Raw genomic sequence first — 45,073 nt, forward strand, 5'->3', positions numbered from 1 at the left:
GGCTGGGGCTGGGGGCGGTGGTGCTGGCGATCACCGGCGGCGAGGCGCTGTATGCGGACATGGGCCACTTCGGCCGGCGCCCCATCAAGTACGCCTGGTTCCTGGTGGTCTTCCCGGCGCTCTACCTCAACTACCTCGGCCAGGGCGCGCTGATCCTGGATCACCCGGACAACGTCCGCAACCCCTTCTACCTGCTGGTGCCCGAGCCGCTGCTTTACCCGATGGTGGCGATGGCAACGATGGCAACCATCATCGCCAGCCAGGCGGTCATCTCGGGCGCCTTCTCGCTCACCCGCCAGGCCATACAGCTGGGCTACGCGCCGCGCATGCAGACGGTGCATACCTCGGAGCGGGAGATCGGCCAGATCTACGTGCCGGGCATCAACTGGATGCTGCTGGGCGCGGTGATCGCGCTGGTGGTGGGCTTCCATTCCTCCAGTGCGCTGGCTTCCGCCTACGGCATCGCGGTGACGCTGACGATGATGATAGATACCGTGCTCGCCGGCGTGGTGGTGCTCTACCTGTGGAAGTGGGGTCGGGCGCGGACTTTCCTGTTCCTGCTGGTGTTCCTGACGGTGGACCTCGCCTTCTTCTCTGCCACCACGGTGAAGATCCTGGCTGGCGGCTGGTTCCCGCTGCTGGTGGGCGCGGCCATCTTCACGCTGCTGACGACCTGGAAGCGCGGCCGCGAACTGCTCAACGAGCGCATCCGCGCCGATACCATGCCGCTCGACGGTTTCATCCAGTCCCTCTTCCACAGTCCGCCGCCCAGGGTGGAAGGCACCGCGGTGTTCATGACCACCTGGCTGGAGGGTGTGCCGCGCGCCTTGCTGCACAACCTCATCCACAACAAGGTGCTGCACGAGCGGGTAGTGCTGCTGACGGTGGAGACGGCCGATGTGCCCTATGTGCCGGAAAACCAGCGCATCACGCTGGAGGAACTGGACTACGGCTTCTACCGCTTGAAGGTGAAGTACGGCTTCAAGGACGATCCCGACATCCCCGCCGCGCTGGCCTCCTGCGCGGAGCAAGGGCAGCGCTTCGACATGATGGCCACCTCCTTTTTCCTCGGCAGGGAGACGCTGGTGTCCCGTATTGGCTCCGGCATGCCGAGCTGGCGGGAGAAGCTCTTCATCCTGATGTTCCGCAACGCCGGCAGCGCGGCGGACTACTTCCGCATTCCGCCCAACCGGGTGGTGGAGCTGGGCACCCAGGTGGAGTTGTAGCGCAGCCGCCGCAGCCGGCCGGCTGCGGGCGGGCTCAGGCCTGGTGCCCCTGCCAGGCGGCCTCGATGCGGCTGCGTGCGGACAGCATGGCCGCCACGCATTCCGCGTCCAGCTTGGTGCCGGCGAGGGACTTGATCTCGTCGAAAGCCTGGCTGGGCGTCCACGAGGGCTTGTAGGGGCGGGCGCCGGTGAGGGCGTCGAAGATGTCGGCGGTGCTCACCACCCGGGTGCTGAGCGGAATTTCGTCCGCCATGCGGCCGTCCGGGTAGCCACTGCCGTCCAGGTATTCGTGGTGCCAGGAAACGACGTCGTGCAGGGTACGTATGCCCGGCGTGTCCTGCAGGGCGAAGCCCTCGATCAGGCGGTCCACCAGCTCGCGCCCCTTCACCACGTGCTCCTTCATCTTCTCCCATTCGAAGCGCTCCAGCCGGCCGGGCTTGAGCAGGATCTCGTCCGGAATGCCGACCTTGCCGATGTCGTGCAGCGGCCCGAACAGCGCCAGTTCGTCGGCGAAGCCCTCCGGCAGGCCGTGGGCCTGGGTGAGCTCGTCCGCGATGATGCGCACGTAGTCGCGCAGCCGCAGCTGGTGCATGCCGGTTTCCTCGTCGCGCATCAGCGTGAGGTCGTGGGCGAAGCGGGTGGTGTCTATCAGCGTGCGGATGGACTCGATGCCGCGCGCCACCAGGCCGGCGGCCAGCGGGCCCCAGGCGGTCAATTCCCGGATCAGGCGGGCAGGGGCGGCCAAGCTGCGGCTGGATTCGAACACCAGGAAGCCGAAGAAGCCCCGCTGGTGACGTATCGGCAGGATCAGCAGCGGACACAGGTTGCCGTCGCCCGCCCATGCCAGGGCCGGATCCGGGCGGACGAAGGTGGTCTGTGCCCGGCCGGTGGCGCCGCAGCGTGACAGCGAAGGGTTGAGCGGAAGTTCGGAGAAGGGCGCCGGGCAGGGCAGCACCCGGCCGTCGCAGTCCGCCCAGTAGGTGAGGGAGGCGCCGTCATCCGACAGCAGGAAGGCACCGATGCGGCCGATGTCGTGATGCACGCCGGCGACGTGATTGCGCACTTCCTGCAGCACGTCCGGCAGCGAGCCGGCGAGGTAGGCATCCGCAGTGGCGACGTCGAAAGGGTGGGCGAAGCCGGGCGGGAGCAGCGACATGGCGGCCTCCAGGCTGGTTGGGGTCAGGGTGTGACCGGCAGCCGCCGGTCGAATTCCCGTGCTGCTTGCTTCCCGCGCGCGTCGCGGCACACTGGCCGCGCTGTCTTCGGTGGTGTCAGCCGCAGACTGCGGCCAGCATCTCCTGTTTGCTGTCGCGGGCGGCGTCCAGCAGGGCGTCGAACTTTTCTTTTTCGATGCCGGCGATGCAACTGTTCAGCAGTTCAGGCCTGCCTTTGACGCCCAGCAGGGTTTCGAACGGGTTGGGCGTCTCAGCCGCCAGACTGGCGACGAAGACCAGATCGCGCAGGTTGGCGGGTGGCCAGGAGCCGCCGTAGGGGTCTTCGTACTGGAAGGTGTCCAGGATGTCTTCCGGCAGTTCGAAAGCTTCGAGCACCGCGCGGCCCACCGGCTCGTTCCACAGGGCGACGAACTCGGCGAAGCGGTTCATGTTCTCTTCCAGGGCCGGATAGGCGGAGGCGCGGGAGAGCAGGAAAAACTGGCCGAGGTCCACCATCATGCCGGCCAGCAGCGCGGTGTCCGGGTTCATGGTGCGCAGGTGGCGGGCAAAGGCATAGGACCAGGAGGCTACGTCCACCGAGTGCATCCACAGGCCGGAGGCGATGAGGCGCATGTTCTTGGAGCGGTGATCCTGCGCCAGCTGCTCGGCGGCCACGGCGAAAGCGAGGCAGCGCAGGGAGGCGAGGCCGATGCGCTTCACCGCATCGTTCACGCTGGTGATCTGGGCGCTGTAGGGATTGAGCAGCACCGCGTTGGCCATCCGCACCGTCTTTGCGCTGAGTACCGGCTCGGCACGCACCAGCGCGGCGATGTCGTCCAGCGAGGCGCCCGGGTTGTCGGCGAGGCGCTTGATCCGCAGGGAAACGTCCAGCGAGGTGGGAAAGTTGAGCCGGCCTTCCTGCAGCTCTTCCTCGATCTGGTCCGAGAATGCCTTGGCCTGGGAGTCGAAATCTTGCATCGCCATGCTCTTCGAGTGGTGGGCGGGAGCGAGTGTAGCTCGCTTGGGAAGTATAGGTGTAGCCCGGCCCGGCGTCAGAGCCGGGAAAAGCGGTGCCGGGCCATAGGCGGGGCTCAGGGCTGGCGCATGACGGCGCGGCCGTCCTCCAGCCGTTCGACCTGGGCCAGCGTAGCCACCGGCACGGCCAGCGCATCGATCAGCGCGCGGCCCGGCATGAAGCACTTCTCGACGATGAAGCCGGCGGCCATCACCTGGGCGCCGGCTTCGCGCGCCATCTCCACCAGCGCTACCGCGGTGCGGCCATTGGCGAGGAAGTCATCCACGATGGCGACCCGCGCGCCGGTGGCGATGTAGCGCTGCGACAGCACCAGCTTGATGTCTCCGCCCTTGGTTGGGGAGGGGATGATGCGCGACAGGAAGGGTGACTCCACCTCCGGCGAATACTTCTTCGCATACACCAGCGGCACGTTCAGGGCCTGGGCCACCACCAGCGCCGGCGCGATGCCGCTGGCCTCGGCGGTGAGGATGATGTTCGGCTGGCTGGCCGAGATGCGCCTCGCCATCTCCCGGCCCAGCTCGAGGATGAAGGCCGGCTCGATGCGGTGGTTGAGGAAGTGGTCGATGCGCAGGATGCGGTCGCCGATGACGGTGGCTTCGTTCTCGATGCGGCGCACCAGCGGGCCGTAGGCGGCGGCAAGTTCGGTGGAGTTCATTCTCGGATCCTGGAAACGCAACCGCCCCGAAAGCCGGGGCGGGAGAGGGGCGCATTTTAGCGCAGCGGCGGGGCCTTGGGCGGACGCTGGCGGCGCCGCCGCCAGGCCCGGATCAGCCAGGCCCGCCAAGCGCCGCGCACGCCGAAATAGCCGATTACCGCCAGCATGGCGCCAAGCAGCACGAGGCCCAGGGCCAGCGGTTTTCCCAGTGCGCTCATCCAGTCGATCAGGGCGCTGGCCCAGTCGATCATGCCCATGCCGTTGGGCTCCGGCGGCGCGGTGACGCCACCGCTGTCCGCGCCCAGTACCCAGGCGCCCAGCAGATAGGCGAGGAGATAGAGCGGCACGATGGTCAGCGGGTTGGTGTAAAGCGTGGTCAGCAGCGCCAGCGGCAGGTTCACGCGGAACAGCACGCAGCACACCGCGGCCCCGGGCATCTGCAGCGGGCCGGGGATGAGACCGCAGAACAGCCCGACCGCCACCGCGCCGGCGGCGGAGTGGCGGTTCAGATGCCACAGCCGGGGGTGCAGCAAGGTATTGGCGAAGGGCCGCAACCAGCGATTGTCGCGGATGCTGCCGTGATCGGGGAGGAAGCGCTTGAGTGATTTACGCATGGCGAGGTCCGGCCAGGATTTTAGTCGAGCTTCCGCCGGGCGTGCTTTCACCGCAGGCCCGGCTTGCCTGGCCGCAGCAGCGGCGTTCATGATGATGTTCTATGCGAATGGCGATTCTCCTTTTTGCGGCCGGGGTCTGCGGTCTGCAGTCTCTGTCGGCGCTGCCTCCGGCCGCGGTGCTGGCGGGCTGCGCTGGGCTTTCGACCGCAGCGGCCGTGGCCGCGTTTCACCAGCGTCGGCGTTCGCCTGTCACCGCGAGCTTGCTGCTGGGCGTGGCGGCGATCTGCAGCGGCTTCCTGTGGGCCGCGTGGCGGGCGGAAATCCGCCTCGCGGATGAGCTGCCGGCGGCCTGGGAGGGGCGGGACGTGGTGCTGCGCGGGCGGGTAGCCGATCTGCCGCAGCAGCTGGAAGAGGGCGTGCGTTTCGGCTTCCGGGTGGAGGCGGTGGTGCCGGCGCAGGCGGGCGCGACGCCGCAGGTGCCGGAGGACATCCAGCTCTCCTGGTACCACCCGCGGCCACGTTCCACCGCGGCCGCAGCCGAGGTGGTGGCCACCGGCGCCGGCCAGGAGGGCGAAGACCGGGAGGCGGAGGCCATGCCCTCACGCGCCGGCGAGCTGTGGCAACTGAGAGTGCGGCTCAAACGTCCCCACGGCTTCGTCAATCCCAATGGGTTCGACTACGAAGCCTGGCTGCTGCAGCGGGGCACTCGCGCCACCGGCTATGTGCGCAGTTCCGCCGACAACCGCTTGCTGGCCCCGGATGGCGGCGGCTTCCTGGCCTGGGTGCATGGTCTGCGCGGCACGGTGCGCGACCGCTTCCTCGCCGCCTTGCCGGATGCGCCCTACGCCGGCGTACTGGTGGCGCTGGTGGTGGGCGACCAGCGCGCGATTCCGAATGGTGAATGACAATAAAGTTCTGTTCTGACGGACCTTTGATTTCAAAGGATTTTTCGAAAATGCGAAAAAATCCATGCCATTAAAGTTCTGGTCCAGATTTGCACCTATGTTTCAGCGCATGACATTAAAGTTTTGGTCTGATCCGACTACCCCGCAGCGCCAGATGTACGTTTGACGTACATCGTCACAAATTGTAAGCTTGCAAATAATGCTGATTGCAAGAAACCAAAGTTCAGCTTGCACGGGACCTATGTGAATACTGCGGTTTGTCATCCTGGTGTGGTGCTAGCCCGGCAGCTTGAAGCCACAGGCGTTTCGCCGACCGAGTTGGCTCGTCAGCTTGATGTTCCGGCAAATCGATTCACTCAGATCATCAACGGAAAACGGCGGATTACCGGTGACTCAGCCTTGAGACTTGCTCATTGGTTCGGAACGGAACCAGCGTTCTGGCTGAATCTGCAAACCAAGTACGACTTGGAACTTGCCGAAACCGAAGTGGGAGCTGCGATTAGCTCGCTACCGAGGGGTCCGGCCCTCCGGGACCAAAGGAAATAAAAATAACTGTGGGCAGTAAGGGGACGGATGACATGGTAGGGATTGTTGCATGACTGCGGATTGGAGCGAAATCGCCGTGCCAGCGGCATCGACGTCCGTCACCGCAGCGGTCGTTGCACAAGGACCAGTTATTCCACCACAGCAACAGCTACTCCTGTACTCGCCTGATCAATGGGAAGACTTCGTTCAGGAGTGGGCTCATTACTGCCTGAAGAAACAATACAGCCAAGTTCAGCGCTTTACCGGTTCTGGCGATCGCGGTATCGATATCGCCGGTTTCACAGACGACAAGAAGCTGCAAGGAGTTTGGGACAACTATCAGTGCAAGCACTACGATAACGCGCTACGCCCGACTAATGTCTGGGTCGAAATTGGGAAGATGATTTGGTACTCGTACCAGAAAGAGTACACACCTCCTCGACGCTACTACTTTGTCGCACCCAAGGGCGCCGGCACATCCTTGACAGCTCTCTTGGCCGATGCGGCGAAGCTGCGCGAAGAGTTGATTGCCAACTGGGAGAAGTATGTTCAGAAAGCGATCACTAAATCGCAAGAGATCCCGCTGGACGCGCCACTTCTTGCGTACGTGAACGCCTTTGACTTCTCGATTTTCGATGCAAAAACATCGATGCAGTTGGTGGCGGATCATCGAACTTCACCCGCTCATGCGGCGCGCTTTGGCGGAGGCTTAAAACCACGTCCAGAAGCGGCCAAACCGCCTGCGGCGATTGCCACTGAAGAAAGCAGATACGTCACCCATCTGCTTGGCGCCTATGCAGACCATCTCAAAAAACCTGTTGGCAGCCCAGATGATTTGGCTACGACCACGAGATTGAAAGATCACTTTCATCGCCAGCGAGAAGCGTTTTACCACGCTGAAGCACTGCGGTTGTTTGCTCGTGATTCGGTGCCTGAGGGTGTCTTCGAATCACTTCAGGAAGATATATATGATGGCGTGGTTGATGTGCACGACGCCGGGCATCCTGATGGATATGTCCGAGTCTGCGCTGTGACCAAGGCAGCACGTGATCTTCAAATCACCGCAAATGCCCTAATTTCCTGTGTCAAGCCAAAGGACCGCGACGGCATCTGCCATCAGCTCGCAAATGAGGATCGCCTGAATTGGACCCAATCATGAAGCAATCTGGGCACCCCGCGACCTTCAATAGCCCCCTCGAGGCCGGCATGAGAGCAGTGGCACTACTGGGTGCATCGTTTCCGCAAACCTACGACTTACAACGGCTGGTGGCGTTCGACTTCCTCCTCGTTCACACCGGGGATGTTGGTGGGCCCGATAGCCTTCATCCGCCTACGCCGTATCGCTCGGCAGAGTTGCTGGTGCGGCGAAAGCTGGTGGAGGACGCGCTGCTATTGATGATGACGCGTGACCTTGTCCAAAGGGAGGTCACCCCAGATGGCATCAAGTACGGCGCCGGAGAAAACGCTGCAACGTTCTTGGCTTCATTATCTACGAACTATTTTTTGGCAATGAAAGAGCGCGCATCCTGGCTTGTCGAGACCTTCGGTCATCATTCAGATCAAGAGTTTCGCGCGGTGCTTCGCCAATTCTTCGATGACTGGGTTGAAGAGTTTCAAAGCATTGAACGCAGCATGGGAGGCGCGTGATGACCACGCCAATCAAAGGTTTCCGATTACGCTTTCTCGGCTATTTCGGCCCACAGAAAGAACCTGCCACGGTTACGTTTGGCCCAAGCTTGAATGTTCTCTATGGCGCATCGGATACCGGTAAATCCTTCATTGTAGAAACCGTCGACTTCATGTTGGGTGGAAAGCCGCCTTTGCGTGAAATCACCGAGCGCCTTGGATATGACCGCATTCTTCTAGGGATTGAAACCCTAGCGGGAGAGCTGTTCACCATTCATCGCAGCACGGACGGTGGCAGTTTCATGCTGTATGAGGGTTTGCACGAGCAGCCGCCCGAGGGAGACGTAGAAGCTAAAACCCTCTCTGAAATCCATAGCGACCGCAACGAGGCGAACCTTTCATCGTTCCTGCTTGAGCTGTCTGGTCTCTCTGGAAAACGGGTTCGGAAGAACGCGCGTGGTGAAACCAACAGCCTCAGCTTTCGAAATATTGCACGCCTGCTGATCGTCACTGAGACTGAGATTACCCAGCAGCGGTCGCCTTTGTTGGACGGGAATTACACAGCGGATACAGCGAACACCTCGACGTTCAAGCTCCTGCTGACGGGTGTTGACGATTCCGCGTTGGTGAGTACTGCCGCTCGCGAACCGGAAGAGTTATCGCGGGAGGCGCAGCTTCAACTCCTGGATCAGCTGTTAGATGACTACAAGGACCGACTCAAGGAAATAGCCAAGCATCCGAATGAGCTTGAAGCGCAGCTGAAGAAGATTGAGGACTCACTCAATCAGCATGCAGCGCAGTTGAATGCCACCGAAGCCTCGTTTCAGGAGAAGGCGGCGCGTCGTCGCGAATTGCGCAAAAAGCTAGAGGAAGGTCGAGACCGTCGAAGCGACATCGCCGGTTTGCTGGAAAGGTTCAGCCTTCTCGATCAGCATTACGCCTCTGATATCGAGAGGTTGCGAGCCATTGAAGAAGGCGGAACATTGTTCGGCGTCCTTGGTAAGGCCGCTTGCCCCTTGTGTGGGTCAGACCCAGCGCATCATCAAAATGGCGATGTTTGCGAAGGAAATACCGATGCTGTTGTTGAAGCGGCTAGGAAGGAGATCGGCAAGATTGAAATACTCCGCAGTGAGCTTGCTGTTACGGTTCGCGAGCTGACCCGCGAGGGCGCAAGCTTCGATCGCAGGATGCCAACGGTAGTGGAAGAGCTAGAGGAGTTGTCTGGTTCGGTTGATAGCCTGATAGTGCCGAAGCTTGCCAAGCTGAGAGCTTCATACTCGGAGCTTAACGACAAGCGGGCACAGGTGCGCGAAGCATTGGGACTCTATGCGACGGTTCAGGACATGGAGCGCAGACGTGCTGATCTTGAAAAGGCTCAGGATGCTACCGCTAAGCCGCAGACCGTCACGAGCGCTGTCCCGACTGCGGCTGCCGATGCATTTGCTCAAAGTGTGGAAACCATTCTCACCGATTGGCACTTCCCAGAGGCTGGTCGAGTCCATTTTGACCCCAATACCCGCGACCTAGTCATTGCTGGTAAGCCAAGGGGAGCTCGCGGAAAAGGCCTACGGGCGATTACACATGCCGCCTTTACCCTTGGCCTGCTCGCCCATTGTCGAGCAAGCAGCACACCACATCCGGGGTTTGTCATTCTTGATTCACCGCTGCTCGCCTATCGTGAGCCTGACGGGACAGAGGATGATTTGCGCGGCACTGACCTGAAGGAGCAGTTCTACAGCTATTTGCAAGGTCTACCGGAGGACCGGCAGGTTATTGTCGTAGAGAACACAGATCCTCCTGAGGCCATCAAGGCCCTTGAGCTAGTCGAGATGTTCAGCAAGAATCCGCACAGTGGACGGTATGGATTGTTTCCTTACGTTCCGAGTTCGGAGGCGGATGACGAAGGATGACGCAAAGCCCAAGGAACCGGGCAGTACTGACTTCAGCCAACCCAGGCGGTTGCGACTAGCAGCGGCCTGGAAGCACATCAGCGGCTTCAGGCTTCCGTGGACACAGGACATCACCACACGATTAACCCTTTGAGCCTGTCATGAGCTTGCAGGGATACCCAGGTCAGTACTTTCAACTTAGTCGACAGGCTCAAATCGATACGGAACATCATGCCGAGCCGCTAAACGAGCTAGCATCCCCGCTATCGGTGAGGACGGACAAATTACAAGCTCGACCTTTCGGCCTCGGATTGTCCGCATGGCTCATTCCCAGGCTTTTATCTCTAGGCTCAAGCGCCTATTCAATTGCCGTTTGCGTTTCCTAGTATTCATAAAGCCTTCTGTAAATTTTGAGATGCGATGGAGCCGTTGCTTGCCCTGAGAAATCCGACTCTGGGATGATGAGGCAACTGTGCCTCAAAGCAACGAACTGGCTTCTGACTTGAAGCAATGATTGCCATGCACACAAGGGCACTCCGACAGGGGCCTGCCAGGCCCTAGTTTTCAGACATAGCAGGCAGTAATCGACTACTTTTCCGACAAAACAAGCGGTAAGCGACTACTTTTCAGACATTTTTACCCAGCATCGCTGGGTAATCGAGTGGTTTTCAGACATCGAGGGCAGGTTTCCGCGGTCTAGGCATCCTTGGTCGCTTTGTCCAAAACTTCCAAGCCCTGGCTGGGACGGGGTCTGAGGTGGAAGGAGTGGTCGCCTGGGTAGCCGAAGAAAAACCCGAAGCAATGCTTCGGGCTTGCGTGCCGCGGCAACCTGCTCCGGTATTTCTGCGAGCATTGTCTGGAAGTCATGTCTTTTCGCTAGCCATAACCGCCTTGTTTCCTATTCGGGTGATCGACTCGACCAGCGGACCATTGGATCGCGACGCACTCAAGGCCTTTAGTACCTGATCAAGGAGACCTTCTGTCTTCCAGCGTCGAAATGTCCAACTCAAGTCTGTAGTTTTGAGCCCCCGGGCGGGGACCTTTGCCCAAGAGATGCCCGAGGACAGTTTCAGAAGGATAGCGTCCAGTAGATCCCGTCGAGAGTGAATGGCACTGTGGCCTCTGCGTTTTACAGTCAGAATCGGCTCAATCAGTTGCCACTCATCGTCGGTCACCGATGAGGCTCCATCCGAATGCAAAGGGATCTTGATTCCTCCTGCTGAAGCCTTGGCTTTTCGCTGAGGATCCGCCATTGAGTGGAAAATCATCGTTTCACTCGCTCCCGTGACGCTGTCCTCTGCGGGTATTGTCATCGCTATCAGCGTCGCAGCAGTGACAAAAACTTGATTGCCAACCCTAGCCCCATGCAGTGCAATCCGAAACTCACCAAAAGGAAGAGGAAGCCGCAGCGCACCATATGAGGCCGCTAGATAGACGTCGTGCATCGCCTTCCTAGCTGACTTTGAGAGATGCAGCCATTCCAAGGGTTTGTTGGGCGCTGCATTCTCTCTACCACGGGGAGTGTGTCGAATGTAGGCTAGATCGTCGACAACTACGGTAGGTGGCGTTTGGCCGTAGTCCACGAAAGCGAAGAGATCCGGCCCTGCCATCCTGAAAGCAGCTGGAAACAATAGCGGGTTGGGTTTGAAGAATGCCTGCATCAGAGCCAGGGCCGGCACATGCACGGTAAGGTCGTCGTTCCCAATGAATTTGAAGACTTCGTGGCGATTCAGACATCCTTCGGGTAGCTCAATACCCATCCCAGCAAGATATTCGCCAGGATCTGAAAGGGACCACGACGATAGGCTGCCCTCATACAGGACGCGATAAGGTTTCGTAGTGCGAGGCACCTTTAGCCGCTCGCTCGCGATTTCCTCGATGCGCCTATGCTCAATACCTTCGTTCGACGTTAAAACTTCAATGCTGCTGGTGTTCAGCGACACACCGAGTGCCCATTCCATACACGACTCCAATAATAGGAATCTGTATAGGAAAAACACCAGGCCTATGTTGGGCCTTCAGCTATCTTTTTTTGGGATAAATTCGAAGTCGTTTGCCAGCCTGCCGCTCGGACTGCGGGGTGGCTTTGAATCTCTCAAGCCATAGCAAAATCATTGGGATCTCATGGCGGAAGTGATGCAGGAGCGACACAATCCCTGCCTTCTGTGCCAGCTCCCTGACGGTGATCCTTCGACCCTCCCGTTTGCACCGAGCGACCTCTTTATCCATGACCGCTATTGCCTTGCGTTGGATGAGGTCCCAATCCCTGGGTTTTGCTTTCTTGCGGTGCTCGTACTCCGAAGGGGATCGAGAGGGGCTCGGAGCGTTCAGCAGGAAAATGTTCAGCAAAACGTGCTTCAACGCTGTAGTGTTGGCCCCTGAAGAACGCACCAACAATGCCGGCCAGGAGTTGCGGCGAGCGAGATCGATGTTGGCACCCAGGGCGGACAGGTAGGCGTCGCCGTAGAACGCACGGAGGTCCGCCGAAAGAACTTCCCCGAATATCTGACCACTGGTGAAAGAATACCCATGGCTCGCGGCAAGGTCTCGGTAGCGCCCAGCCCAATCACCGTACGAAAATCCAAACCTCAATGCCTGATCCGAGAACCTTGCAATGTCCATCAAAACAACTCGTGAAACCTCGTAAGCGCAGGCCCGAACCGACTGCACCTCATTGGGCGGCACCATGAACCGCTTCGCACGAATATCAACATCGCTCAAGCGCAGTGGTTGCTCGTGCACGGCGCACAGCAAAACGCCAGGGAGTTGATGCGATCGCCGCCAGTACGTCTCACCGTATTGCAGCAAGTCCTGTGCTTTGCAGGCCACGCAAAGCTTGAGTAGTCTGGTCGACTTCGTTGCGTTTTGAGCGACCGCCGCCACACAGAGATCCGATCTGCCGCTCAAGAGCGAAGTCAGGATACGTTCTTTGTCCCGTGGTGCCATGAATGCAACCGCGTAGGGCAGCAAGGTGTGGCTATGGATGAATTCCTCCAGGTCCATCCCGAAAGCTCTCGCAATCCCTTCGTGGCCCGTTATCACCGTAGCAATCGTGGTGATGTTTCGGCCGGTCAGGTGCTGCATCAAGCGCTTTTGCGACAAGCCAAGTTGCCTCATCGCCCGACTCAACAAGCTGCCTAAAAGCTCATCAGGGTACGGGCGAAGGAGGTGCATGGTCAGATCTCGATGACTTCCTCGAGCAGCGGAGCCATTCCAAATTCCTGTAGCTGCCCCAAGACGGGAACTCCTCTCGACCGGGCATGTGCGATGGCTCGCCGGTAGTCCTCCTGCCGATCATCGAACCTGTCGGGCGCAAGCTCCTCCTGGGCCTTTGTCCGTCGCTTCCGCTTGGCTGGCGGGGTGCTCGTCAAGGCGGAAACCGCCTGCTTCACGCCCTGTGCAAGGTTGATGCTTGAATCCGCTTGGGCTACCGCCTCAGCCACCTCGCTGGATTCTTCAGCACTGAATCCCAGGGCGGTCAGGCCGGCGGCAAGCCGAGGCGTGAATGTGTTGTCTGTTGCCCGAACACTGAAAAGCGGAGACTTCAGGTGGTTCAACTTGCGGTGGGCGTTATCGATGTGCTGCTGAAGATTCAACGGTGCGATATCGTCGTACTGGCAAAGCATTTCCAGATCATCGCGGCTCAAGGCTTCTACCATCGGATGCATCAACTTGAACTCGTCCTCAAAGATATCGAGGATGAGCTCCGGCGTCAGTTGTTCTGTGCCATTGAGCATTGCCCGTGCCTGCGCAGATGCGAACAGCTTGATGGCCAGGTCGATCACGCCTTGGCTACAGTCGTACATGCGTTTGCTGAGAATGGGATCCAGCGGGACGGGGTTGCGTGTCCACTGAAACTGCCAAAGGATGTCCAGGAAAGCATCCCACTCGCTTTCTTGCCCCGCCGTCCCTGGGTGCAATCGATCCCACGGCGAGATGCCATGCCCGCTCGAGCGGCGAGACTGCCGAAAGTCGATACCCAAGACCTTGGATGCCTTGTTCGTGCCAATGAACAGAATCGGAACCTTTAAGTCGTTGCAGGCTGACACGAGCTCTGTCATGACCTTCTGACCACCTTTGGTCGCATTGGTCAGGTTCTGTACCTCATCGCAGATAAGCAGGCCAACCAGGTGCAGATTCATCAGGCGGGCAACGCTTCGCATGATCGTGTCTGCGCCTGCCTTACCCTTTAACGCATACTGGCTGTAATAGTCGGCCCCAGGGATTAGCTCATCGATCTTTTGCAGAATGCCGTGCGCAAGGCCCTTGATCGATGAACCGTCGCTCGGCATCTCGACGTGCAGGTAAGGGATCTGATAGAGGTTGTACTCTTCGTGGTAGATCACTTTAGGTAGGTGAGCGCACCATCGATTTACGGTCGTCGTCTTTCCCATACCTGAAATGCCGACCAGGGACGTCGAGATCTGAGGTGTTCGGGATGATGCGGTCTGGCTGAATCCTAGGCCGGCAAGCTGCTTTTCGTAGATCGACTGGAATATCTTTGCGTGTCCTGGCGTCCTTGGAGCGCGGCCGACGTAGCCGGCCCGCATCATTGAATCCATGGCCCGGCTCAACTCGACATGGTTTTGCATCGGGATCATGAAGTTCTGCAAGCTCTTGAGCATCATGAACCGGTCAGAGGTCGACCACTGACGCTGGCTTGGATCAAATTCGGGCATCAGCGTAAGGGCGTCAATAAGCGCATCGTCGTTCATGTTTGGCGGCAGCGCTTCAATCAGCGGGTTGCCGCGGAACTGAGGAATCAACTGCTGGGTGTACTTCGCCGAGACGATGTGAGAGGTTTCGTGCATATGTAGTTCTAAGCTGTGTTCTGTCATGAGCGCATCCGGGCGCGTGCTGCTTCAATGCGCTCTGCAAGGGAGCCGGAAGCTGCCGTTGGAGTTGGCGTTGTCGGGCTGGCGTTCTGCGGCTCTGGGTGCGGAGCGGGCGCCTCGCTGCGCTTTCCCCCTTCAATCTTGGCCAAGGACTTGCGTTCGAGCTTGCGTTCCTCCTCGCGCACCTCCTTGATGTCGGCACGGCGGGCTGAACGCGACACTTTGGGCGCTGATTTCAGGCGTTCGCGAGCCGCATTCATCACCGGACGGGTTGTGGTGGAAAGATCAATGCTATTTTGCAGACGAGAGTGCTCGGCATCGATGCGAAGCACTGCACGCAGGCATTCGTAGTACGCAATTTCATCAAAGCTCATTCCCTTGTACTTGGCGCTTCGCTCCGTCAGCGTCGCCACGTAGGGCTCACGCTTGCCATCCAAGGGATGAACATAGATTGAGTCGGCCAGACGGGTGTCGTAGGAGACGTTCACCGAAAATCTGCGTTTGCGGGCGGTCTCGAACCATTTTTGTGCGATGGCCTCGGGGAAGCTGTAGCAGCAGCCTTCAAACTCGATGCCCTTGTCGGTGACGATCGCCTTTTTCTTGCGCAGCAGTGCGAACCTGACCGTGGACTCCTCGTAGCGTGTCAGCAGGCCCGCACGGGACTGGATGCCGTGGTTCCATAGCGCAATCGGGCATGGACGAACGTTGTCCAGGAGCTCCCTGGTGTCCATGTCGTAGCCAAGCATCTCCCTATGGTTGTACGCAATGATGGTGTTGAGTAGCAGATGGCCAAATTCCCTCAGCGTGAGGCAGGCGTCTTTTTCGTAGTGTTTTCCCCGGCGCCGAGTGGCGTTTGATGGCGGGTCATACGCGGGGGCGATGGGCTGGATGCTGTTGTGAAGCAGTCGGAAGCCGCATTCAACCAGTGGCTTCCAGTCCGGCCGCTTGCTGGGCAGGTTGGTGACGGTGACATGCAGCCCTTCAGCGACATTGCTGCTAGCGTGCGAGATCATGTCTCCGCGGTCAGCGAGAAACTCAGACGGGAATACTTGGTGTGCCGGCCAGTCTTCGGGCGCGTAAGGTACGCCGTACCGTCCACAGAGAGCGCGTTTGTCCTCGGCGATGCTCAGGATGGCCTGCATCGCTCCGTTCCAACTGGCATTCTCCAGTCCAAAGTAAAAACCGACGATGAGGCGAGATTTGCGATCAATGATGAGGTAGAGCGTCGGCTTGCCGATAATCTTGGTGACGTCTTCGCTCGACACCAGGTAGATGTCCGCGATGGTGGCGTCGATCTCATAATAGTGTCCGACACCTTGGCAATCCGCCATGATGGTTCCGAGCCGCTTTCGATGCTCCCGCTCGAAGTCTGAGTTCCCCTGGCGGCCGCGCAGCCGTGTCTCAATGTCGTAGGCCTTGAGCAGAAAGTGACGAAACTGGCGCAGACTCGGCCGAGCACCCCAGGGATTGACGTGGAGCTCGCCGTTGCCGTCGGCGTATCGGTAGTACTGTTCGACCAATGATCGGTAAGCGGCTGGGACGGAGATCTGGGCGTTTGGCAGGTATTCCTTTTCAATCACCTTACGGAAGGATGACGTGTCCGCCGTGGTGATCTGGTAGGTGTCATAGCCATTTCTGGCTTTGCGTCCTCGCCCAGCTGTGATCGCGCAGGCCTCGCTCGCATCATCAGCAGCAGGCCCAGTGCGGCCAGACTTGTCGTAATCCGGAAGCAGCGCGTACTTGGTTTGCCCCCTTTGCCAGTAGCGGCGCAGGTCCTTGTAAAGAGTGGTCGGCGCGCAACCTGTTTTCCTCGCATGTTCTGCGATGGCGTGCTTTCGGGTTTTCGGATCGAAGAGCGCGGTTCCGTGCGCAGAAAGAAGCGGATCGAGGCGTTTCCATGCCGCCTCGCATCTGCGAATGCGCGCCTGGCTGTGGCCATGGATAGGCGTTGCCGGCGGGGAGACACGCTCAAGATCACGAATCTCGGAATACGGAAGGCACTCAGGCCAGGCATGCGGGTGCAGCGCTATGACCCAAGCTTTGTCCGTTGTGGTGTCAGCTTGGAGCAGGCGCATTTGCATCCCGTCCAGCATGAAAAGGTCATTACTAAACAGCATTCTTGCCACCTACCGCGCGCAGTCGACCAGCCCTGGATGTCATCAGGAAGGATCCCACGGGATCGTTTGCCAAGTTTGGGGAGTTGAGGTTTGCGAGCAGTGCGCGTTCTTGAATGAGCATGCGCGCGGCGCGAAGTCCGGTGCCTGGCTCGACACCGTATCGTGTATCAAAGGAGGCACAGTAAGCTGCCAGCGGGGTGGCATCCGAGGCGTCATACGAAGCCAGCTCGCCCGCCATGCGGCTTTTTAGCTGGTCATAGAATCCAGCGTGTGGCTCGGTCTCGCCAGTTTTGAGTTGCGCGTCCCTGATCCAGTAGATGTTGGCGATCTTCTGTTTGGGTATGCGCGAGTGATAGATGAGGTGGTGAGGTATCCCTAGTGCTTGAAAGTAACTGCGCTGAATTTCCAGCTTCTCCAGCGATGTCTCATCCTCCGCCTCTTCGTCTCGCTTGGCATTCAGCGCAATGTAGTCTTCCCCGTCAGCGGTGCGAACCGTCAATAGGAAATCAACGGTCATCACTGTCGGGACCTGGGTGCCAGGGTAGTGCGGGTGGCGGATCTTGAGATCGTGGGCGATCGTTTGCGTGATCTCACGATCAAGCGGATACTGCTCGCGGATATCAATTACGGAACGCGACCACTCGGCCGCGATGAAGATGTCGTGTTCGACATCGGAGAAGAGATGGTGAGCGCGACCGGTCTTGGCGCTCCAGACGCGACGAGAGCGACCAGTGCTACTGAGATCGAACACTTCAAGCCACGGGTTGTAAGCTGAGCCCGAGCCGTCCCCATAGCCCGCTTTTTGGCGCTCTGCGATTTTCTTCTCGGTCCACTTAATCCGAGTCATACTGGCCTCCTCATTCCGTCGCTCAATGCGAGCCAGCGTGTATAAGAAAATCTGTGAGCCGGCTAAGCGGTATTAACTGCTAGAAGTAAAGTAATAATCACGTATATTGAAAAATAATCCTAAGTAACACTTAATCATCATTTATGATGAAAATACATCACTTATGGATTGTTGGCAACTATAGGGAAGCTTTCTCACTATAGGCGTGAGCTGTAGAATGACTCGGGTTCCTTCTAGTCACCTACATCAATGCTTACTTGGGAAGTTGAGGCTCGCCGTATACTCAGAGCGGAGCTTGCTCGCGCCGGCGTCGGATACAAGACTCTTACTGTCCGGCTGGCTGCGCTCGGCATTGAAGAAAGTGAAGCCAACCTCTCCAACAAGATCGCACGCGGCAAATTCTCTTTTGTGTTCTTTTTGCAATGCATGAAGGCGATCGGGATCAAGTCTGTGGATATCGATACGAAAATCGATTCCGCTGTTCTCGAGAAGAAGTAGCCAGGCGGTATGTCGTCGCGCTATTGACGGCGGCTCATCGCTAGTCGCCGGAGCTATACCTTGGACAGTCTCGTTCATGAGGTTTCCTTACAACGGCTGAGTCTGGCCATCACCCTGACTTCTATATCAACGTTCTCAGGCGGTTGATAAATACGACCAGCTAGACCCGGGCCCTCAATCCGTCTTCCAGCTTACCCGATGAACCTGGATCTTCGTCCCGTCGTTTGAGAAGTGATATTCCGCGATCCGGCACGAGGGCGGCGTATCGTCGGCCTTCAATTTGTCGAGCGCGTCGCACAGTCCTTTTCGGAAGTTGCTGAATCGGGACTCATAGCCGGACAGTTCATGGAGCTTTTTCACGCTGAGCCACAGCGGACCTTGGTGGGTCGCATAGAAACTCGCCAGCCATCCCTGGAGCCCGCTGTAATCCATCGCCTTTCGTTCCAGCGCCGTCCAAGCTCCCGGCCCAAAAAGCTCGGCAACAGATTCACTGACCCGCAGCCAGAGTCGATCGCTGCCCAAGGGAGCGCCTGCGATTGCCGACTCCCCATCACCTTGTTCACTGTCTTCGAATGAAACCGAGAGGAATTTTGGCACCTCGAGATTGAGACGATCTCGCCGGATTCGAAGCTGGGCAAAGCTCAGTCGTAGCAGGCTTGCACGGATTGAGCGATGCAGTCTCACGCTGTACGAGCGGCCCATCCGCTTAGCGAACTCGTAGAAGGTAGTCCCGACATGCTTGTTCTCCGTTTCCGGAGAAAGTGGGCGCTCGCGGTAGTAGTCGAGGCAGGTCGCATAGACGATACGGTCGAACTGGCAAAGCTCATACCCATTCAGCGTCACGGTGACGTTGTTGAATGACGCGATTGTCTTGTTGACGACCAGCAGGGATGTATCGCCGGATAGCACCTGGTCGTTCAGCGTCGGCACTTTGCGACTGCTGGAGAACAGGGCACAGCGCAATAAAGCATTTGGCAGCACTTGCGCGACATCGGAGAGCGTTGGCAGGTAGGTTTCTGCGCCGCGTCGGGTCGCCTGCCGGCTTCGCGCTGAAGTGAGTTCGTCCCGGGTAGCGTTCGATGGCAGTATCTTGACGGGCTCTTCTTGCTTCTTGATCCTCAGCTCACTGGTATGAGCAAGGGACGATAGCGTGTTCGAGGCTTCAAGCAATTCTTCGCGCGCATCAGGGGCCGCCTTCAGGGCGGCACGTGCTGTGGCTTCAGCAAGGGCTCGAAGCTTATCGGCGCGGGCGAGGTTCGTCAGTTCAACCATTCTTTCCCTCAGCCTGGTTCATACGCACAAAGCTCTCCATTAGGGAGCGCAGAACCTCCGATGCGTTAAAGCCAAGCTGATGGCACGTGCTATGAAAGCTGCTATGCAGATCCCGAGGAACCCGGGCAACGAATTGGACTGTGGTGGGGGAATGGCGAGATGCGCTCTTCTTGGTTGGCTCGGTGCTGCTCATATGGAACTCGGTAGGACAACGGGATTTGATGTGTATATACACATCAGGGCGTCCATGACCGAGTCAGTGAACTCAGGATAGTTCCGAACATCGATTTCAGAGGGAGGCGCAGAGGGAACAGCTGCCCAAACGACTTGTACGCCACAGCATCAAAACTTGTACGCCACAGCACTGCTACTTGTACTCCACAGCGTCAAAACTTGTACTCCACAGCATGCGGAGGCACTAGACCGCCAAAAACGCCATTAAATTGCTAGGCGATTTGATGTGTATATACACAGCCATAGACATGGTAGACCTCCGTAGCCTGTATAGCCCCTCAGTCGAAGGAGCCCCTCAAGCTTGAGATGATGCGCCAGCGAGAAGGCATCCAGCAACCCGAGGCATTGCAACCCGATCTGGGGTTGAGGCGCTCATTGGGCGCGGATGCTCGGTTTCTGCACCCAGGGCCGAGGTGGGTGCGGGCGTGGCATCGACGGGTCCCTTACAGGACGCAGGAGCTAACGTCAGGGTGTTGCTGCGGCCGCTGGCCGCCTGGGTGCCGGCTGTCCATGGCCCACTAGCGACACTGCGGTGGGTCACTGTCTAACGCAAGCTTGCCAAAACCTTGCTTTTCGACAAAAACAGCCTCAAAATATAATCATTTTGATTATAATGGCGGGCTAATAATGATAAGAACAGCGTACTTCTCTGGCCGTTTTCCCCGTTCTCGTGGCTAAGGGACCACTAACTGTGCGCTCCCAAAGTGTCGATGACCTGAGCCATGCTCAGCGTGAACGGCTGGCCTACATCGATTTCCGGCTCTACTTCTTTGGTGAGGTTGGGCGCCCGGACCTCGTAAGCCGGTTCGAGATTGCTCCTGCGGGTGCAACAAGAGACCTCGCCTTGTACAGAGAGATCGCCCCGCAAAACATAGAGTTCGATGGCAGCGGCAAGATCTACCGTATTGGCAAAAGCTTCACTCCAGTTTTCGAGCATGCCTCGCCGCGCGTTTTGTCGGCACTTGCTTTGGGCTTCGGTGATGGGGTGAATGGTGACTCTCAACCGCTACTGCCTTGCGAATCCCCCTCGGTGCTGACTAGCCCCCGGATGGATGTGCTGGCCCCTATTTGCCGAGCCATTCACGCCAAGCGACCAGTGGCCATCCGTTACCACTCGATGAGCAGCGGGGAATCTGAGCGAGTCATCGTACCGTTTGCCCTAGTTGACACCGGGCTGCGCTGGCACGTGAGGGCATTCGATCGAAAGAGCGGTGAGTTCCGCGACTTCGTCATTACGCGAATAGAGGCGCCTGTCTTGCTCGACGAGGAGCCGAAGTCCAATGAGCGGTCCGACAATGATATCCAGTGGACACGAATCGTTGAGCTGGAATTCGTCCCGCACCCACGCCTAAACCGTCCTGAAATCATTCGAATGGATTACGCCATGAAGGATGGCTCGATCCGGATGCGTGTTCGTGCGGCCGTCGCAGGCTACATGCTGCTGCGTTGGAGTGTTGACTGCTCGCCTGATCACCGCCTCCAAGACGAGCAGTACCGCCTGTGGCTCAGCGATCCGCTGGCACTCTATGGCGTCGAGAACGCAAAACTGGCTCCGGGTTACCGTCATCCGACGACGCACCTTAATTAAATTCAACTTGGTATGTCGCTGAGATTACCGAAAAAGCTAAATCTAAAGGTTCATGCATGAGCAATAACGCTATACAGATACCCCTCAACAAATTGGTTGGAGAATCTGTGGCCAGTCGTCATCGTAAAAAGCTCACTCTTACGCAGCTCGAGTCCTTTCTTCTGAAGGCAAGTGACATCCTCCGCGGCAATATGGACGCCTCGGAATATAAAGAGTACCTCTTTGGGATGCTATTCCTGAAGCGGCTATCCGACCAGTTCGCGGCGGACCGCGCAGCCTTGCTCAAAGAGCTGCAAGCGTCTGGTGCATCTGCAAAGGTCATCGAGACCAAGCTCAATCACAAGCGCAGTCCCCACTACACCTTCTGGGTGCCTGAGCGCGCACGCTGGGAGCTCGATGAGCCCATCACTCTCGAGAATGGCCAACAATTCCGCGGCCTGATCCATGTCAAGCAGAACGTCGGAGAGATGGTGAACAAGGCCTTGGCCGCCATCGAGGAAGACAACAGCGAATCCTTGAGCGGCGTGCTCAAGCCAATTAACTTCGTGCACACCAAGGGCGACAAGAAGCGCGTTCTGCCCGACGACAAGATCGTCGACCTGATCACTCACTTCAGTACGGTCAAGCTGGCCAACGCAGACTTCGAATTCCCCGACCTCCTCGGCGCCGGGTACGAATACCTCATCAAGTATTTTGCTGACTCGGCCGGCAAAAAAGGCGGTGAGTTCTACACCCCGGCACCGGTCGTGCGCCTGCTGGTGCAGCTGCTCGAGCCTATCGAAGGCATGTCTGTCTACGACCCCACCTGCGGCTCCGGCGGCATGCTCATCCAATCGGGGCAATACGTCGAGGAGTCCGGAGGTAACGCCCAGCGTATGGCGCTGTATGGCCAGGAACTGTCGGGCACCACCTGGGCCATCTGCAAGATGAACATGATCTTGCACGGCTACCGAGCAGCAGACATTCGCAACGAAGATGTCTTGGGCAAGCCGCAGCACATCAATGATGGTTCGCTGATGCGATTCAAGCGGGTGCTAGCCAATCCGCCGTTCTCGCAGAACTACTCCAAGGCGGAAATGCAATTCCCTGAACGCTTCCATACCTTCATGCCGGAAAGCGGCAAGAAGGCTGACATGATGTTCGTTCAGCACATCGTAGCTACGCTAGATCAGGATGGCAAAGCTGCTGTAGTGATGCCGCACGGAGTGTTATTCCGTGGTGGCCCCGAGAAGGAGGCCCGTAAGAAAATCATCGAAGCTGGCAACCTAGAAGCCATCATTGGCCTTCCGCCTGGCCTCTTCTACGGAACAGGCATTCCCGCCTGTGTTTTGGTGCTGTCGAAGATTGGCACCAAGGACCGTAAGGATGTGATGTTCATCAACGCCGACCGTGAATTCAAGGAGAGCAAGAACCAGACTATCCTTCGCCCGGAAGACATCGAAAAGATAGCCTACGTGTATCACGAACGCCTTGAGGTGAAGGGCTACTCCGAATTGATTCCTTTCGCAGACCTGAAGGCCGAAGACTGGAACCTGAACATCCGTCGCTATGTGGACAACTCTCCTCGGCCTGAGCCGCAGGATGTGCGCGCCCATATCCACGGCGGCGTACCCACGACCGAAATTGATGACCTCCAAGGACACTGGAAAAACTACGGCACCTTGCGTGATCAGCTGTTTGCTCGTCGCGCAGGGGACGCCGCGTATTGCGACTTTGTGCCGGCGCTGAAGGCCGACAAAGCGCAAGCAAAGCTCTTGGTTGAAAAGAACGATTCGGTGAAAGCCACCAATGCGAAGTTTGCAGAGGCCTTGACCTCCTGGTGGCAAGCCAATGTTGGCGACCTTAAGCAGCTGCCCAAACTCGGTAGCTTTGTGCCGTTGCGCAAGAAGTTCGCTCAAAGTCTCGAAGACACCTTGGTGCCTTTCGGGTTGTTGGACAAATTTCAGATTCGGGGAGCCTTTGCAGAGTTTGCCAGCGAGCTGACGACTGACTTCAAATCGGTTGCCGCATCTGGTTGGAATGCGGATCTGATTCCGGCAGACGACATCCTGGCCGCCCAGTTCCCAGACGTATTGAAGGAATTGCAGAAGGCTCAAGAAACCATCGTACGCCTGCAAGGCGAATTTGAAGCTGCGGAGCCGGGGGAAGGCGAAGAGGTTGACGAGGTCGATCTCGACACCTACGACTTCGAGGAAGGCGGCGATGTGTTGCGCAAAGCCGTTATTGATGCGCTGAGGGCTCGTAAGAAAGAGCTGGCGCGCGAGGCTAAGGCCTTGAAGAAAGCGGCTCCGGCTGAAGCGAAGGCTTTGGAAGCCGAGATCTCGAAGGTCGAGTCCTTGATGGCCAAGCATACGGCCAAAGAAGATGAGCTGAAAACCGCCAAGCAGACGGTAAAAGCCATTGAACTCAAGCGTGACGCCCTAGTGGAGAAGGCTCGAGACGCCATCTCGGATGCGGACGCAGAACTGCTAATTCTGGAACGCTGGAAGAAAACGCTAGTCAGTTCTTACGAGCAACGTGTAGGAGCTTACCAGGCTCAGTTAGTTGGGCGGATTGAACAACTATGGGCAAAATATGCCGTGACGTTGCAGGACATCCAGTCAAGGAGTTCATCAGCGGCAGTGAAGCTGACCGCCTTCTTGAAGGAGAAGGGCTATGAGTGAGTTTGATCGCCTGCCAGAAGGATGGTCAATTCAACCTCTCCATACTTTTATTGCAGAGCTTGAATCTGGTGTCAGCGTTAATGCTGATGATCGGGAAAAAGTGGGCTCCGAAATTGGCGTACTAAAAACTTCATGTGTCTCAAACGGCAAATTTGCCGCAAATGAGCACAAGGCTATATGGCCCAAAGATGTAATGCGCGCAAAGGTGAGTCCTCGCGAAGGCGAAATCATAATTAGTCGGATGAATACACCAATTTTAGTTGGGGAATCCGGCTTGGTTCCGAAAACAGACAACGCTCTTTTTCTTCCAGACAGACTGTGGCAGACCGTCGCTCGTAAAGAAACACGGACCGACTTCAAATGGTTGAATCAGGTCCTTCAATGGGAGCCGATTCGCAAAAAAATTCGAGATGCTGCCACTGGTACAAGCAATAGCATGAAAAATATCTCGAAGGCAGAGTTCTTGGCCATTGAGGTTCCCACACCTCCGTGGCAGGACCAATGCAGCATCGCGGAAGTGCTGTCGACACTGGATGAGCAGATTGAGGCTACGGATGCAACTGTTCATAAGCTCAATATGCAGCGTAAAGGACTTGCCGCCGATTTGCTGACGTGTAGGCATCTGCCAACTTCCGAGATTGCTGATGTTCGGCTCGCTGAAGTTATGCCTACGGTTCAGTACGGAATCTCCAGTTCGCTGACCGAGGCCGGAGCTATTCCCGTGCTTCGCATGAACAATCTGTCTGGCGGTGAGATTGATGTCTCTGACCTGAAATACTCTCCTACGGATGTACCATCGGACCTGTATCTCAAGCCTGGTGACGTCTTGTTCAATCGCACAAACAGCATGGAACACGTTGGTCGGACGTCCCTCTGGCGTGGTCAGCTAACCAAATGTACCTTCGCTTCATACCTTGTTCGGCTCAGCCCGGACAGCAAGCGACTGTTACCCGAATACTTGGTGTATCTGCTGGAGTGGGAAGAAAACCAACTTCAAATGCGCAAATACGCCACTCCAGGCGTACAACAAGTAAACATCAACCCAACGAGCTTGCGTCGTTGCCGAGTCCGAATTCCTAAAAGCCTTGATGCCCAGCGAGAAACTGTGGCCGCATTGGATGCTGCTCGCGAAAACATGGAGGCATTGAGAGAGGAAGTGGCCAAGTTGAAGCTTCAAAAACAGGGTCTCATGCGGGACCTCCTTACCGGCGCGGTTCGCGTCACAGGGGACCACTGATGCGGAGTACGCGAAATTATCTCTTCTCCGATGGCGACCTACAGTCGTCGCTTGATAACCAGCTTAGGACCGCTCGTAACGCCGTAGCAAGCATGCGCCGAGATCAGTTTTTGGCAACCTCAATTGATACGCTTGTAGAGCATCTCGTAGCCGAGTATTCAGTGACACCGCTGACACTCCATGAAGAACAGCGGACCATGGACAAAGAAGAGGCTCAGATCGATGTAACTGGTCGGTTTGACTATGTCCAAGCCCACTCGGGGCCTACGATGGCAAAAGGCTTTCGATTTACCTTCTTTTACCCCTACAGTGGGGACGCAAATCTCTGGAAGCTGCGGCCGAATACGTGGACCTCGGTGCTGCCTTCCGCTGAGGTTGACGCTCGCCGCTCACTTCTAATTCTCCGTATGGAGAACACGAGCAGCACAAGCCCTGAGCAACTAAAACAATCCTTGGAATCCCAAATTAGCAGTATTCGTGGCTACATCGGGTGGCAGGCTCAGATGGTATCTACCTTCAATGAGCAGCTTCCGCGACAAGTTCGAGAGAGTGTGGAGCACCGCCGCAAGGATCTTGAAAAACTTGATGGATTTGCAGCGGTCTTCGATATTCCTTTGGTGAAGAAGCCGGGCATGCCTGATTTCAAACCCATTGAAATGGCAAAGAAGGTTAGCCGCCCGCTACCGCGAGTTCCGGCTACCGGTGTCAAACCCGAGCCCGCCATCAATGCGGAAGCGTATGAGGAGATCCTCAGAATCATCCGCCATGCGGGAGCGTCATTTGAAGGCACTCCACAGACCTATGCCGCCATTGGCGAAGAAGGCTTGCGGGACAATATGCTTTCGCACATCAACGTCATCTTCGAGGGTAAGGCAACCGGTGAGACTTTCCGTAAATACGGGAAAACGGACATCCGGATAGAAGAAGATTCCCGTTCGGCGTTTGTGGCGGAGTGCAAGCTGTGGGGTGGTCAGAAGCTCCTTGGAGAAACTCTTGATCAATTGCTGGACTACCTGACATGGCGCGACTGTAAAGCAGCCTTGGTCATGTTCAACAAGAGCGTTGCCGGTTTTGCTGGCACTCAAGAGCAGGTGCGTCCTGCGCTAACTACGCGGCCCGGTTTTCTTCGAGAGCTGTCAGCTCCCGCCGGGGAGTGGAGATTTGTCTTTCAGTCGAAGGAAGACCCTTCCAGGGAAATCACGGTTCACGTATTCATGTTCAACCTCTACGTCGCTCCGGACAGGGCCGGGAAGAAGCGTTAGTCCTATACAAAAAGACAAACCATAGGGAGCAACAATGTCCGAACGCCTACAAGTAGAAAAACCATTCCTCGACCAGCTGGCAACCCTTGGTTGGGTTGTCATTGATCACGGCGAATCGCTGCCATCCTCCCCGGATAGTAGCCATCGCAGCAGCTTCAAAGAGGTTGCGCTCAGGAGTGTGTTTTTCGATGCCGTTCGGGCGCTCAATCTCGATGAGGCTGGGCTCCCTTGGCTAACAGACGTTCAACTCGATTTCTTGTTTGAGCACATCACGTCGCGCCCAGGTTCTTTGGTTGAAGCCAATCGGGCTGTGCATGAGGTGCTGCTTGCCGGTATCGATGACCTCGACCATGAGACTGCTGCTGGCGTTGTGAAGCGTAAGGCTCGATTCATCGATTTCGACAAGCCGGACAACAACCACTTCGTAGCCATCAACCAGTTTCGCATCGATACCCCAGGCCAGGCTAAGGAGCACATCCGCCCGGACATCGTATTGTTCGTGAACGGCTTACCCCTGGTGGTCATTGAAGCCAAGGAGGCCAACACGTTTACCAGCCTGCCGCTGGAGGAAGCCAAGCGCCAAATACTGCGCTACTCCGAACGCCGTGATGAGTCGACCAAGGGGGGCGTCAAGGAAGGCGAGGAGCGCCTGTTCCACTTCAACCTGTTCTCGATTGCCACCACGGGCACCCAGGCGGTGTATGGTTCCATCACCGCGGAAATGGACGAGTTCCAAACGTGGCGCTCCATCGAGCCGCCCGAATACCAGACCTACACCCCGCCGCTGGGAGGAGCCCCTCGAGCTCAAGAAGTTCTCATCCAGGGAATGCTCCCAAAGCCCACGCTGCTCGACCTGCTCCAGAATTTCTGCCTGTTCGCCACCAAGCGCGACAAGCTCATCAAGGTCGTTTGCCGATACCAACAATACCGCGCCATTCTCAAGGCTTTGGCCCGCATCCGCTCGAACGAAGGACCGAATCGCGGAGGCGTTATATGGCACACGCAAGGCTCCGGCAAGTCGCTGACGATGGTTTTCTTCGTGAAGAAGCTGCGCTCCTCGAAGGACCTGTTTGATTTGAAGGTGGTGATGGTCAATGACCGCACCGACCTGGAAGATCAGCTCGGGGGGACTGCTCACCTGGCAGGGGAGAAAGTTACGACCATCGGTAGCTCTCAGGAGTTGAGAGAAAAACTGGCCGGCAATGACTCAGGCCTCTACTTGGTAATGGTCCACAAGTTCCGTGAGGCTGCGGAGCAGCTCCCTGAGAGCGTCAAGTCGGCGCTAGGCATCCCGTTGGCGGCGCCTAAGCTCAAACCGTTCCCCGAAGTGAATTCATCCGATCGCATCATCGTCTTTATTGATGAAGCCCACCGGACCCAGTATTCAGATCTCGGCAACAACTTGGCTATCGCATTCAAGAACGCCATCAAGATTGCATTCACTGGTACGCCGCTCATAACGGCACGGCACGACCAGACTACGATGCAACGCTTTGGCGACTACATCGACACCTACAAGCTGAAAGACGCCCAGGAAGATGGCGCAGTGCTGCCCATTGTCTACACAGGGCGTACAACGGACACTGCGTTGTCTCACAAGTCGGAGTTTGACGAGAAATTCGATGATCTTTTCGCCGAGCGTACCGAAGAGGAGCTGGAGGCGATTAAGAAGAAATACGGCACCCGGGAGGATATCTTGGAGGCTGAGGCGCGGATTGCCGAAGTCTCAAAGAACCTGGTGAAGCACTACATCGAAAATGTCATGCCTGATGGCTTCAAAGCCCAAGTCGTGAGCGTTTCGAAGATCGCAGCACTTCGCTATGAGGGGGCCATCGCCAAAGCGCTTGAGGAGTACGCTGACAAATATGCCAAGCGTGCGGACGCAGATGCTGAAACCCTCAAGCGCATCAATTTCCTGAAGGCGGCCGTGATTGTGTCGGTCGATGGCACCAACGAGCTGGCCGGCGTCCTGGAAGCCAAAAAACGGGCTAAAGAGCTGGATGCCGTAAACAACTTCCTCAAGCGCTTTGACTACGATAAGCCTGAGACTGGGATCGCATTCCTTATCGTGTGCGACATGCTCCTGACGGGCTTCGATGCACCTATCGAGCAGGTGATGTACATCGACAAACCCTTGCGTGAGCACACCCTGTTGCAGGCCATTGCTCGAGTGAACCGCACGTACCCAGGTAAGAAGTTCGGTCTGATCGTTGACTACGTAGGGCTCACCAAGCACCTTCGCGAGGCACTGAAAATCTACGCCAGCGATGATCAGGATGACATCTTGCAGGGCATGCACTCCATGGAAGAGGAGTTTGCCAAGCTGGAAGGTACCTATGGCCGACTCATCTACTTCTTCAAGGAGAACAAGTTGCCGGAGGCTGAGGACTGGGGAAATCAAAAGCTTGGCGCAGAGGATGACTACCTGGTCTTTGAGATGATGATGGATGTGCTCGAAGACATCCAGCAGCGCGAGACCTTTTCCGTCTTGCTGATGCTGTTTTTGCAGGCACTGAACACGATACTTCCCGACCCAAAGGCAAGCGGCTACATTGCGCCAGCAAAGCGCTTTGCCTGGCTGAAGGCACAGGCCCGTGAGCGTTTCAAGGATGAGGGGATGAGCTTTGGCAATGCTGGTGAAAAGGTCAAAAAACTAATCAACGAGCACTTGGTTAGTCTAGGCATCAACATGAAGGTGCCTCCCGTTGAATTGATGTCTGCCGCTTTCCCGGATCAAGTGAAGAAAGGCAAGTCCTCGAAGGCGAAGGCGTCGGAGATGGAGCACTCGCTTCGCAAGCACATCACCGTGCATATGGAAGAAGATCCTGCCTGGTTCGGCTCCTTATCCGAAAAGCTTGAAGAGGTGCTGAAGAAGTACAAGGACAACTGGGACGAACAGGCCAAGCAGTTGGAACTACTTGTTGGCACCGCAAAGTCTGGACGCTCGAAGACGCCTACGGAAGGTGTGGACACCAAAGCGGTTCCGTTTTACGAAATGTTGCTCAAAACGCTCGAGAAATCCATCAAGCTGACTTCGGCCGACAAAGCGGGTATGAAGTCATTGGTGAATGGCTTGATGCCTATGCTCAAGGATGAAATGGCGACCCCTGGGTTCTGGGCAAACAGTGTCATGGTTTCGAATTTGCAGGGCCTGGTTGAGGATCGCTTAGTCGACAGTGGCGTTGACGTTTTGGTGGAGCATTTCGAGACATTGGCTCAAGATATTGTGCAACTGGCCAAGGCCCGACAATCTGATATTCTCAGCTGATGCTTAAGGTAGCTGATGTTGATTGCACCGTGCTGCGCTCCGCTCGTCGGAGCGTAGCCATTTTCATTGAGCGAGATGGATCGGTGAGCGTACGGGCTCCACAATCGGTTTCTGACGAACAGCTGGTCAAAGTCGTCGAGAAGAAACTGCCTTGGATCTATCGAAATATGGCTCTGTGGCGGGAGCTCAATCGGAACACACCAAAGCGTGAATTTGTGTCCGGTGAGTCATTCTATGTGGCCGGCAAACCTTGCATTTTGGATGTGCGATCGGACACCGAGAAACCGTTAGAGCTGGTAGGAGATCGACTGGTATTGAGGCGCAGCCAACTGGCCAAGGCGGAGGAGCTTCTTCGGGCTCTGTACCGGAAACTAGGCTATGAGCGGCTCCCAGGACTCATTGACCGGTATGCCTCAAAGATGGGTGTCCGTCCCGGAAGGTTGCGGGTTTGGGAGCTCCAAAATCGCTGGGCATCGTGCTCCGAACTGGGCAATCTCAACTTCCACTGGAAGGTCATGTCATTGCCTGGGGATGTGCTCGAGTATCTGGTCGTGCATGAACTCGCCCACATCAAGCACCGAAACCATACGAAAGAATTCTGGAACGAAGTAGAGAAAGCGCTGCCAGGCTGGAAGCACGCGGCAGCTTGGCTGCGTGATAACGGAGCCGGCAGGACGTTTTAGAGCGGGTAACCTTCAGGCTGGATATTCGCCCAGCCGCTTACCTTTTTGCAGCAGTCGCTGCCGCTTCCACCCACTTGCCTAAATTATCCCGCCCGTTGTGCTTGTTCCATAGATAGTGTTCATATCCTGGTACCCGCAGGTTGCAGCAATCTGTAGTGTTTCCTTGTAGGTCGGAAATTTTACTTATGTCGATCGTGAGAAGGCCATTGCCTCTCGCAATGCTCTGGTCAATTTCGTACTTGACCCATTTGCTTTTATGGGTATTGGCGCCAACCAAAACCACGGTTACTGACGTGCCTTCCAGCTGCTTGTCAATCCAGGCCTTAATCGCTTTGTCACCTTGGCGTTGCACCGCCTCAAAATCAGCCTTATCTATAAAGCCTGATTTTGTCACGCCGGTGATCACATTGCTGTTACGGACGTTCATCGCGCGTTGCACGTCATCATATTTAAAGCTGAAGAACACTTTTCTTGCCATACCGATCCTTAAATAATCTTCAAAAGTTGCAGAGTTATTTTCTTGGCTTCATTCAGATCCGTTTCTTCGTCGCCAAGCGCTTGGAGTAACGGCAAAATATCGTTGCCGCGGGGATGAGTAGCCACATTGAATGCCTGTAGGACTTCTTCCCAAAGCTTCCGGGTTATGGAGCCAGTAATACCGATCGGAATGACAAATACACCTTTTTCTATGGCAATGTCAAATTCTTCACGCATCCCATTCGACTCTACTACCTCTCCGTTAACGAGCTTGTTGCCGAACAGAAAAATTGCTATGCCAGCGTGGTCAAGCATGGTGCGACGATACTCCCGCCACAAGTCGGGCAGAGGTCGATTACCTGATTGAGTTTGTGGAAACGGCCTAAGGACAAGCTGCTCACTATCCAAGCGCCCGCCGTTCATGATGGTTTGCTCAAGGACGCCGCTGATGACGGCACTTCCAATCCCGAGTCCGAAACCAGATATGACGCGAAACTTCTCCTTGCTGATTTCCCGGCTTAATTCGTATACAAAACGCTCCGCCTCGCCTTGGCTCCAAGGTGAGTAGTCGTGCGCGGCGCCAGAAACAAATACCGTACGCCTCTTGTGCCTATGCTCGACGGCCTTAAGGATCGCGTTGATGTCCTCGAATTCATCGACATAGGTCGTCTTTATTCCAACCCGCAGAAGCTCCCCCGCAAATAGTTGCTCTTTCCGCTGACGGTACTCGAAATCCGCTAGGTTCTCATTGTCATACCGTTTTGCTTTGCGAAGTATGCAGTGGTGCTGCCGTTGGTCGTGCCCATAGTGAATGCGAACACGGCTAAGAATATATTCAAGGTTGGGGTCGGTGAAGCTGAACCCTAAAAATAGAAACGTCTTAGACACCAAGTCACCACTGAGCGCAGTGATGAAGGGTTGCATCTTAATGTGATATCGCTCGTAATCGTCGCGGATCAGTACCGCATCGGCAGGATGAGTGGCATCACCGTGCATTTTGTATACCACAGCGTCACGGTTAGATCTTGTGACAGCAAGTTGCTTTACGGTGTATTTCACATCGGCGACTTTGCCGTTATGTTCCAGCGCTGATTCAATCAGGTTGTCGTAGTTGGTTGTCCAGAATGTCTCTATTGGCAGTCGCGCTAGGATCCGATGGTTATCTGTCGGCGCCACATTCGTTGAGAACTCGGTTACCAAGAGCTGGTTGAGTTTCGCACGATTGGCCTGATGCACATTCGCGTGGTACTGGGCAAGGGTGACCAAGTCCCATTCTTTCTCGACATCCAGGTCAAGATCCTCGGCAATGGGTTTTAGTAGAGTTTTCCAGTCAACGAAACCCGCGTCACGTGAGAAGCCTGCGCCAGCGAAAATGGCCAGGTTTCCTTCTTCAAGTTCCTTTGACAGCAGTTCAACCAGCCGGATTTGATCTCTATGCACTGTGCCCACCTTTGCTATTTGGCAATAAGTCTATCATTCTCAGCGGGTTAGATCCTCGTATCCTGAGTTATGTCTGCCTGCGGTTCCGTGGACCCATCGTGGTTACAGTGTTCAATCCAGGCGTGGAACAGAACTTTAATGTCATGCTCGAAGCTGGAACAGAACTTATTGTCATCATTCGGCGTTTTTGCTTGAAATTTAAGCAAAGCGTCGAATTTGTTCGCCGTCCGTCCAGGGATTGCTGTAACTGCGAGCCAAAAGCTCTTTTTGCCGATAGGTGTGAAATTTGTGAAAACGACCGCATAGCAGGGCGGACCAGAACTTTAATGTCATGGCGGATCGTCTAAAAAGCCGCAGTGGACCAGAACTTATTGTCACAAAGTTGCCAGAACAGAACTTATTGGCATAGACCAGGACTTTAATGTCATAGACCACGAATGCGCAGTGGGATGTTTTCCGCAACACCGGTATCACCCATCTGGTGGCGATCTCGGGCATGCATGTCTCCTTGTTCGCGCTGCTGGCCGGCAGCGCGGTTGCGCTGGCGTGGCGACGTTTGCCCTGGCTGGCGCTGCGGCTGCCGGCGCGCAAGGCGGCTGCGGTGGCGGCGCTGGCGGGCGGCGTGGCCTATGGCCTGCTGGCTGGCCTGGGGCTGCCGGTGCAGCGTGCGCTGGTGATGCTCGCGGTGCTGGCGGTCGCCTGGATGCTGGGGCGGGAGGTGGCACCCAGCCGGGTACTGGCGCTGGCCTTGCTCGGTGTGCTGCTGGCGGACCCATGGGCGGTGCTGGCGCCGGGCTTCTGGCTGTCCTTCGGTGCGGTGGCCACCATTCTCCTGGTGGCCAGCGGACGATTGGGGGTGAAACGCGGCGGCTGGCGCGCGGCGACCCGGCTGCAGCTGGGCATCACGCTGACCTTGTTGCCGGCGCTGCTGGCACTGTTCCAGTCCTTTTCGGTGGTGGCGCCGCTGGCGAATGCGGTGGCGATCCCGGCAATCAGCTTCCTGGTGACGCCGCTGGCCTTGCTCGCCGCGGCGCTGCCAGTGGAGGCCCTGCTGCATCTGGCGCACTGGCTGCTGGCGATGACCATGATTCCGGTGAACTGGCTGGCGGCGTCGCCCTGGGCCCTGTGGCAGCAGGCGGTGCCGCCGCTGGCCTTGATCGTGGCCGGCACCGGGGCTACCGCGGTGCTGCTGTTGCCCCGTGGGGCCGGTGGCAAGCTGGCGGCGCTTGCCGTGCTGTTCGCCTTGCTGAGCTGGCGGCCGGCGCGGCCGCAGGAGGGCGAGTTCTGGCTGACGGTGCTGGACCTGGGCAACGGTCTGTCGGTGCATCTGCAGACGGCGCGGCACGATCTGCTCTACGACGCCGGACCGCCCTACGGGCCGGCAGCGGACGCCGGCAGCCGGGTGGTGCTGCCCTATCTCGCCGGGCTGGGGGTGCAGCGGCTGGACCTGCTGCTGCTCTCGCATGACGACATGGACCACATCGGCGGTGCCGGGGCGGTGCTGGCCGGCATGCAGGTGGACGCGGCAATGGCCTCGGAGACCTTGCCGCTGCTGGCCACGACGGGGCTGCCCCTGCGCCGCTGCGCGGCCGGGATGAACTGGTCCTGGGACGGCGTGGCCTTCGAAGTGCTGCATCCGCAGGCAGGTCAGGCGCCGGCGCGGCGCAACAACGATGATTCCTGTGTGCTGCGCATCCGCGGCGCCGGCGGCTCGGCGCTGCTGGTGGGCGACATCGAGGCCCGCACCGAGGCGATGCTGGTGGGCCGCTTCGGCGACACGCTGGCGAGCGAGCTGATCGTCGTTGCCCACCACGGCAGCCGCAGCTCCTCCACCGCACGCTTCGTCGACAGCGTGTTGCCGGAAGCGGCCTTGTTCTCCAGCGGCTACCGAAACCCCTACGGCCATCCGCATCCGGCGGTATGGGCGCGCTGGCAGGAAGCCGGCGCGCGCAACTGGCGGACCGACGAGCAGGGCGGGCTGATCGCCCGCATGGGGCGCAACGGCCTGGCGGTGGAGGCGGTGCGGGAGTCGCGCCCGCGCTACTGGCACGGCCGCTGAGCCGCGGGACGCACGGTATGCCGGGCTTGCCCGGCGGGCGCGGCCGGCTGCTAGACTCGGCCGTCATCCAGACCACCGCCGAGCTGCCATGAGCCTGATCTCCGCACTGCGTCGCCTGTTCGATTCCCCCCAGCCCTTGCGCAACCCGCCACCGGCCTCGCTGCCGTCCGCCGATGAGCCGCGCCAGCGCGAAGTTCAGTGCCTGGGGCCGCATGGTCTGCATCGCATGGCCTACGTCGAATGGGGGGACCCGACCAATCCACGGGTGTTGGTCTGCGTGCATGGCTTGACGCGCAACAGCCGCGATTTCGACCATCTCGCGCGGGCGCTTTGCAGCCACTACCGCGTCGTCTGTCCAGACGTGGCCGGCCGCGGCCGCAGCGACTGGCTGGGAGTGAAAGCGGACTACGGTTTTCCGGTGTACGTTGGTGACATGGTGACTCTGCTGGCGAGGCTGGACGTGGAGGAAGTGCACTGGGTGGGGACTTCCATGGGCGGTATCATCGGCATGTTGCTTGCTAGCCAGCCGCATACGCCGGTGAAACGGCTGGTGCTCAACGACGTTGGCCCGGTGGTGACGGCCGCCTCGCTGCGGCGTATCGGCCAGTACGTGGGCAAGGCGCCGCGCTTTGATTCCCTGGCCGCGGCCGAAGCCTACATCCGCGAAGTCAGCGCGCCCTTCGGCGCGCTCAGCGACGAGCAATGGCGCCATCTCACCGTGCATTCGGTGCGGAAGGTGGAGGGCGGCTACACCATGTGCTATGACCCCGGCATCGGCGATGCCTTCCGCAATACGCCGCTGGTTGCCGATGTGGACCTCTGGTCGGTGTACGACCGTATCGCTTGCCCCACGCTGGCGCTACGCGGCGCAGCCTCCGACCTGCTGGAACCGGCGACGCTGCAGGCGATGGCTGGCCGTGGCCCCTGCGCGCGTACGGTGGAGTTCGCCGGCGTGGGCCATGCGCCCATGCTGATGAGCGAAGAGCAGCTCGCGGTGGTGCGGGATTTCCTGCTCGAAAGCGAGGGGTGAGCCGGATGCCGCCGCGCCGGCCTTGTTCATCCAGCCCTGGCTTTTCATTAGCCTGGCCTCGATCATTGCCATCGCGCTGTGCCGGCGGAACTTCGCTTCCGCGGCTTTGCGCGCGCTGGAGCCCTGAGCCCGCGCCAGTAACTTGGCTTGAAGCCGGGCCGATCGCCACACGCGAGCCATAGCCCGGCGTAGCCGAGCTGGGCTACAGCCGGAAACGGCTGACGGTGCTCAGCATGCTATCGGCAACCTGAGTCAGTGCCTGGGCGGAGCGAGAAGCCTCCGCGGTGGCGGCACCGGTTTCTTCCGCATGGGTGGCGATTTCCTCCACCCGCTTGGCGACCTCGGCGGAAGCGCCGGATTGTTCCCGCAGGGCGACGTCCAGTTCGCCGATGATGCTGGCGACCTGCTGGGAAATGTCCTGCAGCGCGGTGATGGTCCGCCCGGTGTGTTCCGCATGGCTGACGCTGTTGCTCACCGCTTCCACGCCATCGCCGATGCCAGCCACTACCTGGCGGGTGGATTCCTGGATGGCGCGGACCATCTCGGTGATCTCGCCGGTGGATTCGGCGGTGCGCTCGGACAGCTTGCGCACTTCGTCGGCGACGACGGCGAAGCCCCGGCCATGTTCGCCGGCGCGGGCCGCTTCGATGGCGGCGTTGAGCGCCAGCAGATTGGTCTGCTCGGCGATCTCCTTGATCACCTGCACGATGCTGGAGATGCGCTGCGAGTCGGTTTCCAGCCCAGCGATGCGTTCCGCCGCCGTCTGCACCACATTGGAGACGCGGCCGATTTCCTCCACCAGCTTGTCCACCGTACCCTGGCCTTCCAGCGCCTGCCTGCCGGCATCTGCGGCGAGCCGGCTCGCATCTCCGGTGCTGTCGGATACATGGGTGATGGAAACGGTGAGCTGCTCGACGTTGGCGGCGATGGCGGAGGCGGCTTCGCTCTGCACCGCCACGCTTTGCTCCATCTGCGACACCCCGTCGCCGAGCTGGCGGGCCGCGCCGGACACCTCGTCCGCACCCTGCCGGGTGGAGATCAGCGTCTCGCGCAGCGCGGCCTGCATGTCGCCGACAGCGCCCACCAGCGCGCCGATCTCGTCGCGGCTGCGCGCCGGCAGCTCGGAGCCGGACAGGTCGCGGGAGGCGATGCGCTGCGCGGCGGTAACCACGCGGGAAAGGCGGTTGCTCAGGAGGCGGGCGAAGAAGACGGAGCTGGCGAGGGCGAGGACGGTGCCGGTGATCAGCGCCGCAATCGCGGTGGTCCGGGCCTGGGCGGCGGCGTTGGAGCCCATGGCGGTGGCTGCGTCGGCATTCTGGCGGTTGTACGTCACCAGGGCTTCTATGGCGTCGCGGACCCGGTTGGCGGCAGGAAGCCAGTTTTCGCGCTGTACCTGCAGCGCCTCGCTTTCGCGCCCGGCCTTCTCGTGCTCGATGGCGGTGTTGACCACCTTGGCATAGTCCCGCGCGGTACTGCGGACAGTTTCTATCAGCCGCCTGTCTTCGTCGCTGGCAATGAGCGGGGTATAGCCGTCCACTGCCTCCTGGACCGAGGCGTCCAGTTCGCCGAGCGCCTTTTCCACCTTGGCTTTGTCGGCCGGGGCCGCCAGCAGGTACTCCAGGCTGCGTACCCGGTAGCGCAGGCGCAGTTCGCTGAGCTTGGCTGCCTGCTGCACCGAGGGTAGCCAGTTGCGGGCGACTTCTCCGGCGAGCTCGTCCACCCTGCCGATCTGCACGTAGCAGATGATGATGGCGGCAATGAAGAGGGTTCCGGATACGAGGAAGTTGAGAAGCAGCTTTCCACGTAGCGACAGATCGTTGAACCAGGTCATGGCTGCTCCCCCAAATTGTTGTTGTTGTTCCCGGTGTACGGCAGTGAGATTGCCGATACTAGCCGGATTTCCTCTCCGTCCGGCTATTCATGCGGATTAACGGGCTGACAGCTTGCCGGGTTTAGGGGGGGCTGCCCAAAGCGGGTATCGAAACCGTTCAGCGTTCTTCGCCCGTCTCCCCGGGCGGCGCCTTTTCGGCATCGGCTTCCAGGTGGATGGAGGCGGAGTTGATGCAGTAGCGCAAGCCGGTGGGTTGAGGGCCATCCTCGAACACATGGCCGAGGTGGGCGCCGCACTCATGGCACAGCACCTCGGTGCGGTGCATGAAGTGGCTGTGGTCGTCGGCGGTATCCACGTTCTGGGGTTCGGCGGCAGTCCAGAAGCTGGGCCAGCCGCAGCCGGCGTCGTACTTGTGCTCCGAGCGGAATAGCGGCGCGCCGCAGCTGGCGCAGGTGTAGGTGCCGTCGTCCCAGCGGTTCCAGTACTCACCGCTGAAGGCACGCTCGGTACCTTTCTCGCGCATCACGTGGTATTGCATCGGGGTGAGCGCGGCGCGCCATTCGGCGTCGCTCTTCTTGATCTTGCGGCTCATGGTGTCTCCTCTGTGTGGGGTGCCGGCAACGACTGAGGGCCCGCGCGGGCCCGGCAGGCCTCAGTGCAGATGCCGCGGCAGTTGTTCAGCCTGCTCTTCCGGCATCTCGGCATGCACGATCTCGCCTTCCGGCGAAGGGTACATGGGAGCGCCGCAGTCATCGCAGTACTCGAGCGGGAAGCGGTGCTCCAGGTTGATGATCTCGCTGACGCCGCATTCGCGCAGCACCGCCTCGATCTGAGCGGCGCAGTCGCTGTTCTCGTCCTCGGCGCCGAGCAGCGGCCAGACCACGCCATGCACCACCTCGTCGCGGTCGCGCAGGGTGAGGCCGACGCGGTATTCCTCCAGGTGGCGATCCCAGAATGGGGCGATGACTGCCCGCAGATTGGCCGCCGGGGCTTCCAGCGCGGTGCCGAGGTAAGCCACCGAGGCGCGCACCGCATACGGCCGGCTGTCCTTGTCGGCGCTGCGGCTGGCGGCGAAATAGGCTTCCGGCAGCACGACCTCCAGCGCGCAGCCGGGCAGCAGTGGGGCGAGGCAGGCGCCGCCCTGGGTGCGCCACTGGTTCAGCGCCTGCTCGCGGCTGCCATCGGCTTCCTGCCAGCGGAACAGCGGCTGGCCCTTGGGTACGGCCACCGCGGCCAGCAGGTAGCGGGTGTCGGATAGGAACTGGGCCGTCTCCGGCATGCCTTCGGTGTCGATGTGCAGGTCCTGGCCATTCATGGCCGCGCCGCCGATGACATGGGCGAAGGCGGCGGTGCCGCAATAGCCCTGCGGCAGTTGGTCAGGGCTGAACAGGAAGTCGGCCAGCGAGAAGCGTACGCCGTCGGCCAGGATGTGGGCCTGCAGATGGACGCGCAGGTTGGCCAGCACAGCCGGCGGGATGGCGGTGGCGGGGATGCGGTAGCGCGACCACGCCAGCACGGGGGCCGCGACCAGCAGCACGTCATGGTCGGCGGACAGCCGGGCGGCGGATTCGGCGCGCGACTCGATCTGGTCGGCGAGTTCGTCGTAAGCGCTGGCCTCGGTGCTGTAGAGGTGGTCCAGCGCGGCGTTCAGCGTTTCTTCGTCGTTGTCTTCCAGCAGTTCGTCGATGGCGGCGGCCAGGTTCTGTTCCCAGTAGCGGTCTTCCACCCGGCAGCCGGATTCGGCGAGACCTGTGGCGAGCCAGGCGAGTCGTTCGGCGTCGCGGCCTAGGCCGCCACGGCGCTTGAGGCGCGTTCTTTTCATCTCGTGTCCTGAGAATGTCCGGTGGAGCCTGGGCTCCGGGCGGACGGGGGCCGATATTCTAGCCCACCGCCCCTCTCTCCGCCTGCGCCGGCCCTGCTTCAATATTTAATAGACAGGTCGGACGAGACGCACGTTCTGCAGGATGGTGGCCGAGATTTCTTCGATGGACTTGGTGGTGGAGTCCAGCCAGCGGATGTTCTCCCGCCGCATGAGCTTCTGCGCCGCGTCGATCTCGTAGCGGCAGTTGTCCAGCGCGGCGTAGCGGCTGTTGGGGCGGCGCTCCTGGCGGATCTGCGACAGGCGCTCCGGCGAGATGCTGAGGCCGAAGAGCTTGTTGCGGTAGACATGGAGTTCGCCCGGCAGCTTGTTGCGGTCGAAGTCTTCCGGGATGAGTGGGTAGTTGGCCGCCTTCACGCCGAACTGCACCGCCAGGTAGAGGCTGGTCGGTGTCTTGCCGGAGCGGGACACGCCGACCAGGATCACGTCCGCCTCGGCCAGTTCGCCCTCGGAGGAAACGCCGTCGTCGTGGGCCATGGCGAAGTTGATCGCCTCGATGCGGTTCTTGTAGTCCATGCTGTCGGCGATGCCGTGGAAGCGGCCGACTGTATGGGTGGAGCGCTGGCCGAGCTCGGTTTCCAGCGGGCCGATGAAGCGCTCGAACAGGTCGAGGAAGAGAGCGTCCGCCTTGCGCAGGGCGGCGACCGTCTCCGGATTGACCAGCGTGCTGAAGACGATGGGGCGGGCGCCGTCGCTGGCGTGGGCTTCCCGGATCTGGTTGGCGCAGTCGATGGCCTTATCGAGGTCGTCCACGAAAGGGATGCGGATCTGCCGCATGCGCGATTCGGGAAACTGGGCGAGCAGGCTGTGACCCAGCGTTTCGGCGGTGATGCCGGTGCCGTCGGAGATGAAGAAGACGCTGCGGATCGGGGTGTCGCTCATGGGTTTTCGGGTCTCGGCGGAAGGGAATATCCGGTATTGGGGCAAACCCTGCGATGCGGCAGAGCAGCAAAACTCTTAAAATCGCATTTTGCTTTCTCCACAACAATTCCGGAAGGCCATCCATGACCCAGTACGTCATCCCCTTCACCGAACTCCGTATGTCCGACGTGGACAAGGTCGGCGGCAAGAACGCCTCGCTGGGTGAAATGATCAGCCAGCTACCTTCCAGCGTGCGGGTTCCCGGCGGCTTCGCGACCACCGCGGACGCCTACCGCGAGTTCCTGGCTCATGAGGGGCTGGTGGATAGGATCAACGCCGCGCTCGACGTGCTGGATGTGGACGATGTGAACGCGCTGGCCCGTACCGGCGCCCAGATCCGCCAGTGGATCGTGGACACTCCGTTCCCGGCCAAGCTGGAAACCGAGATCAAGACCGCCTACGAGCAGATCACCTCCGAAGGCGAGGGCAGTTTCGCCGTCCGCTCCTCCGCCACCGCGGAAGACCTGCCGGACGCCTCCTTCGCCGGCCAGCAGGAAACCTTCCTGAACATCCACGGCTACGAGAACATCCTGCACGCGATGAAGGAAGTGTTCGCGTCGCTGTACAACGACCGCGCCATCGCCTACCGGGTGCACAAGAACTTCGCCCACGCCGATGTCGCCCTCTCCGCCGGCGTGCAGCGCATGGTGCGTTCCGACACCGGCGCCTCCGGCGTGATGTTCACCATCGATACCGAATCCGGTTTCAAGGACGTGGTCTTCATTACCGCCTCCTACGGTCTCGGCGAAACCGTGGTGCAGGGCGCGGTGAACCCGGACGAGTTCTACGTCCACAAGCCTACGCTGGCGCTGGACAAGCCGGCGGTGGTCCGCCGCAATCTGGGCTCCAAGCTGATCAAGATGGTCTTCGCCGACAAGGCGGTGGCCGGCAAGTCGGTGCGCACGGTGGACGTGCCGGAAGCCGACCGCAACCGGTTCTCCCTGACCGACGAAGACGTGCTGGAACTGGCGCGCTACGCGGTGATCATCGAGCAGCACTACGGCCGCCCGATGGACATCGAGTGGGGCAAGGACGGCGAGGACGGCAAGCTGTACATCCTGCAGGCCCGCCCGGAAACTGTGAAGAGCCAGGACAGCGGCCTGGTGATGGAGAAGTACCGCCTCAAGCAGTACAGTAAGGCGCTGGCCCATGGCCGCGCCATCGGCCAGAAGATCGGTGCCGGTACCGTCCGCATCGTCGCCGACGCTTCCGAGATGAACCGCGTGCAGCCGGGCGACATCCTGGTCACCGACATGACCGACCCGAATTGGGAGCCGGTGATGAAACGCGCCGCGGCCATCGTCACCAACCGCGGTGGCCGCACCTGCCACGCGGCCATCATCGCCCGTGAGCTGGGCATTCCGGCCATCGTCGGCTGCGGCAACGCCACCGAAGTGCTGGAAGAGGGCGAGTCCGTCACCGCCTCCTGCGCTGAAGGCGACACTGGCTACGTTTATCGCGGCAAGCTGGACTTCGAGGTCATCACCACCGACATGGGCAACCTGCCCGACATCCCGGTGAAGATCATGATGAACGTGGGCAACCCGGAACTCGCCTTCGAGTTCGCGCAGATCCCCAACGGCGGCGTCGGCCTGGCGCGCCTGGAGTTCGTCATCAACAACATGATCGGCATCCACCCGAAGGCTATCCTGGAGCTCTCCCAGGTGCCGGCCAGCCTGCGCGACGAGATCAAGCGCCGCTCCCGCGGCTACGCGACGCCCAAGCAGTTCTTCATCGAGAAGCTGGTCGAGGGCGTGGCCACCATCGCCGCCGCCTTCTATCCGAAGCCGGTCATCGTGCGCATGTCGGACTTCAAGTCCAACGAGTACCGCAAGCTGCTCGGTGGCGACATCTATGAGCCGGAGGAAGAGAACCCGATGCTGGGCTTCCGCGGCGCCTCGCGCTACATCGCCCACAGCTTCCGCGACTGCTTCGAGTTGGAATGCGCGGCGATGAAGAAGGTCCGCAACGAGCTGGGCCTGACCAACGTGCAGATCATGATCCCCTTCGTGCGCAACCTGGAAGAGGCGGCCGGCGTGGTGGACCTGCTGGCGGAGCACGGCCTGAAGCGCGGCGTGAACGACCTCAAGCTCATCATGATGTGCGAGATCCCGTCCAACGCCCTGCTGGCCGATCAGTTCCTGCAGCACTTCGACGGCTTCTCCATCGGCTCCAACGACCTGACCCAGCTCACCCTGGGCCTGGATCGCGACTCCGGCCTGGTGGCGCATGCCTTCGACGAACGCGATCCGGCGGTCAAATTGCTGCTGTCCATGGCCATCCAGTCGGCCAACAAGCTGGGCAAGTACGTGGGCATCTGCGGCCAGGGGCCCTCCGACCATGCGGATTTCGCCGAGTGGTTGATGGACGAAGGCATCCAGACCATCTCCCTCAATCCGGATACCGTGGTGGATACCTGGCTGCGCCTCGCCAAGCACGGCAAGGCCTGATCCGCGGCTGATCTTCGCCAGAACGGCGGCCTGCGGGCCGCCGTTGGTCGTTGACGGCGGTGGGCTGTCGACCTCGTCAAAGGTGCTACACTCTCGGGGTTTTTCTGTTTGACCAAATGAACACGACGGCCTGCTGGCCGCGTTTTTCCGGTCGGACAGCCGAATTCCACCTTCCGCGCTGAACGACTTGTGTCCGGTCGTGTGCGGAACGAACCGGAGGACGAGGATGGCACTGGTCATTCTTTCCGCTGGAACGCTCGCCCAGTCAAAGGTCCGCACGCTGAGCCTGCGCACGACCGTGGGGATCGTTTCGGTTTGCCTGCTCGCGGTTGCCGCAGGCGCATTCGCACTCGGCCTGGGCCTCGGCCGCCAGGCGACTCCCGAACCACCGCCGGCAATGGGCTTGAAGTTCGACCAGCCCGAAGGCCGCATGCTGATAGATCGTGTCGGTGAGTTGTCCGGCCGCTTGCTGCGGCTAGAGAACGAAGCGCTCACCCTGGCCAGGCGTATCGACGTGGTCAAGGAGTTCGAGGAGGCGCAGAACAGCCGCGAACTGCCTCCGCCTAGCGCCTATGAAGGGGCGAAGCCGGGCACGCCCGCCGGCGGCCCCCTGATTCCCTTGACCGGTGCCCGGCTGGGAGACGTGCTCGAGCCTGCCGCCGCGGCGCCTTCCAGCGGTTTCGACGACCAGGGCAGCGGCCTGAGCCTGCTGGAGCAGGATCTGGAGCGGATGAACGCGACGCTGGCCGCCATTTCCCGTGCGGCGGACGAGCGCAACCTGCAGCTGATGACTTTTCCCAGCCGTATTCCGGTGCCCGGCGCGCTGCGCAATTCTTCCTTCGGCCGCCGCATGGATCCGTTCAACCGCGGTGCCGCATTCCACAGCGGGCTGGATTTCCCCGCCCCCACCGGCACGCCCATCGTCGCCAGCGCGGGCGGGCGGGTGATCTACTCCGGCTATCGCAATGATTATGGCTACACCGTTGAGATCGACCACGGCAACGACCTGATCACTCGCTACGCCCACTGCTCCCGGCTGCTGGTCAAAGCGGGCGAGGTGGTTACCCCGGGCCAGCGCATCGGCGCAGTGGGAACCACAGGCCGTTCCACCGGGCCGCACCTGCATTTCGAAGTCCTGAAAGGCGGGCGCTATTCCAATCCCGAGTTGTATCTCGCCAGTTCCTGAGCCGGGAGCGCGATGCTTTTTTCCCGCCGCTCCCGTTCCCACACCCGTTCCCTGACCGCGGGGGCGTTCGAGCTCTCGGTGCGCCGCCGCTACCGCCGTATTGCGGCCATCACTGGCATCTGCGTTGTTTTTTTTGTGCTGCTCGCTGGCGGCGTGCACTATTTTGAGAAGAAGTGGGCCCCCGCGATCCGTCTCGCCGAACTGGAGCAGCGGAACAGCGAGCTGCGGGAAGAAGTGGAGCGCCTCAAGCTTGAAGTGCAGATGGAGCACGCGACCCGCGGCGAGCTGGAGAAGCAACTCGCCGACCTGAGCAGCGAGGCGGACAAGCTGAAGAGCGAGCTTGGCTTCTACAAATCCCAAGGCGGCCTGCAGCGCCGCTGAGTACCGATTACCGATATCCAACTATCGTCGAGAGGCAGCGCATGTTCGGCAGCAAGAAACAGAGCAAGCAAAGCAAGTCCATTGAAGTCACCAAACTGTCCAGCCTGATCGCCGACAACGTGCAGATCGTCGGCGACGTGGTCTTCTCCGGCGGCCTGCGGGTCGATGGCAGCATCGAAGGCAACGTGGTGAACAAGGAAGACAGCAATGGCCTGCTGGTGTTGAGCGACAAGGGCAGCATCAAGGGCCGGGTCAGCACCTACGACGCGGTGGTGAACGGCACCATCCAGGGCGACCTGGTGGTGCATCACTTTCTGGAGCTGCAGGCAAACGCCAGGGTGTCAGGCAACATCAGTTACCGCCAACTGCAGATGGAGTGCGGAGCCGGGCTGGAAGGTCAGCTCTCCCGGCTGGACGATGAGGCGAAGGAGCGCCGGGTGGAGGACAAGAAGGTGGTCGATCTGCCCCACGCCGCAGGAAGCGCGTCCGGCTCGCGCTGAGGGCACCCTGCCGGAAGGCGGCCGCCTGGACCGAGCAGGTCCTAGGCGGCCGCTTTTTCTTTGTGCCCGTCTGCCGGCAGCCAGCCCAGCCAGCGGAATAGCAGCCAGGAGAACCAGGCGGCGAACCAGGTGGCGTAGAAGCTGAACACGACGTCGCTGAGGAAGTGCCCGCCCTGCGAAACGCGGGCAAGGCCGAAGAGACCGCCTGCCACCAGCCCGATCAGCGTCCACCGGCGCCGGGCAAGCGCGCCGCCGAGAAAGCCCAGGCTGACGATGTAGAAGCCGGCGGATGCATGACCGCTGACGAAGGAGCAGTTGTTGTCGCATTCCCGGCCGGGCACCATCGCCGGGGTGAAGCGGCTCTGGCCGCCGAACTCGCTGACCTTGGCCGGCCGCGCGCGACCCCAGTTGTCCTTCAGCACCACATCGATCAGCAAGCCCGGCCCCAGGGCCAGCGCGACAAGCAGATAGCCCACCTGGGCGCGCCGCCGGCGTCCTTTTTCACTACGCACGAAACAGAAAAAGAACAGGGCGAGGAAGAGGCTGATGATGATGGCCTTGGACATCACCGGAATGCCGCCATAAAGCGCCATCACCAGCGCGCTTTTTTCGCCGTTGAAATGGCCGTCGCTGAAGAAGGCTGCGCTGGTGGCGAGATCCAGTTGCGGCCACAGGGTGAACAGCAGGGCGAAGAACACCATGCTGACCACCATCGTGAGGGTGAGGCGACTCATTGTGCCGGGGTCTCCGTATTGTCTTCAGCCGGCGGCGGGCTTGCAGGGGGG

The 45,073-nt window shown here is 59.4% G+C and carries 36 protein-coding genes; 17 read left to right on the plus strand and 19 right to left on the minus strand.

Going from position 1 to position 45,073, the window contains the following annotated elements:
- A partial coding sequence (locus GRF61_RS11225; RefSeq protein ID WP_211165902.1) for a KUP/HAK/KT family potassium transporter occupies positions 1 to 1,226 on the plus strand: 1,226 nt, incomplete at its 5' end.
- Positions 1,227 to 1,260: 34 nt separating this feature from the next.
- On the opposite strand, the gene GRF61_RS11230 is transcribed toward GRF61_RS11225, so the two are convergent.
- The 4 genes from GRF61_RS11230 to GRF61_RS11245 all read right to left on the minus strand — a co-directional run bounded on the left by GRF61_RS11230 (position 1,261) and on the right by GRF61_RS11245 (position 4,685).
- On the minus strand, positions 1,261 to 2,382 hold the full coding sequence (locus tag GRF61_RS11230; RefSeq protein WP_169150745.1) for an HD domain-containing phosphohydrolase: 1,122 nt from the start codon (positions 2,380 to 2,382) through the stop codon (positions 1,261 to 1,263).
- 115 nt (positions 2,383 to 2,497) lie between these two features.
- Positions 2,498 to 3,358 carry an HDOD domain-containing protein gene (locus tag GRF61_RS11235; RefSeq protein ID WP_169150776.1) on the minus strand — a complete coding sequence of 287 codons (861 nt, stop codon included), beginning with the start codon at positions 3,356 to 3,358 and terminating at the stop codon, positions 2,498 to 2,500.
- Between the two features lie 113 nt (positions 3,359 to 3,471).
- On the minus strand, positions 3,472 to 4,071 hold the full coding sequence (gene xpt / locus GRF61_RS11240; protein WP_169150746.1) for a xanthine phosphoribosyltransferase: 600 nt from the start codon (positions 4,069 to 4,071) through the stop codon (positions 3,472 to 3,474).
- 56 nt (positions 4,072 to 4,127) lie between these two features.
- Entirely contained in the window at positions 4,128 to 4,685 is a 558-nt protein-coding gene (locus GRF61_RS11245) for a DUF2062 domain-containing protein (protein ID WP_169150747.1), read from the minus strand.
- Positions 4,686 to 4,792: 107 nt separating this feature from the next.
- On the opposite strand from GRF61_RS11245, the gene GRF61_RS11250 reads away from it, so the two are divergent.
- The 4 genes from GRF61_RS11250 to GRF61_RS11270 all read left to right on the plus strand — a co-directional run bounded on the left by GRF61_RS11250 (position 4,793) and on the right by GRF61_RS11270 (position 9,651).
- Positions 4,793 to 5,590, plus strand: coding sequence for a ComEC/Rec2 family competence protein (locus GRF61_RS11250; RefSeq protein WP_169150748.1), 798 nt, complete (start codon positions 4,793 to 4,795; stop codon positions 5,588 to 5,590).
- Positions 5,591 to 6,185: 595 nt separating this feature from the next.
- Positions 6,186 to 7,274, plus strand: a complete 1,089-nt coding sequence (locus GRF61_RS11260; RefSeq protein ID WP_169150749.1) for an ABC-three component system protein — start codon at positions 6,186 to 6,188, stop codon at positions 7,272 to 7,274.
- The gene (locus GRF61_RS11265) at positions 7,271 to 7,762 is read left to right on the plus strand and encodes an ABC-three component system middle component 2 (protein WP_169150750.1); all 492 of its coding nucleotides are present in this window, start codon (positions 7,271 to 7,273) and stop codon (positions 7,760 to 7,762) included. The genes GRF61_RS11260 and GRF61_RS11265 overlap by 4 nt, the downstream gene beginning before the upstream one ends.
- Complete coding sequence (locus tag GRF61_RS11270; RefSeq protein WP_169150751.1) at positions 7,762 to 9,651, plus strand: hypothetical protein; 1,890 nt, start codon at positions 7,762 to 7,764, stop codon at positions 9,649 to 9,651. Before GRF61_RS11265 ends, GRF61_RS11270 begins: the two co-directional genes overlap by 1 nt.
- Before the next feature lie 842 nt (positions 9,652 to 10,493).
- On the opposite strand, the gene GRF61_RS11275 is transcribed toward GRF61_RS11270, so the two are convergent.
- The 7 genes from GRF61_RS11275 to trfA all read right to left on the minus strand — a co-directional run bounded on the left by GRF61_RS11275 (position 10,494) and on the right by trfA (position 19,199).
- Positions 10,494 to 11,591 carry a transposase gene (locus GRF61_RS11275; RefSeq protein WP_169150752.1) on the minus strand — a complete coding sequence of 366 codons (1,098 nt, stop codon included), beginning with the start codon at positions 11,589 to 11,591 and terminating at the stop codon, positions 10,494 to 10,496.
- 61 nt (positions 11,592 to 11,652) lie between these two features.
- On the minus strand, positions 11,653 to 12,804 hold the full coding sequence (locus GRF61_RS11280) for a TniQ family protein (protein ID WP_211165904.1): 1,152 nt from the start codon (positions 12,802 to 12,804) through the stop codon (positions 11,653 to 11,655).
- Between the two features lie 2 nt (positions 12,805 to 12,806).
- Positions 12,807 to 14,468 (minus strand): TniB family NTP-binding protein, encoded by a 1,662-nt coding sequence (locus GRF61_RS11285; protein WP_169150753.1) that lies wholly within the window; start codon positions 14,466 to 14,468, stop codon positions 12,807 to 12,809.
- A complete protein-coding gene (locus tag GRF61_RS11290; protein WP_169150754.1) occupies positions 14,465 to 16,582 on the minus strand; it encodes a hypothetical protein in 2,118 nt (705 codons plus the stop codon). The genes GRF61_RS11285 and GRF61_RS11290 overlap by 4 nt, the downstream gene beginning before the upstream one ends.
- Entirely contained in the window at positions 16,572 to 17,429 is an 858-nt protein-coding gene (locus GRF61_RS11295; protein ID WP_169150755.1) for a TnsA endonuclease N-terminal domain-containing protein, read from the minus strand. Before GRF61_RS11295 ends, GRF61_RS11290 begins: the two co-directional genes overlap by 11 nt.
- A gap of 246 nt (positions 17,430 to 17,675) precedes the next feature.
- Positions 17,676 to 18,005 (minus strand): hypothetical protein, encoded by a 330-nt coding sequence (locus GRF61_RS11300; protein ID WP_169150756.1) that lies wholly within the window; start codon positions 18,003 to 18,005, stop codon positions 17,676 to 17,678.
- 96 nt (positions 18,006 to 18,101) lie between these two features.
- Entirely contained in the window at positions 18,102 to 19,199 is a 1,098-nt protein-coding gene (gene trfA, locus GRF61_RS11305) for a plasmid replication initiator TrfA (RefSeq protein WP_169150757.1), read from the minus strand.
- 925 nt (positions 19,200 to 20,124) lie between these two features.
- On the opposite strand from trfA, the gene GRF61_RS11310 reads away from it, so the two are divergent.
- The 6 genes from GRF61_RS11310 to GRF61_RS11335 all read left to right on the plus strand — a co-directional run bounded on the left by GRF61_RS11310 (position 20,125) and on the right by GRF61_RS11335 (position 30,134).
- Positions 20,125 to 21,021, plus strand: a complete 897-nt coding sequence (locus tag GRF61_RS11310; protein ID WP_169150758.1) for a WYL domain-containing protein — start codon at positions 20,125 to 20,127, stop codon at positions 21,019 to 21,021.
- Between the two features lie 56 nt (positions 21,022 to 21,077).
- Complete coding sequence (locus GRF61_RS11315; protein WP_169150759.1) at positions 21,078 to 23,684, plus strand: class I SAM-dependent DNA methyltransferase; 2,607 nt, start codon at positions 21,078 to 21,080, stop codon at positions 23,682 to 23,684.
- Entirely contained in the window at positions 23,677 to 24,921 is a 1,245-nt protein-coding gene (locus GRF61_RS11320) for a restriction endonuclease subunit S (RefSeq protein ID WP_169150760.1), read from the plus strand. The genes GRF61_RS11315 and GRF61_RS11320 overlap by 8 nt, the downstream gene beginning before the upstream one ends.
- A gap of 197 nt (positions 24,922 to 25,118) precedes the next feature.
- Positions 25,119 to 26,183 carry a hypothetical protein gene (locus tag GRF61_RS11325; RefSeq protein ID WP_169150761.1) on the plus strand — a complete coding sequence of 355 codons (1,065 nt, stop codon included), beginning with the start codon at positions 25,119 to 25,121 and terminating at the stop codon, positions 26,181 to 26,183.
- A 34-nt stretch (positions 26,184 to 26,217) separates the two neighbouring features.
- Entirely contained in the window at positions 26,218 to 29,451 is a 3,234-nt protein-coding gene (locus GRF61_RS11330) for a type I restriction endonuclease subunit R (RefSeq protein WP_169150762.1), read from the plus strand.
- Complete coding sequence (locus GRF61_RS11335) at positions 29,451 to 30,134, plus strand: SprT family zinc-dependent metalloprotease (RefSeq protein WP_169150763.1); 684 nt, start codon at positions 29,451 to 29,453, stop codon at positions 30,132 to 30,134. The genes GRF61_RS11330 and GRF61_RS11335 overlap by 1 nt, the downstream gene beginning before the upstream one ends.
- A gap of 37 nt (positions 30,135 to 30,171) precedes the next feature.
- Here the strand turns inward: GRF61_RS11335 and GRF61_RS11340 are convergent, their stop codons facing one another.
- The 3 genes from GRF61_RS11340 to GRF61_RS11350 form a co-directional block, all read right to left on the minus strand.
- Complete coding sequence (locus tag GRF61_RS11340; protein WP_169150764.1) at positions 30,172 to 30,612, minus strand: TIR domain-containing protein; 441 nt, start codon at positions 30,610 to 30,612, stop codon at positions 30,172 to 30,174.
- Between the two features lie 8 nt (positions 30,613 to 30,620).
- Positions 30,621 to 32,051, minus strand: a complete 1,431-nt coding sequence (locus GRF61_RS11345) for an SIR2 family protein (protein ID WP_211165905.1) — start codon at positions 32,049 to 32,051, stop codon at positions 30,621 to 30,623.
- A gap of 198 nt (positions 32,052 to 32,249) precedes the next feature.
- Positions 32,250 to 32,549 (minus strand): hypothetical protein, encoded by a 300-nt coding sequence (locus tag GRF61_RS11350; RefSeq protein ID WP_169150765.1) that lies wholly within the window; start codon positions 32,547 to 32,549, stop codon positions 32,250 to 32,252.
- On the opposite strand from GRF61_RS11350, the gene GRF61_RS11355 reads away from it, so the two are divergent.
- Together GRF61_RS11355 and GRF61_RS11360 are read left to right on the plus strand one after the other, a co-directional pair.
- Positions 32,548 to 34,110 carry a DNA internalization-related competence protein ComEC/Rec2 gene (locus GRF61_RS11355; RefSeq protein ID WP_248281203.1) on the plus strand — a complete coding sequence of 521 codons (1,563 nt, stop codon included), beginning with the start codon at positions 32,548 to 32,550 and terminating at the stop codon, positions 34,108 to 34,110. The genes GRF61_RS11350 and GRF61_RS11355 overlap by 2 nt on opposite strands.
- Positions 34,111 to 34,198: 88 nt before the next feature.
- Positions 34,199 to 35,140: an alpha/beta hydrolase gene (locus GRF61_RS11360; protein WP_169150766.1), complete on the plus strand. Its 942-nt coding sequence runs from the start codon at positions 34,199 to 34,201 to the stop codon at positions 35,138 to 35,140.
- A gap of 202 nt (positions 35,141 to 35,342) precedes the next feature.
- Here the strand turns inward: GRF61_RS11360 and GRF61_RS11365 are convergent, their stop codons facing one another.
- From GRF61_RS11365 to GRF61_RS11380, 4 genes are all read right to left on the minus strand, one after another.
- Positions 35,343 to 36,971, minus strand: a complete 1,629-nt coding sequence (locus GRF61_RS11365) for a methyl-accepting chemotaxis protein (RefSeq protein WP_169150767.1) — start codon at positions 36,969 to 36,971, stop codon at positions 35,343 to 35,345.
- A 157-nt stretch (positions 36,972 to 37,128) separates the two neighbouring features.
- A complete protein-coding gene (msrB, locus tag GRF61_RS11370) occupies positions 37,129 to 37,563 on the minus strand; it encodes a peptide-methionine (R)-S-oxide reductase MsrB (protein ID WP_169150768.1) in 435 nt (144 codons plus the stop codon).
- A gap of 60 nt (positions 37,564 to 37,623) precedes the next feature.
- Positions 37,624 to 38,793, minus strand: coding sequence for a DUF2863 family protein (locus tag GRF61_RS11375; RefSeq protein ID WP_169150769.1), 1,170 nt, complete (start codon positions 38,791 to 38,793; stop codon positions 37,624 to 37,626).
- 105 nt (positions 38,794 to 38,898) lie between these two features.
- On the minus strand, positions 38,899 to 39,732 hold the full coding sequence (locus tag GRF61_RS11380; RefSeq protein WP_169150770.1) for a pyruvate, water dikinase regulatory protein: 834 nt from the start codon (positions 39,730 to 39,732) through the stop codon (positions 38,899 to 38,901).
- 122 nt (positions 39,733 to 39,854) lie between these two features.
- Here GRF61_RS11380 and ppsA point away from each other — a divergent pair, with 122 nt between their 5' ends.
- The 4 genes from ppsA to GRF61_RS11400 all read left to right on the plus strand — a co-directional run bounded on the left by ppsA (position 39,855) and on the right by GRF61_RS11400 (position 44,288).
- Entirely contained in the window at positions 39,855 to 42,221 is a 2,367-nt protein-coding gene (gene ppsA, locus GRF61_RS11385; protein ID WP_169150771.1) for a phosphoenolpyruvate synthase, read from the plus strand.
- A gap of 226 nt (positions 42,222 to 42,447) precedes the next feature.
- The gene (locus GRF61_RS11390; RefSeq protein ID WP_169150772.1) at positions 42,448 to 43,407 is read left to right on the plus strand and encodes a M23 family metallopeptidase; all 960 of its coding nucleotides are present in this window, start codon (positions 42,448 to 42,450) and stop codon (positions 43,405 to 43,407) included.
- 12 nt (positions 43,408 to 43,419) lie between these two features.
- Entirely contained in the window at positions 43,420 to 43,788 is a 369-nt protein-coding gene (locus tag GRF61_RS11395) for a hypothetical protein (RefSeq protein ID WP_169150773.1), read from the plus strand.
- A gap of 41 nt (positions 43,789 to 43,829) precedes the next feature.
- Entirely contained in the window at positions 43,830 to 44,288 is a 459-nt protein-coding gene (locus GRF61_RS11400) for a polymer-forming cytoskeletal protein (RefSeq protein ID WP_169150774.1), read from the plus strand.
- A 41-nt stretch (positions 44,289 to 44,329) separates the two neighbouring features.
- On the opposite strand, the gene GRF61_RS11405 is transcribed toward GRF61_RS11400, so the two are convergent.
- Positions 44,330 to 45,022 (minus strand): phosphatase PAP2 family protein, encoded by a 693-nt coding sequence (locus GRF61_RS11405; RefSeq protein WP_169150775.1) that lies wholly within the window; start codon positions 45,020 to 45,022, stop codon positions 44,330 to 44,332.
- Positions 45,023 to 45,073: the final 51 nt, after the last annotated feature.

The sequence above is a fragment of the Azoarcus sp. TTM-91 genome (assembly GCF_012911025.1).
Taxonomy (GTDB): Bacteria; Pseudomonadota; Gammaproteobacteria; order Burkholderiales; family Rhodocyclaceae; genus Azoarcus.

Bases quoted from the DNA above. Each gene is read 5' to 3' on its own strand.
- GRF61_RS11230 (WP_169150745.1), bottom strand. From the start codon at position 2,382: ATGTCGCTGCTCCCGCCCGGCTTCGCCCACCCTTTCGACGTCGCCACT.
- GRF61_RS11235 (WP_169150776.1), bottom strand. From the start codon at position 3,358: ATGCAAGATTTCGACTCCCAGGCCAAGGCATTCTCGGACCAGATCGAG.
- xpt (WP_169150746.1), bottom strand. From the start codon at position 4,071: ATGAACTCCACCGAACTTGCCGCCGCCTACGGCCCGCTGGTGCGCCGC.
- GRF61_RS11245 (WP_169150747.1), bottom strand. From the start codon at position 4,685: ATGCGTAAATCACTCAAGCGCTTCCTCCCCGATCACGGCAGCATCCGC.
- GRF61_RS11250 (WP_169150748.1), top strand. From the start codon at position 4,793: ATGGCGATTCTCCTTTTTGCGGCCGGGGTCTGCGGTCTGCAGTCTCTG.
- GRF61_RS11260 (WP_169150749.1), top strand. From the start codon at position 6,186: ATGACTGCGGATTGGAGCGAAATCGCCGTGCCAGCGGCATCGACGTCC.
- GRF61_RS11265 (WP_169150750.1), top strand. From the start codon at position 7,271: ATGAAGCAATCTGGGCACCCCGCGACCTTCAATAGCCCCCTCGAGGCC.
- GRF61_RS11270 (WP_169150751.1), top strand. From the start codon at position 7,762: ATGACCACGCCAATCAAAGGTTTCCGATTACGCTTTCTCGGCTATTTC.
- GRF61_RS11275 (WP_169150752.1), bottom strand. From the start codon at position 11,591: ATGGAATGGGCACTCGGTGTGTCGCTGAACACCAGCAGCATTGAAGTT.
- GRF61_RS11280 (WP_211165904.1), bottom strand. From the start codon at position 12,804: ATGCACCTCCTTCGCCCGTACCCTGATGAGCTTTTAGGCAGCTTGTTG.
- GRF61_RS11285 (WP_169150753.1), bottom strand. From the start codon at position 14,468: ATGACAGAACACAGCTTAGAACTACATATGCACGAAACCTCTCACATC.
- GRF61_RS11290 (WP_169150754.1), bottom strand. From the start codon at position 16,582: ATGCTGTTTAGTAATGACCTTTTCATGCTGGACGGGATGCAAATGCGC.
- GRF61_RS11295 (WP_169150755.1), bottom strand. From the start codon at position 17,429: ATGACTCGGATTAAGTGGACCGAGAAGAAAATCGCAGAGCGCCAAAAA.
- GRF61_RS11300 (WP_169150756.1), bottom strand. From the start codon at position 18,005: ATGAACGAGACTGTCCAAGGTATAGCTCCGGCGACTAGCGATGAGCCG.
- trfA (WP_169150757.1), bottom strand. From the start codon at position 19,199: ATGGTTGAACTGACGAACCTCGCCCGCGCCGATAAGCTTCGAGCCCTT.
- GRF61_RS11315 (WP_169150759.1), top strand. From the start codon at position 21,078: ATGAGCAATAACGCTATACAGATACCCCTCAACAAATTGGTTGGAGAA.
- GRF61_RS11320 (WP_169150760.1), top strand. From the start codon at position 23,677: ATGAGTGAGTTTGATCGCCTGCCAGAAGGATGGTCAATTCAACCTCTC.
- GRF61_RS11325 (WP_169150761.1), top strand. From the start codon at position 25,119: ATGGACAAAGAAGAGGCTCAGATCGATGTAACTGGTCGGTTTGACTAT.
- GRF61_RS11330 (WP_169150762.1), top strand. From the start codon at position 26,218: ATGTCCGAACGCCTACAAGTAGAAAAACCATTCCTCGACCAGCTGGCA.
- GRF61_RS11335 (WP_169150763.1), top strand. From the start codon at position 29,451: ATGCTTAAGGTAGCTGATGTTGATTGCACCGTGCTGCGCTCCGCTCGT.
- GRF61_RS11340 (WP_169150764.1), bottom strand. From the start codon at position 30,612: ATGGCAAGAAAAGTGTTCTTCAGCTTTAAATATGATGACGTGCAACGC.
- GRF61_RS11355 (WP_248281203.1), top strand. From the start codon at position 32,548: ATGCATGTCTCCTTGTTCGCGCTGCTGGCCGGCAGCGCGGTTGCGCTG.
- GRF61_RS11350 (WP_169150765.1), bottom strand. From the start codon at position 32,549: ATGCCCGAGATCGCCACCAGATGGGTGATACCGGTGTTGCGGAAAACA.
- GRF61_RS11360 (WP_169150766.1), top strand. From the start codon at position 34,199: ATGAGCCTGATCTCCGCACTGCGTCGCCTGTTCGATTCCCCCCAGCCC.
- GRF61_RS11365 (WP_169150767.1), bottom strand. From the start codon at position 36,971: ATGACCTGGTTCAACGATCTGTCGCTACGTGGAAAGCTGCTTCTCAAC.
- msrB (WP_169150768.1), bottom strand. From the start codon at position 37,563: ATGAGCCGCAAGATCAAGAAGAGCGACGCCGAATGGCGCGCCGCGCTC.
- GRF61_RS11375 (WP_169150769.1), bottom strand. From the start codon at position 38,793: ATGAAAAGAACGCGCCTCAAGCGCCGTGGCGGCCTAGGCCGCGACGCC.
- GRF61_RS11380 (WP_169150770.1), bottom strand. From the start codon at position 39,732: ATGAGCGACACCCCGATCCGCAGCGTCTTCTTCATCTCCGACGGCACC.
- ppsA (WP_169150771.1), top strand. From the start codon at position 39,855: ATGACCCAGTACGTCATCCCCTTCACCGAACTCCGTATGTCCGACGTG.
- GRF61_RS11390 (WP_169150772.1), top strand. From the start codon at position 42,448: ATGGCACTGGTCATTCTTTCCGCTGGAACGCTCGCCCAGTCAAAGGTC.
- GRF61_RS11395 (WP_169150773.1), top strand. From the start codon at position 43,420: ATGCTTTTTTCCCGCCGCTCCCGTTCCCACACCCGTTCCCTGACCGCG.
- GRF61_RS11400 (WP_169150774.1), top strand. From the start codon at position 43,830: ATGTTCGGCAGCAAGAAACAGAGCAAGCAAAGCAAGTCCATTGAAGTC.
- GRF61_RS11405 (WP_169150775.1), bottom strand. From the start codon at position 45,022: ATGAGTCGCCTCACCCTCACGATGGTGGTCAGCATGGTGTTCTTCGCC.